The organism is Acidimicrobiales bacterium (assembly GCA_040219085.1).
GTDB lineage: Bacteria > Actinomycetota > Acidimicrobiia > Acidimicrobiales > JAVJTC01 > JAVJTC01.
On record JAVJTC010000022.1, the window covers coordinates 1 to 44,530 of the forward strand.

A 44,530-nucleotide genomic window follows, 5' to 3' on the forward strand; every position below is an offset into this window, starting at 1 on the left:
TGGCGGATGAGGCCGTTGGTGTTCTCGTTGGTGCCGCGCTGCCATGGGGCGTGGGGGTCACAGAAGTAGACGGCCATGCCGGTGTCGATGCTGAACTCGACGTGCTGGCCCATCTCTTTGCCGCGATCCCAGGTCAACGACTTGGCGAGCTGTTCAGGGAGGTCGAGAACGTGAGCGGTCAGTGCCTCGCGAGCGAGCGGGGCGGTGCGCCCATCGAAGAGGTCGACGAGCATCAAGAAACGCGACTGGCGCTCGACAAGCGTGGCAACAGCTGACTCGCCACGTCGCCCGATGATGAGATCGCCTTCCCAATGCCCCGGAACGGCCCGATCCTCGACATCGGCGGGGCGGTCCGCCAGCAGCACCATGTCCAACAGGTGCCCGCCTGGGTTCGTTCGCCCATGGGGTTTGCGCCGCGGCCGGCCGGTCCGCAGATGCGTCGTAAGTTCCTTGCGCAGCGCTCCTCGAGCCTGCACGAACAGCGATTGGTAGATCGTCTCGTGCGACACCCGCATCTCCGCATCATCGGGGAAGTCAACCCTCAGCCTCCCCGAGATCTGCTGCGGTGACCACCGCTTCTCCAACCCGGCCTCGACCTCGGCCCGCAGCCGACGACAGGTGGCCAGTTTCGCGGCCTTGGGCCGCCGAGCCTTGTCATGGGAGCGCTCCTGAGCGTGCCACGCCCGATAGTTCTCGCGGCCACCATTCGCGTTGATCTCACGGCTGATCGTTGACGGCGCCCGAACGAGACGAGCAGCGATCGATCTCGCCGACTCGTTGACGAGCAGACCCCGCGAGATCTCCTCGCGCTCAGCCAACGACAGCCTCCGAGCCGACCGCTCGACGGTGCGGGGCTTGACCCCGCCAGTCGCGTTGAGCAGCCGCTGCACCGACTTGCTCGAGCACCCCAACGCTTCGGCGGCGTCCGCGAACCGCTCGCCACCTCGTACCCGATGCTGAAGTTCGAGCCGCTCAGCGAACGACAACCTCCGCGTCGGACCCCACCCCTGCCTTCGTCCCATCAGACCTCCTCGATCGAGCTACGAAACCTGCTCGCTCGCTCGAGATGGTGCAACGATCACTTGAGGCCAAGGTAGGTACGGCCCATGATCGAGGCGAAGCCGTGGTCTTGTACCGCAACACCATTCTGAAGGTCACGTGCAAGTGCTGCCGTAGAAGGCAGAGCATCTGCTAGGGCGGCGTCGATCCCCTTGTTGCGGTAGAGCCGATACCAACGCCTCCAGTGCCAGCCGGTACTCTCAGGAAATCGCTTGTTTCTTTCGTACGCCTGGCCGCCTTGAACGATCTTCTTCTCGAACTGGTTCCGAGACCGAGCCGGAAAGTGAAAGATGTCAATAGGTGCCTCGACGGCGGACGCAGGCGTGTCGAACAAAGCGGCATGGTTCCCCTGAGCGACCTTGACGAGGCCCTCGGTTCGCACCAGCGCCTTGGGTGGCAGGTCAAGGTAGAAATACGGGCAGGGCAGGGGGGAATCGTAGATATTGCGGAGCGCCGGCTTTTCGACAGGAGCCGCAACTCGGTAAACGAGCCGTTCGTACCATGGCTGATCGTCAGGCGAGTCGTATCCCCAGATCATGTTCCGGCGCGGGCAGAGCAATAGATTGTCAGCTGTGGCGGAGGCAATCACATCTTTGAGCGAGCCACCCTTGCTGACCCAAAACTCGTCGGCGTCATTGTTGAGGACCCAGTCAGCCCCCATCCTGTCGCGGGCATAGAGTGCTGCGCGCGTAACCCAAGTTGACTGGTCGTAGTCGCGACCGGGCTCATCGATAATCGTAATCGGGGCAGACCTGCTCATCTCCCCCAGCAGTTCGCGGGTGCCGTCGGTCGACGCGTTGTCGATGGCAACGACGCGATCAACCCCGCGCTCGAGGTGAAAAAGTATGTTTCTCCCAACCAATTCAAGTTCGTCCCGAACGAGTAGCGTCATTACCAGTGTCATCGGGAATCCTTAGGCGCATCCGCATTGCTTGACTTGCCAGAAACGGCGAAGAGGTCGAGATCACTCTCCTTCGTCATGATATCGACTTGCCTTGCGGGAGATGATCGGCCACCTCGAGCTCGGCAGCCACGCCGATGGCCTTGGACGTGACCTTCCCCATGACCTGGTCCTGGGGTGGTGGCGCGTGCTCCACGGTGCCTCTCTTCGATATCGGGTTCGATCGCTGTGACTACGGGGATTCTGCGGTTGCAGGTGCCCAGCCCCAGGTGGATGCGAGGCGGTAGAAACCCTCCCAGATCGCCAATGCTGCGGCGAGCGTCGTGAGGCCCTCCGGCCCTACGCGGCGGGTCACCTCCGCCGCCATCTCGTCGGTGACGGCGTGGACGTCGACGACGAACATCTCGGTCACTGCGACACACGCGGCGACCACGTCGGGGTCGGCCGCCCCGGTCACAGGCGTCGGGGCGTCGAGCGCCCACCGCACGCCGTGCAGTTCGGCGACGCGGCGCCGGCAGGCGTCGAGCACGACTGGTGGGATCCAGGTCTGCTCGTCGAGCGCGGCGACCATGCGCTCCCACAGGGCGGCGAGGCGGGGGTGCCCGTCGATCATCGCGACGTGGGGATCCTCGCCGACCGGCGTCGTCGGAAGCGATGCCACGTCGACCCCGGCGGGGATCTCCGGTGTCGTGACCACGAGGGTGTCCATCCCCGTGGGCTCGAGCCCGAGAACGATGAGCATCTTCGAGAATCCGCAGAAGAAGGACAGGCCGAGGCCGAGTTCGATCCGGCCCGTCGGCGAGAAGTGCGCCTCGAGGTCCGCCGCCTCCGCCGGCGAGGGACGCCCCGCGCCCGTCAGGTAGCGATCCGCGAAGCGCAGCGCGGCTGCGACATCAGGCCGCGAGGCGTCGGTTCCACCGTCGATCGCGTCGATCGTGTCGTCGTCGAGCCCCGCCTCACGGGCGAGGTGAAACCGGACGTTGCGTCACCAGCCGCAGTCCACCATGCGGGCGTTGCGCATCCGGACGATCTCCTTGACTTCCTGGTCGAGGACGCCTTCGCGCCAGAAGGTCGCATAGAGGGTGCGGAAGCGTCGACCCAGCTCACGGTTCTGTTCGAACATCGCCGCGCGGGGGTGGTCGGCGACGGGTATACGCGGGACGGTCGACATCAGCCGTACGCCCCCGGCTCGAGGTAGCCCTGCAGCGCCCGCAGCTCCTCGGTGAGTTCGGTCATCCGTAGCTTGACGATGTCGCCGATGGAGACGATGCCGGCCAGTTCGGTCCCGTCGACCACGGGAACGTGGCGGATCCGCCGGGCGGTCATCATCGCCATGAGTTCACTCGCGGTGGCCCCGGGACGGGCGGTGATCACCTCGGTTGTCATCATGTCGGCGACGGACTCGTCCAGACAGCCGGGACCACGAGCCGCGAGCGCCCGCACGATGTCACGCTCGGAGATGATCCCGTCGATGTGCGCTCCGTCGACGGAGACGACGAGAGCACCGTAGTTGTGCTCGGCGAGGGTGGCGAGGCAGGTCGTGATGGACGCGTCGGGGCGGATCGTGGCGACGCTGTCGCCCTTGTCCCGCAGAATCCGGCGGATGTGCATCGCCACGGTTGTACCACGGCGGCCCCGGCCCGTGCCGGGGTCTCAGGCGGCACCGGTGACCATCCAGGCGTCGCCTCGGAACCGCGCGACCACGGTCACCATCCGCACGACCATGAACACACACAGCGCCCCCCACAGCCAGCCGACACCGAGGTCGGCGACCGCGACGCCGATGGCCAGTGGAACGAAGGCGAGCGCCGAGGCGAGCATCGCCCAGGCGAGATAGCGGAGGTCGCCCGCACCGATCAGCACACCGTCGAGGGCGAACGCGAGTCCGTTGACGGGTTGGAGACCGGCGAGGAACCAGAAGAGGAAGGCGGTGAGGGCGACGACGCCGGCATCGTCGGTGAAGACGCCGGGCAGGACGGGCCGACTCGCGAGCACGGCGAGACCGGCCAGTGTCCCCGTCCAGACCCCCCACCACGCGATGCGCACCCCGACGGCGCGGGCGCGTGCGGTGTCGCCCGCGCCGAGCAGCGAGCCCATCAGCGCCTGGCCGGCGATCGCCACGGCGTCGAGCGCGAGTGCGATGAAGCTGAAGATCTCGAAGGTGATCTGGTGGGCGGCCAGGTCGTCGGTACCGATCCGGGCGACCACGGCGGTCGCGACGACGAAGCTGCCCCGCAGCGACGCCGTTCGGATGAACAGGTCCACTCCCGCGCGGGCGAGACCCGCGATCACCGACGTGTCGGGAAGTAGCGCCACCCCGTGGCGCTTCACAGCGGCCGCGGTCCACCGCACGTACATCGCGGCCCCGATCCACTGGACGATCACCGTCGACAGGGCGGAGGCGCCGATGCCCTGGTCGAACCCGAAGACGAGCACCAACTCGATGACGAGGTTCAGCGCGGCGGTCACGAGGGCGACGATGAGCGGGCGGACGGTGTCCTGGGTTCCGCGCAGGTACCCGACGCCGGCCAGCATCAGCAGCATCGCGGGGAGACCGGCGAGGGAGATCTCCAGGTACGTCTCGGCGTTCGCGAGCGTCTCGCCCCGGCCGCCGAGGAGTCGCAGCAGCGGTTCCATCGTCAGCCACACCGTCAGCGCCAGTGCGACGCCGATGCCCACCGCGAGCCACAGTCCCTGTACGGCCTGGTGGGCCGCCCGGCGGTCCTGACCGGCTCCGAGAAGCCTGCTCACCGAGGCGGTGGTCCCGTACGCGAGGAACGTGAACACCGCGTGGATGATCAACAGCACCTGCGACGCCAGGGCGAGTCCGGCGAGCTGGGGTGTGCCGATGTGTCCGACGACCGCGGTGTCGGCGAGGACGTAGAGCGGCTCGGCGATGAGCGCGCCGAGTGCCGGCACGGCGAGCCGCAGAATCGCCCGGTCGGTCTCGGTTGTCCCGGGCCCCCGGCGGGGCCAGGTCATCTCACTCGGCGGCGGGCACCATCACGAGCGCCACCGACGAGGCCTTGTGGAGCGCCCGGATCGCGTTGCCTCCGACCCGCAGGCCGAGGAATCCGCCCCGGCCTCGCATGCCGACGACGAGGAGGTCGGCGTCGTGCTCCCCGGCGGTCTCGAGCAGACCTTCGGCGGGGGCGGGGCCCTGGACGGCGACGGCGCGGGTGGTGATGCCGGCCTCCACGAGGGGACGGGCCCAGTCCTCGAGGATCTCGGTTTCGATCTGGGCCTTCCATCCGTCAGCCTGCGCGGTGTCGAGAACGGGCTCGTGGACGGTTGCGGCGACCACGTCGCAGCCCGCGGCGCCGGCGAGTGCCTGCACCCAGTCCACGGCCGCGACGGCGCCCGGAGAGCCGTCCACGCCCACGACCACGACCCCGAACGCCGGGCTCGCGTCGGTCGGCACGACCGCGAGGGGGACCGAGACGTGGTGTGCCAGGTACTCGCCGACACTGCCGACGGCGAGGAAGCCGGGCTCGCCGCGCGGGCCGTCGCGTCCGACGACGAGGAGGTCCACGCCGTCGTTCTCCGCGAGGTCGGCCAGCACCTCGCGGGGGTCCTCGGCCCAGACCGTCGTGTCGACCTTCGCGCTCGTCCCGACGGCCTTCACCCAGCCTTCGAGTTCGGCGCGACGCTGGGCGACCTTCGTCTCGAGTTCCTCGGGTAGGACCTTCGGGCTCGACGCGAAGGTGGAGATCGCACGAACGGACGCACCTGTCGCCTCCGCGAGTGCGCATGTCCACCGCAGCGCGGCCTGTGAACCCTCGGACCCCTCGACACCCACCATCAAGCGCTTCATCACGCGATCCCCTTTTCTAGGACGGCCTCCAATATCGCCGTCGCGGCGGATTCGCGCCAGTGAGGAAGGTCCCCGCAACCCGCGGGACCAGCCGGTCGCCACGCAATAGGCTGACCCCCATGAGCGACCCGATGAAGCCCCGCAGCCACGACGTCACCGACGGAAACAAGCGCGCCCCGGCCCGCGCGATGCTGCGCGCGGTCGGGATGCGCGACGAGGACTTCTCCAAGCCCCAGGTGGGCGTGGCCTCGTCGTGGAACGAGGTGACGCCGTGCAACCTCCCGCTCGACCGGCTCGCGAAGCGCTGCAAGGAGGGTGTCCGCGAAGCGGGCGGCTTCCCCCTGGAGTTCAACACCATCGCCGTCTCCGACGGGATCTCGATGGGTCACGAGGGGATGCGGGCGAGTCTCGTGAGCCGCGAGATCATCGCGGACTCCGTCGAGGCCGTGATGCACGCGGAGCGACTCGACGCCTTCGTCTCGTTCGCCGGTTGCGACAAGTCCCTCCCCGGGATGCTGATGGCTGCCGCCCGGCTGAACCTGCCGAGCGTCTTCGTGTACGGCGGGTCGATCCTGCCGGGCAACCACAACGGTCAGGTCCTCGACATCGTCAGCGTGTTCGAGGCGGTCGGCGCGAACGCGGTGGGCGAACTGTCGGACTCCGAACTCGACGCGATCGAGCGCAAGGCATGTCCCACCGAGGGATCCTGCGCCGGCATGTTCACCGCGAACACGATGGCGTCGGTGGGGGAGGGTCTCGGCATGTCCCTGCCGGGGTCGGCCTCGGCCGCTGCTGTCGACCGTCGCCGCGACGACTACGCATTCGCGTCGGGTACGGCCGTCATCGGGTTGCTGCGTGAGAACATCAGACCCCGCACGATCATGACCAAGGCGGCTTTCGAGAACGCGATCGCCGTGGTGATGGCGCTCGGCGGCTCCACCAACGCCGTTCTGCACCTGCTGGCAATCGCGTACGAGGCCGAGGTGGACCTGCACCTCGACGACTTCAACAAGGTCGCGGCGAAGGTCCCGCACCTGGCGGACACCAAGCCCCACGGGAAGTACCACATGGTCGACATCGACCGCGTGGGCGGAGTGCCGGTCGTCATGAAGATGCTGTTGGACGAAGGTCTTCTGCACGGTGACGAGATCACGGTGACGGGCAAGACGGTCGCCGAGAACCTCGCGATGGTGGACCCTCCGGCCGCCGACGGTGACGTGATCCACGCGTTCGACGATCCCATCCACGAGATCGGCGGCCTGGCCATCCTGACGGGCTCGTTGGCGCCCAAGGGGTCGGTCGTGAAGGTTGCCGGGATCGACTTCGACCACTTCGAAGGCCCGGCGCGCGTGTTCGACGGCGAGGACGCGGCGATGGACGCCGTGCTCGCCGGGAAGATCAACGCGGGTGACGTCGTCGTGATCCGCTACGAGGGCCCCAAGGGCGGGCCGGGGATGCGGGAGATGCTCGCCATCACCGGAGCGATGAAGGGTGCCGGACGCGGCGGCGACGCTGCGTTGATCACCGATGGCCGCTTCTCGGGTGGAACGCACGGTTTCTGCATCGGCCACGTCGCCCCCGAAGCCGTCGACGGTGGCCCGATCGGCCTCATCGCCGAGGGCGACCGCATTCGCATCGACGTGCGGGACCACACGATCGACCTCCTCGTCGACGACGCGGTTCTCGAGGAACGTCGGGCGAATCTCAAGATGCCCGAACCGCGTTACACGAAGGGCTTCCTGGCCAAGTACGCGTCCCTGGCGGCAGGAGCGGACCTGGGCGCCATCACCCGTCCCTGAGCCAGGCCTCGTACCTCGGCGGGTCGGACCAGGCGCCCGTGCGCGCGTCGAACGCGGCCGCCTGCGACGCCATCCACCCGTGGGCTGCGCCCTCGCGTACCGCCGACGACGAGATCTCCGCCACCCAGTCGGGGACGGGGAGGCGACGATCCGGTGGCACCGGGTCGGGCGGTCGGGGTGCCACGGTCACCTCGGGGAGGCGGGCGAGGGCGGCGTCGCGATGGGCCTCGTCGTCGTAATAGGTGACGTCGTGCAGTTGCGCCCACTTGTCGGCCCCCATCACGACGAGGTCGTAGCCGTGCGCGATATCGGCGATGAGCCGGGCGTCGGTGACGACGACGCCGAGACCGGGGATCGCTCCGGCCACCGCCTCGAGTACCTCGAGTCGGTGGGAGAGCAGCGGACGCTCGACGTGCTCCTTGTCGAAGGGGAGCCGCGAAACGGCCAGATCGAGACGGTCGAGCCGGTGGTGGGCCAGTGCCGTCCGGGCGATCTCGATGTGGGCGACCGTCGGCGGGTTGAAGGTTCCGGGGTAGACGCCATGGCGGCCCCCGCCGGGTCCGGCGGTCACGCCGCTACTCCGGACGGTGCCGGCGGGTCGGGCTCGGGCACGAGTGCGAGGGCGGCCACGGTGGCCACCAGCGCCGACACGGCGAGGATCGACACGCCGGTCATCCCGGTGTCGGTGAACAGCCAGGCGGCGGGCAGCGACGTGGCGGCCCGGGCGACGGTGAAGACCGCGATGCCCACGCCGACGAGGCGGCCACGGGCAGCCGGGTCGAGTTCACCCAGCAGCGGCAGGGCGGAGATGAGGGTGAACTCGAAGGCGAGGACCGTCGCGGACAGCAGGAGGATCGCTACGGCGAGGGTTCCCGCCAACGGCAACAGCGCCATCGGTACGGCCATCGCGAGCGCGCCGCCACGCACGGCGCGTCGCTTTCCGAGACGATCTGTCAGCCACACGGTCGCGCCGGTTCCTGCGAGCTCGGCGAAGCCGAGCACGAGGGCTGTCAGCCCCAGCCCCGCGACGTCGAGGCCGAAGTCGTCCTCGAGCCACGTCGCGAACGTGACGAGAACCGCCTGCATCGCGATCCACACGCCGGCGAGTGCGCCCAGGAATGCGACGACGGCGCGGGTGGGGCGCCACGGCGAGCGTGGTGCTCTGCGCCGATGGGAGGGGTCGCGGAAGCGTGCGAGCACGAGCGGCACCATCGCGATGTTCGCGAGGCCCATGACGACGAAGGGCCAGCGCCAGTCGCCGACCCCGATGAGCAGTGCGAGTAGGGGCACGCCGATGAGGAAGGACAGGGCCCAGCTCAGTTCGGTGAGCCCTGTCACCCGACCCCGGACGGCGAAGGGCACGGCGGTCGAGATCCATGTGTTCATCGCCGTGTCGAAAGCGACCTTGCCCAGCGCCAGCACGGTCAGGCCGGCGCCGAAGAGAAGGATCTCGGAGCTGACGCCGGCCACGATCGACCCGACCCCGGTCGCGGCGAGCCCGAGAGCGAGGACGGAGCGCATGTGGCCCCGGTCGGCGCGGCGTCCCACCGCGGGCGCAGCGAGTCCCGCCGCGTCGCGAGCCGTCAGCGCGGCCCCCATCGTCGCCAGCGACACCCCGAGGCCGCCCGCGACCGTGGGGATGAAGGCGAAGACCCAACGGAAGCCGAGATTTCCGGTGAAGCGTGCCCCGGTGAGGACGGCGAGGGTGGTACCCGACGCCTCCGAGGCGGCGTTGTCGACGTTGCCGGCGCCAGAGGCCCCGACACGATCATGGGCATCTGCCTTGTCGCCCGACGTCACGCCGGGCATACTGTCACCGATGCGAGCCGAAGATACGCGACTCGAGGTAATCACCTAGCGCACGGTCCTCGACGATCGTGCGCGCCCGACCTCCCCCAGTGGGAGGTCGCTTTCGTTTCCGGGCCCGCATCGCTTCGCCGACGGGTCCACGACCCGGGAGAGTTCCCAATGAAGTTGAACGGTGGCCAGGCTCTGATGAAGTCCCTCGAGCTCGAGGGCGTCGACGTGCTCTTCGGCCTTCCCGGCGGTGCGACCCTGCCGCTGTACGACCCGCTGATCGACTCGTCGATCCGCCACATCCTGGTGCGCCACGAACAGGGTGCCGGGCACATGGCCGAGGGGTACGCGCACGTGACCGGGCGCGCCGGTGTGGCGCTCGTCACGTCGGGCCCCGGGGCGACGAACATCGTCACGCCGCTGTGCGACGCGTACATGGACTCGATCCCGCTCGTCGTGATCACCGGTCAGGTCCCGTACGCGGCGATCGGCACCGACGCGTTCCAGGAGGCCGATACGACCGGCATCACGATGTCGGTCACGAAGCACAACTTCCTCGTGACCGAGGCGCAGGACATCCCCCAGGTGATCCACGACGCCTTCCACATCGCGACGACCGGGCGCCCCGGGCCGGTGCTCGTGGACATCCCCAAGGACATCGTCGACCCGAACAATCCACGGTCCGGGCTGGACTGGCACGAGCCCGACGGCCACGACCTGCCGGGCTACAACCCGGCGACCGAGGTCGACCCCGAGCTGATCCGGCGGGCGGCCGATCTGATCGTCGCCGCGGAACGGCCCGTCATCTACTCCGGTGGAGGGATCCTGAAGGCCCGGGCCGCGGAGGCGCTGCGGGACCTCGCCGAGCTGACGGAGATCCACGTGGTCACCACGTTGATGAACCGGGGCGGGTTCCCCGACGACCATCCCTTGTGCCTCGGGATGCCGGGGATGCACGGCAACTACACGGCGGTGACGGCCCTGCAGGAGTCGGACCTGTTGATCACCCTGGGAGCCCGATTCGACGACCGGGTCACCGGCAAGGTCGACGCGTTCGCCCCCCACGCGAAGATCATCCACGTGGACATCGACGCCGCGGAGATCGACAAGGTCCGCCGGGCCGACGTCGGCATGCGTGGCGACTGCCGGGCCGTGATCGAGGCCCTCGTCGCCGAGTTGCGAGGTCGCAGCGGCCTGCACACCGTGGATCGTTCGTCGTGGAACCAGACCATCAGCGGTTGGCAGGAGCGCTACCCGCTGACCTATGAGCAGTCGGCCCCCGGCGAGGCACTCAAGCCCCAGTTCGTCCTCGAGCAGCTGCGTGACGGGACCCCTGACGACACGATCGTCGTGTCGGGCGTCGGACAGCACCAGATGTGGACGAGCCAGTGGTGGAAGTTCAACCACCCCTACACCTGGGTCAACTCCGGCGGCCTCGGCACGATGGGGTTCGCTGTCCCGGCGGCGATCGGCGCCAAGGTCGGACGCCCCGACCGGATGGTCTGGGCCGTCGACGGCGACGGCTGCTGGCAGATGACATCGCAGGAACTCGTCACCGCTGCCGCGGAGCGCATCCCGGTGAAGATCGCGATCCTCAACAACGCCTACCTCGGCATGGTCCGCCAGTGGCAGGAGATGTTCTACGACGAGCGGTACTCCGAGGTGTACCTCTCGCCGGATCTGCCGGACTACGTCGGCTGGTCACGAGCGATGGGGTGTGAGGCGTTCCGCGTCGAGGACGTGGACGAGGTGGAGTCGGTCATCGCCAAGGCGAACGAGATCGACGACCGCCCCGTCGTCGTGGAGTTCCGGGTCGAATCCGCCGAGAAGGTCTTCCCGATGGTTCCATCGGGACGATCGAACTCCGACATCGTCGTCGACCCGAGTCAGCAGGGCTGAACCGTGGCGAAGACACTCCACACCCTCGTCGTCCTGGTCGAGAACAAGGCCGGTGTGCTCGCACGGGTCGCCGGCCTGTTCGCCCGGCGCGGCTTCAACATCGAGTCCCTGGCCGTGGCGCCGACACCCGACGAGCGCTTCAGCCGGATCACCTTCGTCGTCGACGTGGCCAGCGCCCCGCTCGACCAGGTGGTCAAGCAGCTGGACAAGCTCATCAACGTCGTCGAAATCCGCCAACTGCCGCCGGCCGAGTCGGTCGAGCGGGAACTGATGGTGGCGACGGTCAACGCGTCGGCCGCGCAGCGCGGCGAGATCATGGACCTCGTGCGGATCTTCGAGGCCCGCGTGCTCAACGTCGGCCCCGACCATCTCATGGTGTCTCTGTCTGGTTCACCGGGCAGAGTGGACGACTTCGAGGACCTGCTGCGACCCTATGGGATCGTCGAACTCCAACGGACCGGCCGCATCGCGCTACCGCGCCTGAGCCGGACCACCACCCCCGCCTGAGGAGGCACAGTGGCTGACATCTACTACGAAGCCGACGCCGATCGCTCCGTCATCGCGGACCGCAAGGTCGCGATCATCGGGTACGGCTCTCAGGGTCACGCGCACGCGCTCAACCTCAAGGAGTCCGGTATCGACGTGCGGGTCGGTCTGCGTGAGGGGTCGTCGTCAGGGGCCAAGGCCGAGTCGCAGGGCCTGCGGGTCCTGTCGATCGCCGACGCGTCGGCCGAGGCGGATCTGATCATGGTTCTCGCGCCCGACACCGAGCAGGCGTCCATCTACACCGACCACATCGAGCCGCACCTCGCCGACGGTGACGCCCTGTTCTTCGCCCACGGCTTCAACATCCGCTTCGACCTCATCGTGCCGCCCTCGAACGTGGACGTCGCGATGGTGGCGCCGAAGGGTCCCGGACACCTCGTGCGTCGCACCTTCGTCGAGGGCGGCGGGGTTCCGTGTCTGATCGCGGTCGAGCAGAACGCGTCTGGCCGCGCGACCGAGCTCGCGCTCGCCTACGCGGACGCCATCGGCGGGGCCCGCGCCGGGGTCATCGAGACGACCTTCACCGAGGAGTGCGAGACGGACCTGTTCGGCGAGCAGGTCGTTCTCTGTGGCGGGCTCACCGCGCTCGTCACGGCCGGGTTCGAGACGCTGACCGCCGCCGGCTACCAGCCCGAGGTCGCGTACTTCGAGTGTCTGCACGAGCTGAAGCTCATCGTGGACCTCATGTACGAGCAGGGCATCGGCGGGATGCGCTACTCGATCTCCGACACCGCCGAGTACGGCGACCTGACCCGGGGACCCCGTGTCGTGGACGACCACGTCCGAGAGACGATGCAGACCATCCTCGACGAGATCCGCTCCGGCAAGTTCGCCGAGGAGTGGGTGGCCGAGTCCCGCAGCGGCCGTGAGAACTTCCACCGCCTCGAGTCGGCCGGACAGCAGCACCAGATCGAGAAGGTCGGCGCCGGCCTGCGCGAGATGATGCCCTGGATCAGCGCTGGCCGCGAGGCCGTCCAGGACGCGTCGGGCGGCCAGGGCTAGTTCCCGGAGGAGCTCCCGCCGGAACGCGTCGCGCTGTTCGGTGCCGCCCGGGCCACTGCGGTCGGGCGGTCCGATGGAGCGGTGTGGCTCCGATAGAGCGGTGTCATAGCGAATTCGGTCAGGAACGGGCGCGCTGCATCGACATGGCAGTTGCCCGTCGACTGACAACCCGGCCGCTCCCGAGCACCGAGGGCTTTCGCTGTGACGTTGCTCGGGGCTGCTCGGGGCTGCTCGGGGGCCGAGGGCTTTCGCTGTGACGTTGCTCGGGGCTGCTCGGGGCTGCTCGAGCGCCGAGGGCTTTCGCTGTGACGTTGCTCTCACCGGCCCCAGGCAAGCCCGGCGCGAAGGCGTGCCCGGGCTCACGCCGGGCGACGCCCTAGCCTGAGTGCGTGCGTGTTCGTCTGACAGCTCTCGTCGCCGTGGTCGGCGCGCTCGGCCTTGTCGCCTCGGCGTGCGGATCACCGGACCTGACACCGACCGGAGCGGCCGCGACCTCGACGAGTTTCACCACCACCACGCTGCCGGGCGGCCCCGACGACACGGGCACCTCCACGACGTCGACGCCCCCGACCTCCACCACCTCGACCTCGCTCGACGTCGGACCGCCGGGCACGGCCGATCCCGGGTTGACAGCTGACACCATCCGGATCGCCGTCATCGCCGACGTGACGAGCGGGGAGATCGGCGACCAGATCTTCCTGCCGGCATGGCAGGGGATCGATGCGTGGGCGACGGCGGTCAACCAGTTCGGCGGGCTGGCCGGGCGGCGTGTCGAGGTCGAGTTCATCGACTCGGCGGTGGTCGACCACGCCGAGGCGATCCAGACCGTGTGCACCGGGGACTTCTTCGCGCTCGTCGGCTCCCAGGCGCTCTTCGACGGCGAGGGCATCGAGGTACTCGATTCGTCGTCCTGCGGGATTCCCGACTTTCCCTCGGCGGCCTACAGCGCAGCGCGCCGCAATTCCGGTGGGACCTTTCTCCCGAACCCGCTCCTCAACGACATCGTCCAGGTCGGGCCGGCGGGCGCCCTGGCCGACCTGGATCCCCTCGCCGCTGCGACGACGGCCACGTTCTTCACCGGCCTTCCGGTGTTCGACCTCGAGGTCGAACGGGCCCTGGAGGGGGCATTGTCGGTGGGGTACGAATTCGTCTACGACCCGACGGTCGAGTTCGACGAGGACTTCGGGCCCATCGTGGACGCGATGGCCGATCTCGAGGTCTCGGCCGTGCAGTGGGTCGGCACCGGACAACGTCTCGCCGACCTGCTGACGGCCATCGAAGCGACGGCAGGTGCCGGTGGGGCGCCCACGGTGGATCTCTCGTTCGTCAACTGCAGCACCCTGTGCTACTCGCCCGCAATCGAAGCCCTCGGCGACGCGGCCGCCGGTGTCACCGTATGGCTGCCCCACCTCCCGCTCGACGAGGTCGAGTTGAACGCCGAACTCAACGCATACCAGTTCTGGCTGAATGTGAGCGCGGGTGATGACGAGGTACGTGAGCCTCATCCGGTCGGAGTGGCCGCCTGGGCCGCCGGGCGCCTGTTCGAGGATGCAGTGAACCGGGCGATCGGTAGGGGCACGGCGTCGGAGAACAACGGCCGCCTGACACGCGATGCCGTCATCGCCGCGGCCCGCACCCTCTCGTCCTTCGAGGCCAACGGCCTGTACGCGGAGCCGTCCAATCCGGCCGCGGGGGTTCCCACCCCCTGCTTCGTGCTGGTGCGGTGGAGCGGATCAAGCTGGGAGCGTCTGTACCCGGCGCTCGAGGGCACCGCCGACTGCAGCCCTTCGAATCTGTTCCTGCTCGAGGACACGACCGACCTCGGGGTCGATCCGCCGAGGGACGGCGGCTGAGGCGGACCCGATCGGCCGCTCTCCCGTTCAGTCGGTCGGCACCCAGACCAGGATCGGGTCGTCGACATCGATGTCGTTCTTCTCCAGACCGACGACCACCGACTCGATCGCGCCGGCCCGTTCCTCCCAGTCGTCGAGGATCTCGTTGAGGGACTCGGCCAGTTCCGCCTCGAGGTCCGCGAGGTCGTCGACGGTCTCACCCAGTCGACGTCGGGCCGTCTCGAGCCGCTCCTCGGCGTTGTCCCGGGTGCGGCGGCGCCCCGAGGCTCGTCGGAGGTCTCCCAGTACGCCTCTCGTGCCGCGACGGCCGCCCAGCAGGCCCCCGAGCAGGTCACCGACACCGGAAAGCACCTCGTCACGGGAGCGGTTCGCAACGTCGGTCTCGAGTTCCCGGACACGGTCCTGCGCCTTGGCGATGGCGTCGCGCACCCGGTCGGACTTCGACCGCAGGGTGTCGCGCAGCGAGTCGGCGTCGGCGTCGGCGCCTTCATCGGCGGCCACGTCGCACCGGCGGGCGAAGTCCTCGCGCGTCTCGCCGGGACGCGACCACAGTTTCAGTTCCGGGTTGTGGAACAACTCGACGGTCGCCGACCGGTGCAGGTGATCCCGTATCCGAGCGCGGGCTGAACGCCAGAACGAGGCCTGATCGAGGCGTGCATCGACCAGCACGTGAACGGCGCCGTCCGGGGGGTCGTCCACGAGATCCCGGTCACCTGTCTCCACCATCACGGCCGTGTCCGGGTCGAGGTGGTCGCTCAGCGGCGAGAGGACGAGGTTCCACGACATCTCGTGGCGCAGGTCGGCCCTGCGCTCGTCGAAGAGGGCGGTGGCCTGCACGAGCAGTGCCGGCACGAGTCGCCGGCCACCCGGCGTCGCGCCCACCGCGTCGCCCCAGGGCGCCGAGGGGTGCAGGTAGGCGACCCGCACGCCTTCGGCCACCGGCGGCACGGCGATCGTCTCGTCGTCCGCCAGTGCCGGGGATCGGTCACCGTCGCCGGCGACGCCGGCGTCGCCGGTGTCGGCGGGTCCGGCTCCAGGCGCGGCCGCTGTCGGCCCCGCCGCGGGACCGGCGTGACCGTCGGCGCCGTCGTGAGCCGTGAGTCGTGAGATCTGATCCCGGGTGAGGGGTCCCGCGAGGTAGGAGATGGCCCACCGTGTCGAGAAGACCTGCGGGCCGGCCGTGTGGGTGGAATGGAGTAGGAACTCTCTCTTCGCGAGGCCGCTGATGGTCGCATCGATCGTCGAGAGGTCGGTGTCGCCCGCGGCCGAGCGCATCCCGTCGAGCAGGCGGGCCTTGTCGCGCTCGGTCTGGAGCCTGCCGATCATCCACGTCCCGGCGTTCGACATCGCCTTGTAGTCGAGGTCCACGGGGTTCTGTGTGGACAGGACCAGGCCCACGCCGTAGGCGCGGGCCTGCTTCAACAGGGTGAGGATCGGCTTCTTGGCCGGCGGCTGCGCGGTCGGCGGGACGAAGCCCATCACCTCGTCCATGTAGACGAGCAGTCCGAGGTCGGGGCGGCCCGGACGGCTGCGCATCCACGTGACGAGCTTCGACAACACGAGGCTCACGACGAACTGGCGTTCTTCGTCCGAGAGGTGGGCGATCGAGATGACGGCCGCCTTCGTGGCTCCGGTCCCGGTGGGGGTGGCCACCAGCGCGTCGATGTCGAGGTCGGCGCCCATCGCCCACGTGGCGAAGGCGGGGGAGGCGGCGAGACCGTTGAGGCGCAGGGCGAGCTCAAGCCGGTCGTCGGCGCTGAAGAACGTCTCCAGATCGATCACGCCGAGCTTGCGCATCGGCGGGTCCTGGATCGCCGCGATCAGGGTCGCGAGGTCGAGGTCGCGCCCTTCACCCCATGCGTGGTGGATCAGGTTCGCAACGAGGATGTGCTCCCGGTCGGCCAGAGGGTCGGCATCGATGCCGACCAGGCGCAGCAGTCCCGTCGTGAAGCTCTCGATCTCGTCGGTGAGTGCCTCGGGGTCGGCGTCGACCGGTGCCCGCAGCGAGCCGACCACGTTCAGCGGGACACCTGCGGCCGAGCCCGGTGTGTAGATGGTCACAGCCGTCTCGCGGTGTTGCGCCTCGAGTCGCTCCGCGTCGATGCCGGAGCGTTCGAGACCGCTCTGCCAGGTCTCGGCAGTCGCCGCGGCCGCATCGGTCCGCGTGGTCGGCGGGTCGGGTTCGGGCACCCACGGCTCGAAGTCCTCGGCGCGCATCGCCGGGAACGTGAGGGCGAGGTTGCCCATGTCGCCCTTGGGGTCGATCACGAGTGTCGGGATACCCGCAGCCAGCGCCTCCTCGATCAGGATCACCCCGAGACCCGTCTTGCCGGAGCCGGTCATCCCGACGATCACGCCGTGGGTGGTCAGGTCCGACGCTTCGATAGCGGCCTCGGAGCCCGTATGCTCGTGGCTCACCGGATCGACGGTGTGGCCGACGAAAAGATTGTCGGAATCGGACATGGTGGTCCTCACTGCTACGGACTCGGTCCGGGCGGAGAATAGGCCGCTTTCCCCGTCGTCGCCGATCCACGTCATGAAGGGACACGCACATGGGATTCCTCGACAAGCTCAACCTGAAGAAGCTGCGCGGCCAGGCCACCGACATCGCTGACAAGCACGGCGACAAGATCGCCGACGGCGTCGACAAGGCGACCGACATGGTCGACGACAAGACCGGTGGCAAGTACAGCGACAAGCTCGACCAGGTGGACGAGAAGGCGGCCGATGCGATCGACAAGCTCGCGGACGAGGGCGCCGAGGAGTCCTGAGACCGGTGGCGCCGTCATCGACGGCGTGACCGGGGCGGGTCAGGCGACCTCGTTGAGCTCCCGCAGCTCGGCGAAGTCGTCACGGCGACGGGCGAGCAGTGCGGCGAGGAACTCGTCGTCGGAGGCGTCGTCGATCGTCGGCTCGTCGGCCCATCTGATCCGGTCGCGCTCGTCCATGTCGGTTCCTTTCCGCTGGGTCCATCAGACCAGCGGGAACCGACGACGCGGTTGAGGACCGTTGACGATCCTGTTGCGATTCCCGCACGGATCGGTGTCGATGGGGCTCCTGTGGCCGATGTTGCTGCTGGGGGAACGCGGCTCAGAGCCGTCGTAGCCGGCGGTCAGTCACTCGCACGGGCGAGCGTGAGACCCGGGATCACCTTCGGGAGGGCGAGAATCATCGCTCCGCCCACCACCACCGCTGTCGCCGCCGGCCCCCACAACCACAGATCCGGGTTGTCGAGCTCGAAGTAGTCCCGGGTGAAGTCCCAGGCCATCACGAGCGCGTACGAGGCGACCATCGCGAGAACCAGCCCCAGCTTCCACGCCACGAGCGGGCGGCTCGCCGTGATGAGGATCATGAGCCCGAAGCCGAGAAGGGTCATCGTGGCGATGGTGCGGGCCTCGTCCAAGGTGACGTCGGTGTCGCGGCGCGCGAACTCGTAGACGATCAGCGTCCCGGTGGCAGCGATGATCCCGGCCGGGATCGAGAACTTGAGTACACGTCGGATGAAGCCGGTTTCTACGAGGTTCACGTTCGGGGCCAGGGCCAGGAAGAGACCCGGTAGCCCGATCGAGAACGTACCGATCAACGTTAGGTGCCGGGGTAGGAACGGGAACGACACACCGATGATGCCGATCACGGCGGTCAGGACGAGCGCGTAGGTCGCCTTCGCGACGAAGAGGTTGGCGACCCGCTCGATGTTGTTGATGACCTTGCGACCCTCGGCGAGCACGCGGGGGAGGGTGGCGAACGAGTTGTCCAACAGGACCAGTTGGGCGACCGCTCTCGTCGAGGACGAGCCCGAGCCCATCGCGATCCCCATGTCGGAGTCCTTCAGGGCGAGCACGTCATTCACGCCGTCACCGGTCATCGCGACGATGTGTCCCCTCGACTGGAGAGCGGAGACCATCGCCCGCTTCTGGTGGGGTGTCACCCGGCCGAAGACGGCCGTCTCCTCGAGGACATCCGCGAGCTCGTCGATGTCGTCGGGCAGTCCCCTCGCGTCGATCGCCGTGTCGGCATCGGGCACACCGGCCCGTCGGGCCACCGATGCCACCGTGGCCACGTTGTCGCCGGAGATGACCTTCAGCGTGACGCCCTGGCGGCGGAAGTAGTCGAGGATCTCGGGGGCGTCGGGGCGCACGGTGTCGTCGAGCAGGACGAGGGCCACCGGCTCACGCCGGGCGGGCAGCGCGTCCCCCTCGAAGCTCCCGTCGGCGCGGGCCAGTAACAGCACCCGGTGTCCTTCGGCCGCCGCGGCCGAGGCGCGCTCACGTTCGGTCACGTCATCGTCGTCGAAGAGGATGTCGGGAGCGCCGAAGTAGTAGACGCCCCGGTCTTCGAACTCGGTGGCAGACCACTTGCGTGCCGACGAGAACGGTTCGGTGTGGACCATCGTCCAGCCCGTGGGTTCGTCCACGGCGGTGGCCACGGCCGCGAGGGTCGCATTCGGCGACGGGTCCGACGCCACGATCGCGCCGAGGGCTTGGCGGGCCTCCTCGAGCGAGTGGCCGCCCACGGGACGCAGCTCGCCGAAGGAGATCTCGCCGGTGGTGATGGTCCCGGTCTTGTCCAGACAAAGGGTGTCCACGCGGGCGAGAAGTTCGACGGTGGCCAGCTCCTTGGTCAGCGCGCGTTGGCGTGCGAGTGCGATGACCCCGGCCATGAACGCGAGCGAGGTCAACAGGACGAGGCCGTCGGGCACCATGGCGACCGCGGCGGCGACAGTCCCGGTGAGTGCCTCCTGCCAGGTGTCCTCGGCGTCGAGGAGCGAGATCAGCAACAGGACCGATGCGGGGGGGATGAGGATGATGAGGGCGCGCAGTACGAGGTTGATCCCGGAACGGAGCTCCGAGTTGACGAGGCTGAACTGTCTCGCCTCTTCGGCGAGCGAGACGGCGTACGCCTCGGTGCCTATCCGCGTCGCCACGTAGCGTCCGGACCCCGCTGACACGAACGATCCCGACATCACCTCGTCGCCCGTGGACTTGTCGACGGGGTCCGCTTCGCCGGTGAGGAGGGATTCGTCGATCTCCAACCCGAGGCAGCTCACCACTTCGCCGTCGACGACGACCTGATCGCCGGGGCTCAACTCGATGACATCGTCCGCCACGACCTCGCTCACGCCGACCTCGCTGACCTCGCCGTCCCTGAGCACACGCGCCTTGGGCGCCGACAGGACCGCGAGCCGCTCGAGTTCGCGCCGGGCGCGGACCTCCTGGGCGATGCCGATGACGCTGTTGGACAGGACCACGCCCACGAACAGAGCATCACGGGGGGCGCCGGCCACCAGGATGAGCACGAACAGCGTCAGCATGATCGCGTTGACCGGCGTCAGCACGTTCGCCCGCACGATCTGGCCGAAGGTGCGTACAGGGGCATCGGGAACGTCGTTGGTTCGTCCTGCGCGGACGCGGTCGGCGACCTCGGCGGAGGTGAGCCCGACCCGGGCCCGTTCTGTGGGGTCCATCAACGCCATGAACCGTGCACGCTACAGGCCTGCGGGGTGCGGTCGGGGCCGTCCGTCAGGAGATCTCGAGGTGCCAGGCGGCATCGCGCATCCACAGGCGGTGACGGGGACCGGGTGTGTCGGTGTCGCCGGTCTCCCAACCGGCGTCGCCCTCCCACATCGCCACTGCACCATCGGTGATCATGACGAGGTTCGTGCGGTACGTCGGCGGTTCCCGCGTCCGCGCCTCGGCGAGGACCGATGCGACGTCGTCGTGGCGGGCGAGGTCGAGCAGCGACAGATAGGTGGGCGGGAGGAGGCGGATCTCGCCCGCGTCGCGCCGGGAGAACGCCTCCGTCGGCGTCGTCCAGACGTGGTCGGTGATCTCGGCTCCGTCGGGCTCGGCCATGCCGGCCGGAGCGGTGGCGACGAAGAACCAGGTCGAATAGCGCTTGGGTGCCGCCGGGGGTGGGATCCACAGCGACCAGGGCTCCAGCGCCTGCGGGTCGACGACGAGGTCGACCTCCTCGGCGGTCTCGCGTGCCGCGGCGTTTCGGCCCACCGACGGGCTGAACCGGTTGGCCTCCCCGTGGATGTCGACGTCCTCCACCTGTCCGCCGGGGAACGCCCAGACGCCGCTCACGAAGCGGTCGGAACGGGCGTGTCGGACGAGGAGGACCTCAGGCCCCGACGGTCCGTCGCGTAGCAGCAGGGCCGTTGCGGCCGCCAACAAGGCCGGGTCACGGTCGGGGAGGTTCTCCCAGTTCTCGTACCAGTCCCGGTCACGACTCATCGTCGGCGACGGTACCGCGTGGGCCGCTCGTGATCCGGCTGCGCGGTACCGTCGTCGGCGTGGGCCTCTACCGCGAGCAGATCCTGCCCCGTGTCATCGACCGGGTCGCGGACACACCTGCTCTGCGGGACCTGCGCACGGAGGTCTGCTCGGCCCTGTCGGGCGAGGTGCTCGAGGTGGGCTTCGGGTCCGGACTCAACGTCGCCCACTACCCCGACTCGGTCGATTCGGTGACCGCTGTCGATCCCGCCACCGTCGGCCGACGCCTGGCGGCCGGCAGGCTCGCTGCCAGCCGGGTGCCGGTGGCCTTCGCGGATCTCGACGGTGACCGCCTACCTCTCGGTGACCACACCGTCGACGAGATCCTCGTCACGTTGACCTTGTGCACGATCCCGGACGTGGACGCGTCGCTGGCTGAGATGCGGCGCGTGCTGCGGCCCGGTGGGACCCTGCGGTTCTTCGAACACGGCCGGGCCCCCGACGCCGGGGCGCGTCGCTGGCAGAAGCGTCTCAATCCGCTCTGGAAGCCGCTCGCGGGTGGGTGCAACCTCGACCGCGCGATCGACGAGATCATCCGTCGGGCCGGCTTCGCTGTGGACGTCGAGCGGCGGCGCCTGCCCGGCGGCGCCGTCTTCGCCTCGATGTACGTCGGCACGGCCCGGCCCATCTGAGGCCGGTGGCGTCAGCGGGACGCGGCCACGATCGCCGGAGTCAGCGCCTCGAGCACCTCGCGCCAGTCGCCGACGATGCCGACGTCGGCGTAACCGAACACGGGCGCCTCGCTGTCGGGATTGACCGCGACGATCGTGCCCGCGGCATTGACCCCCGCGGTGTGGTTGTACTTCCCCGACAGGCCGACGGCGATGTAGAGACGGGGAGCGATGGAGTGCCCCGTGATGCCGACCTGGCGGGCCCGGGGCATCCAACCGTTGTCCGTCACCTTGCGGGTGGCGCACAGAGCGGCCCCCAACTCGGCTGCGTGGGCGTTGATCGCCGGGTAGTCGGCGGGGTCGATGCCCTGGCCGACACCGATGACGACCTGCGCGGTCGCCAGCTCCTCGGCGTCGTCCTCGCGCCGACGGTCCACGACCCGGACGCGGCTGCGCGCGTCGACGGCGCGGCGCTGCATCGTCGCCGCGACGCCATCACGCGGCGTCGACACGGGCAGGACACCGGCGCGTACTGTCGCCATCTGTATCGCCGACGATGCGTGGATCTCGGCGACGAGGCTCCCGCCGAATGCGGGCTTGTCGGCGACGAGTCGCCCGGCCCTCACCGCGAGCCCCACCGCGTCGCCGGTGAGGCCGGCGTCCACGCGGGCGGCGACGCGTGACGCGACCTCGCGTCCCCAGGCGGTTCCGGGGGCCAGAATCGCCCACGGGATGGTCTCACCGGCCCAGTCGGCGACACCGTGGGCGATGTCTTCCTCGACCGTCGCTCCGTCGAGTTCGACGACCACGTCCGCACCCTGAGGTCCGAGGTCGCCGACAGGTGCGGGGCCGATCGCCACGACGGATCCGCCGAGTTCGGCGGCCAGTGTGGCGGCGGCGCCGAGCAGCTCGGCCGTCATGGTGTCGCGTGCGGGTTCCACGCACACGGCGACGACGGGGCCGTCTCCACCGGTCTGCGGAACGGTCGGGGTCGCCGGGCCGTCATGGTGGGCGTCGACCAGTGCGCCCCGCCGAACGAGCGCCTCCATCGTCGACACCACGGCCGCATTCACGGCACCGCCCGTCGATCCGTCGAGAACCAGGTTCTCGCGATCGATCGCCACCTGTCGGACCTCGCCGACCGAGGTCGGACTCGCCGGAGCACCCCATGGCCCCGGTCCGAGCTCGGCCGCTGAGAGCAGGGTGATCATCGTGGCGTCCACCTTGGCCCACACCGCCGGATCCTTGATCTTGCAAGGGTCACAGAGGCGTTCGGCGCACGACACGATGGCGGGGAGCGCCACGGTGGCCTCGACCCACTCGTCGTCGTGTTCGAGGCCGACCGCGAGCGTGTCGCCCTCGAGGGAGAGTTCACGTACGCCGGCGACGAAGGGCATCCCCAGGAACTCGGCGAGTTCCGGGGGGACCTGGCCGGTGTCGGCGTCGACAGCGTTGCGTCCGCACAGGATCAGGTCGAAGGGTCCGGTCGCCTCGATCGCCGCCGCGAGGGTCTTCGCCGTCGCCCAGGTGTCGGAACCGGCGCAGGCCGGATCGCACACGTGGATGCCCGCATGGGCACCGCAGGCGATGGCCTCACGCAGCACCGTGTCCGCCGAGGGCGGTCCCATCGTGATGACGGTCAACGTGCCACCTGAGGCCTCGGCGATCTCGATGCCCTTGCGGACCGCTCGCCGGCAGTAGTCGTTCATGTGCAGTTCGAGGCCGTCACGGATGAGGCGACCGTCGTCGTCGAGGTGGAGATCCTCGACGACGGGGATCTGCTTGGCGAGGGCGGCGACCCGCAGGGGTCGGTCGGGTTGAATCATCTGTCGGTTCTCCGTGGCGGGGGACCGACAACGCTACCGGGCTGCGAGGGGGAGATCGGAAACCATCGGGGGGCGTGCGATCATGGCCCGATGTCGCTCGAGGCCGTCGGTATCCAGTTCCGAAGAGGGGACCCGGCCGAGCTCGTCGAAGCGATGGAGGGCCTCGTCGCCACGGCCGACGGCCGCGGTTGGGTGAACATCCAACCGTGGGTGGACGAGGACGACCTCCCAGCGGAAGCGCCGTTCTCGCGGGCCTTCTCCAATCGCGGCCCCGCGGTGCCGACGGGAACGTGGATTCCGGCCCACATGCGGCGTCGTCGACGCGTTCCCGCCAACCTTGGGCTACAGCACCCCGCCGGTCGGTTCGTGGTGCGACAGCTCGCCGAGAGTGGGGTCATGGTGCCGCCCGGCGCCGAGGTCCGCCAGGACCACAACCGGCGCGGCCTCGTGTTGGATCTCGCCGACGGGACCGCGCCGACGGTGGTCGTCGATTTCGTCATCGCGGCGATCGAGACGCTGGCGGCGGTACCCGTCGACGACCGCTGGGTCGCCGAGGTGCTGCGCAGGGTCTGATGTGTGCGGGTCGCCGTGGTGCCGCGGAGCATCTGATCTGTGCGGGTCGCCGAGGTGCCGGGCCCGGCCCGGGGCGTAGTGTTGGGCCATGTCCCACTCCGGCCCGCGCGCCCTCTCTGCGGTCCGGCGCCTGGGCGATGCGGCTGATCGGCTGCCGGATCGGCTCCGCAGGGCCGTGCAGCGCCTGCGCGTCCGTCGCGGCCACTACTACTCGCCCCACCCGGACATCGCCCGTCTACGGGCGCGGTCGGCCACGCTGTTCGCCGATCGCGAGGAGTTCGCAGGCGTCGATCTACGGGTCGCCGAGCAACTGGAGCTGATCGACGAGCTCGCCCCGTTCGCCCGTGCCCTGCCCTTCGCGGCCGATCCGGGCGAGGCCGGTGATCTTCTGTACCACTACGACAACCGCCCCTATCCGTGGGGCGACGGAGTGGTCTACGCGGCAATGCTGCAGTGGGCCCGCCCCCGACGGATTCTGGAGGTGGGTGCCGGCTACTCGACGGTGCTCGCCCTCGATGTCCGTGACCGACTCGGCGGGGCGCCGTTCGCCCTCGTGAGCGTGGATCCCCATCCCGAGCGGCTCCGGGGACTCCTCGGCGACACGGTGCCGGCGGACTTCACGCTGGTTGCGGAGCCGATCCAGGACGTGGGTCCCGCGCTGGCCGCGGAGCTGGGGGACGGCGACGTCCTGTTCGTCGACTCGACCCATGTCGTCAAGGCGGCATCGGACGTGAACCACATCGTCCTCGAGCTCCTGCCGCGCCTGGCGCCCGGTGTGCTGGTGCACTTCCACGACGTGTTCGGCAATTTCCAGTACCCGAGGGAGTGGTTGCTGGGAGGTCGGGCCTGGAACGAGGCGTACCTCGTCAGAGCGTTTCTCGCGTTCAACACGGACTTCGAGGTCGTCGTGTTCGCGCCGTGGCTGGCGCGCCACCGACCCGACGCGATCGCGTCACTGGGGGCGGCGGCAGTGGTCAACCCGGGCGGGAGCCTCTGGATCCGTCGACGACGCCCCGACGACCGGGAGTAGACGGGACGGGACCGGCCGGTACCGCTAGAAGGCGACTTCTTCGACCTCGGAGAGTTCCCAGAACTCGTGGTTCTCGATCCATTCGCCCGAGGGATCCCGCAGGACGTGGCCGTTGTCGTTCAGGTCGGCGACGTCACTGAAGCGGCTGAAGAGGTCCCTGAACGCGCCAGAGAGGGCGAGCATGAGCACGCCGATGACGTTTACCGCGGCATAGGCCCCGATGATCACTCCGACCATGACGAGCCAGACGGTACCCGATGTCCACCGCGGCGACAATGCAGACGGAGGCTCAAGCCGTCTTCGACGTCTCCAGGTCGTGAAGGCGCTTGACGGCACCGACGAGGATCTTGCGGGCCACCCGCGGGTTCTCGTCGAGCATGGTCATCAGCTCGCGCCGGTTCAGGACCTCGAGACTCATCTCGCTGGTGGCCACGACGGTGGCCGTGCGTGGTGCGCCCGACAGCACGGCGAGTTCCCCGAGGAAGTCACCGGGACCGAGATCGGCGACCTTGCGGCCGTTGCGTCTCACCACCGCGGTGCCCTCGAGGATGACCATGAACTCGCGCCCGGGTTCGTCCTGTCGGGTCAGCTCGCGTCCCTCTGAGACCTGAACCGGCGTCATGAGCCGGCGGAGCGCCTTGAGCTCTCGTTTGGACATCTCGGCGAAGATGCTGACGGAAGCGAGCTGATCTTCCTGGCTCCTACGATCTGCCACTGTGACCCCCTGGAGATGGTGAACGCAGGCTACTTCGCGTCGCCCGGGCGCGTCGGGGACTCACGTGGGCAGGTGCGTGGCGAGGAAGCCCGCCGTCACGTCCCACGCTGCGGCTGCCGCCGAGGGGTTCGAGAATGCGGGGTTGGTGTGGTTGTCGAAGGCATGGCCGGCGTCGTGGAAGACGACGTCGACGTTGGAGCGGTCCCGGGCCCAGGCGGCCACAGCCGCCATTCCACCCTCGGGCATGAAGGGGTCGAGGCGACCGAAGTGCACGAGGGTCGGGCAGGTGATGTCGTTTCCCGCGTCGAGAGCCTCGGGCACGCCGCTGCCGTAGTAGGACACGCAGACAGCGGGGTCGCCTTCGGCCGCTGCGCGGAAGGCGACCGTCCCACCGAAACACATTCCGGCGATACCGGGATGCCCGATGGTTTCGTCGAGAGCACCGAGGTGCGCGAGGGAGGTGAAGGCGTCGGCGATCCCGGTGGTCCAGTCGAAGCGGTTCGCGTAGCCGATCGCCTCCGTGAGTCCCTCGTCGGTCGGGGGGAGCTCGAGGCCCGGCTCGAGGCGCCAGAACATGTCCGGAGCCAGGACCACGTAGCCGAGGCCCGCGAAACGCTCGCACACGTCACGGACGTAGTCGTTGACCCCGAACACCTCCTGGATGACGACGAGGCCCGGTCCCGAGCCGCTGTCGGGGCAGACGAGGTGGCCGGAGAACTCGCCACCGTCGGTAGCGGTGAGCGTCTCCGTTCGTGAGGTGGTCATCTGGCCTCCTGGCCGGTCTGGGCGGACGTGCGACCCCGGGGCTGTCGCGACGTAGCGAACGGTAGCGACGTGTCGTCCGTCTCCGCATGCGCGCCCGGTGGACCTCAGAGGTCCAATTCGAACACGACGACGATCCATGCGAGGACGAGGACGGGGACGACGACGAGCGTCGGTAGGCCCAGCCCGACGAGCAGAGCCCCCACCGCGATGAGCGGCACGAGCCACGCCAGGGCGCGCCACGCCACGGTGCGGACCGCGGCGCGCCGTGACATCTCGTCGGGGTCGGGGTCGGGGTCGCGGTCGGGTCGGTCCGGCACCCCCCGAGTATCGCCGCGGTCGCCGCCGGCCGGGCGCGGTCGAAGGGCCGGTGCTCGACGTGCAACACTCACGCCATGTCCACCAGGACGGCAGAGCCACTCTGGAAACCGACCCCTCAGCGCGCCGCCAACTCACGGCTGGCCGACCTGACTGCGATCCTCGCCAGACGGACCGGCCGCCCGGTCGTCGACTACGCGACGGCTCATCGCATCTCGGTCACCGAGCCGGAGGTCTTCTGGGGAGCGGTGTGGGACGACTGCGGGGTCATCGCCGGTAGCCGGGGTGAACATGTGCTGACGCCGGACGCAGACATCTCGTCGATCCGCTGGTTCCCCGATGCCCGGCTCAACTACGCCGAGAATCTCCTGCGGCGACGCGACGAGGGCCCTGCGATGATCGACCATGTGCGGACCGTCGGACCCCGCCGTCTCAGCTGGTCCGAACTCCACGACCTCGTGTCCCGCATGCAACAGGCGTTGCGGCGCCACGGCGTGGGTGCGGGCGACCGGGTCGGGGTGTGGGCGCCGGGCATCTGCGAGGCGCAGGCGGCAATGCTGGCGGCGGCGAGCATCGGTGCCGTCTTCTGCGCCGTTCCCGTCGACGCGGGTCCCGACCGGGTGGCGGCCCACCTCGGCGCGGTCGCGGCCAAGGTGCTGGTCACCGTCGACGGCCATCGGGGTGGCGCAGGGACCCGCGACCATCTCGGGCTGCTCGGGGATCTGCAGGGACGGCTCCCGGCGGTGACGACGTGCATCGTGATCCCGCACCTGGATCCGGACGTCACCGTCACCACTCCCGGCGCGGTCACCCTCCAGGCCTTCACCGCCGAGGTCGAGGCGACCAGGGTGGCCTTCGAACGCCTGCCCTTCGACCACCCGCTGTGTGTCGTGTTCGACACGTTGGATGACGGTGCGTCACGACCGGTGGTGCACCGCGCCGGCGGGGTGCTCCTCAAACACCTCGTGGAGCATCAGTACCACTGCGACGTGCGCTCCGGTGACCGCGTCCTCGAATGGGGCGCGCCGGACGCGATGGCCCGGGTCTGGTCCGCCTCGTCGATGGCTTCGGGAGCGACCACGGTGCTGGTCGATCCGGAACCCGGGAATACGGGACTGCAGGGCCTCTTCGGGGTCCTCGACGATCTCGACGTGACACTTCTAGGGGTCCACGTGGACCATCTCGCGGCCATGCGACGCGCGGACCTCCGCCCCGATGTGCGCCACGGTCTGTCCGCGCTGAGGACCATCACCACGTACGGTCCGGTCCCGTCGCCCGACCTCGCGGGGTGGGTGTACGGCAACGTGAAGGCCGATGTCCACCTGGCGGCGACGGTCGGAGGGGTCGACGCGGGCGGGGCGCTCGCCGGTGGCGACCCGACAGCGGCCGTGTGGCCCGGTGAGGCCCAGCGGCCGGCCCTCGGGGTGGCGGTCGACGTCGTCGACGACGACGGCGTCCCGCTGTCACCGGGCCGACCGGGAGCGATCGTGTCGCGTTGTTCGTTCCCGTCGTTACCCCTCGGGTTCTGGGACGACGACGACGGATCGCGCTTCCGGGCCGACCACTTCGCGAGGATCGACGGCCTCTGGGTCGGCGCCGGTCGCGCGAGCTGGGGCACGAACGGCGGCATCGTCGGCCACTGAGGTCCGGGTCGACGCTTTCGAAGTGTGCAGGTGGGTCGGTTACGATCGCTTCGTCTGCGAGCGCGGAGGGGCGATGACAGGATCCGACAAGACCGGCGAGGCGGCCGGCAAGGTCTTCACCGATCCCGATGAGGCCGTTGCCGACGTCTTCGACGGGGCGACGGTAATGGCGGGAGGCTTCGGACTCTGCGGGATCCCCGAGAACCTCATCGACGCGCTGGCCCGCACCGGGGCGACCGGCCTGACGGCGGTGTCGAACAACGCGGGGGTCGACGGCCTCGGCCTCGGCAAGCTCCTCGAGTCCCGGCAGATCGCCAAGATGATCTCGAGCTACGTCGGCGAGAACAAGCTCTTCGAGACCCAGTTCCTCACCGGCATGCTCGAGGTCGAGCTCGTTCCCCAGGGCACGTTCGCCGAGAGGATCCGAGCCGGGGGCGCCGGCATCCCGGCCTTCTATACGCCCACCGGCTTCGGCACCCAGATCGCCGACGGTGGTCTCCCGATGATGCACGACGAGAACGGGGCGGTCGTCAAGACCTCGGACCCCCGCGAGACGCGCATGTTCGGGGATCGCCACTTCGTCCTCGAGGAGGCCATCACCGCCGACTTCGCTCTCGTCAAGGCCTGGAAGGGCGACGCCGAGGGAAACCTCGTCTTCCGCAAGACGGCTCGAAACTTCAACCCCGTCATGGCCACCGCCGCCCGGGTGACGATCGCCGAGGTGGAGGAACTCGTCGAGGTCGGCGAACTGGACCCCGACGTCGTGCACACCCCGGGTGTCTTCGTCCAGCGCATCCTGGCGGGCGCTGACTACGAGAAACGCATCGAGCAGCGGACCGTACGGAAGCGGGAGGGCTGACATGTTGACTCGTGAGCAGATCGTGCAGCGCGCCGCGCGGGAACTCTCCGACGGCCAGTACGTGAACCTCGGCATCGGGATGCCGACCCTCATCGCCAACTACATCCCCGACGGGATGAACATCGTCCTGCAGTCCGAGAACGGGATGCTGGGGATCGGCCCGTTTCCCTGGGAGGGGGACGAGGACGCCGACCTCATCAACGCCGGGAAGCAGACGGTCTCCGAGACGCCGGGTTGCAGCTTCTTCTCGAGCTCGGACTCGTTCGCGATGATCCGCGGCGGCCACATCGACCAGTGCTTCCTGGGCGCCATGCAGGTCAGCGCGAACGGCGACCTCGCCAACTGGATGATTCCCGGGAAGATGGTCAAGGGGATGGGCGGTGCGATGGACCTCGTCGCAGGTGCCCGCCATGTGGTGGTGACGATGGAGCACTGCAACCGCTCGGGCGAGCCGAAGATCCTCGCCGAGTGCACCCTCCCCCTGACCGGGGTCGGGGTGGTCTCACGCATCATCACCGACCTCTGCGTTCTGGATGTGCGAGACGGTGGGGGTCTCGAACTCGTCGAGCTCGCGCCGGGCGAGACCGTCGAGACCGTCAGGGAGCGCACCGCCTGCGACGTCCACGTCGCGCCGGGCGGAGTCGGCGAGATGCAGTTCTGAGCGCGGCCATGACCAGCCGTGCCGCGCCGGTTCGTCACGGCGGTGGGCGTCGATGACGGCGCCACCCCGGCGCCTGCGCAGCCTCCTGTTCGCTCCCGCGAGCCGACCCGACGTCCTCATGAAGCTGCCGCGGTCCGGGCCCGACGGCGTCGTGATGGACCTCGAGGACGCCGTCGCCCCCGCAGCCAAGCCCGACGCGCGGCACCACGCACGGGAGGCCACCCAGGCCCTGCGACTGGACCATCCGGATCTCGCCATCTTCGTGCGGGTGAATCCCGTGGGCTCAGAGTGGTTCGACGAGGACCTCGACGGCGCGCTGAGTCCCGGCACCACCGGGGTCGTCGTCCCCAAGATCGAGTCACCGGCCGACGTGGCCCGCGTGGCGGAACGCCTGGTCGAACTCGACCTGGAGGACCTCACGATCTGTGCCGGTATCGAGACTGTTGCCGGGGTGATGGCCGCCCGCGAGGTGCTCACGTCGCCGGTGACAGTCGCCTACTTCGGCGCTGAGGACTACTGCGCCGACATCGGCGGCGTGCGCACGGCCGAAGGGACCGAGGTCCTGTGGGCACGGTCGCTCGTCGCGGCGGCGGCCCGCCTCGGCGGCGTCCATCTGCTCGATCAGGTCGTGACCGAACTCGACGACGAGGAGTTGTTCACCGCCGACGCCCGCATGGGGCGGGCCATCGGCTACGGCGGCAAGCTCTGTATCCATCCGCGCCAGGTCGAGTGGGCGAACACGGTGTTCACGCCTTCGCCCGACGAGGTCGACCAGGCCACCCGCCTGGTCGCCGCGTACGAGGCCGCCATCGCCGAAGGGCAGGCGGCGGCGTCGTTCGAGGGGGCGATGATCGACGAGCCGCTCGCTCGCAGGGCCCGGGCTCTGCTCGACCTGGCCGAGTAGTCAGCGCGGGGCGCGCCCGCGGATCAGGTGGTCGGGCGACGGTGCATGAGCGCCTGGCGCGTGGCCGAGCACACGAGGTCGCCGTCCTGGTTGAACGCCCTGTGCTGGAAGGTGACGATGCCCTGGGTCGGGCGACTCCTGGACTCCCGTGCGTCGAGGACCTCGGTCTCCACCCGCACCGTGTCGCCGGGGAACAGCGGTGCCGGGAACGTGACCTCGCTGAAGCCCAGGTTCGCAACGGTCGTGCCGTGGGTCACCTCGTGGACCGAGATGCCGACGACGAGGGCGAGGGTGAACAGCGAGTTGACGAGCGGCTTTCCGAACTCGGTCTCGGTGGCCATGTAGTGGGCGTCGAGATGCAGCGGCGCCGGGTTCATCGTCATCGTGGTGAACAAGACGTTGTCGGTCTCGGTGATGGTCCGGGTGATGGCGTGGGGGACCACCGTCCCCACCGTCAGCTCCTCGAACCACATGCCCTTGGGTGTCACCGGCATCGCAGGCTCAGCTCTGGACCGGGAGGCCGAGGTTGCGGCTGATCACCAGGCGCTGGATCTCGCTGGTTCCCTCACCGATCTCGAGGATCTTGGCATCCCGGTAGAACCGCGACACGGGGGTCTCGTCGATGAAGCCGTAGCCGCCGAAGATCTGGGTGGCCTCGCGTGTCGCCGTCACCGCCGCTTCCGTGGCGTAGAGCTTGGCGACCGCGGCGGCCTGCCCGAACGGACGGCCCTGATCCTTCAGCCATGCGGCCTTGTAGGTCAGTTGACGGGCCGCCTCGACCATCACCTCGAGGTCGGCGCAGCGGAAGGCCACGGCCTGTTTGGCGCCGATGGGTGTGCCGAACGCGACGCGCTCCTTCGCGTAGGCCACGCTGTGCTCCAGGCATGCCTGGGCGAGGCCGACCGCCAGCGCCGCGATCGCGACCCGGCCGTCGTCGAGTATGGCGAGGAACTGCGAGAAGCCCCGGCCCCTCTCGCCGAGCAGGTTCGCGGCGGGGACCCGGCAGCCGTCGAACAACAGCCCGTGGGTGTCCGAGGCGTGCCAACCCATCTTGCGGTACGGCGCCTCGACGGTGAAGCCGGGCGTGCCCGCCGGGACGATGATGGCGGAGATCTCGTTCTCGCCGGTGCGGGCCGTAACCGTGACCAGGGACGTGATCGGGGTTCCGGAGTTCGTGATGAACGCCTTCGCCCCGTCGATCACCCACTCGTCACCGTCGAGCACGGCCCTGGTGCGGGTGGCACCGGCGTCGGAACCCGCATCGGGTTCGGTGAGGCCGAACCCCCCGAGCTTGGTGCCCGCCACGAGCTCGGGGAGCCACTTCTGCTTCTGCTCGTCGCTGCCGAAGCTGTGGATGGGGTTGGCGCCAAGCCCCACGCCCGCGGACAGCGTGATACCGATGGACTGGTCGACGCGACCGAGCTCCTCGATGGCGATGCACAGTGTCGTGAAGTCCGATTCCGAGCCGCCGAACTCGGCGGGGAACGGGAGCCCGAACAGGCCGAGCTCACCCATGGCGAGAACGGCGTCGACGGGGAACGTGTGGTCACGGTCCCAGTCCTCGACATGGGGTTCGATCTCGGACTCGGCGAAGTCCCGGACGACCTTGCGGAACTGGTCGTGTTCCGGGGAGAACCAGATGTCGCTGCTCATCGGCGGATGCTTCCTGTCGTGTTCGGGCTGGTCAGACCGGCGGGACGCCGTGTCGCTTCTGGGGGCGGCCGCGGTCCTTGCCGGCCGCCATGGCGAGTCGGGCGATGATCTCGCGGCGCAGGTCCGCGGGCTCCACGATCGCGTCGATGACCAGGTCGGCGGCCAGTCGCAGCAGGTCGACGTCGGCTTCGTATTCGACGATGCGTTCGGCGACGTAGGCCTCGCGCTCGGCGGGGTCGTCGATCGCGGCGATCTTGTTCGCGAACACGGCGTTCACCGCCGCGTCGGGGCCCATCACGGCGATCGACGCCGAGGGCAGGGCGATGCAGGCATCGGGTTCGAAGGCGGGACCGCACATGGCGTAGAGGCCGGCACCGTAGGCCTTGCGTGTGACCACCGAGATCTGGGGCACCGTCGCCTCCGAGACGGCGGTGACCATCTTCGCCCCGTGGCGGATGATGCCCTGCCGCTCGACGGCCGTGCCGATCATGAAGCCCGGCACGTCGGCGAGGTACAGCAGCGGGATCCCGAAGGCGTCGCAGAGCCAGATGAACCGGGCGGCCTTGTCGGCGGTGTCGACGAAGAGCACGCCGCCCTTCACCGCCGGGTTGTTCGCGAGGATGCCGATCGGGTTGCCCTCGAGGTGACCCAGGCCCACCACGAGTTCGGGCGCCCACAGCGGCTTCAGCTCGAAGAAGGAGTTGGCGTCCACCAGCGAGTCGATGACGATGTGGACGTCGTACCCCTCCGTCGTCGTCGCGGGGATGTCCGATGCCGACAGCTCACGGGTCGGCGGCTCGGCGTGGTAGACCGGCGGCGCTTCGTGCCAGGTGGTCGGGAAGTAGCTGAACCAGTGCTTGGCCGCCTCGATGGCGGCGGCGTCGTCGCCGAACACGTTGTCGCCACAGCCCGAGACCGAGGCGTGCATCCGGGCGCCGCCCATCTCCTCGAGCGTGACGTGTTCGCCGATGACCATCTCGGCCATTCGAGGCGAGCCGAGATACATCGACGCGTTCCCCTCGACCATGAAGACCACGTCGCAGAAGGAAGGGATGTAGGCGCCGCCGGCTGCTGACGGGCCGAACAGGCAACAGATCTGGGGGACGAGGCCCGACAGTTTGATCTGGTTGTGGAAGATGCGCCCCGCGCCGCGGCGGCCGGGGAACAGTTCCACCTGATCGGTGATGCGCGCTCCGGCAGAGTCGACGAGCCAGAAGATCGGCAGTTCGTGGGCGAGCGCCGCCTCGGTGGTGCGGACGATCTTCTCGACCGTGCGCGCACCCCACGATCCGGCCTTCACCGTCGGGTCGTTGGCGACGACGAGGGCAGGTCGACCCTCGACGAGCCCGCGGCCGGTCACGACACCGTCGGCCGGGAGATCGTCCTCGAGCGCGTTGGCCAACTGCGCGTCTTCGACGAACGTGTCCGGGTCGAACAGCAGCGCGATGCGCTCCCGCACGTAGAGCTTGTCCGCGGCGGCGAGTCGGGCGGCGCCCTTTTCGCTCGGCGCGGTGGTCGCGGCCGTCGCAGCTGCGATCCGTGTCGCGGCGTCGTCCGGGCCCGTCGGGGTCATGCGGTCACCGGGATGGTCTCGGGATTCTCGATCAGCGTGGCAATGTCCGAGAGGAAGCGGCCGGCCTGGGCGCCGTCGGCGATGCGGTGGTCGAACACGAGGGTGAGACGGGCGACCCGGCGCACGGCGAGGGCGCCGTCGACGACCCATGGCCGTTCGACGATGGCGCCGACCCCGAGGATCGCCGCCTCGGGGGGATTGATCACCGGGTAGCCGTCCTCGAGCCCGAAAGCGCCGAAGTTGGAGATCGTGAACGTGGATCCCGTCAGCTCCGCCGGGGTCAGGGAGCGATCCCGTGCGCCGAGTGCCAGTCGGCGCATCTCGGACGCGAGGTCCGGTGTCGAGCGGGTCTGCGCCGCGCTGACGACCGGGACGAGCAGGCCGTTGGGCGTGTCGACCGCGAGGCCGAGGTGGACGTCGTCGAGAAGATCGATCCGGCCGGCGTCGACGTCGATGCGGGCGTTCATCGTCGGATGGTCGCCGAGCGCAGCCACCGTGAATCTGGCGATCAGGGCGAAAGGTGTGAGAGCGGGTTGGTCCTCACGGAGCTTGTCGCGCAGCGCCATGAGTCTCGTGCAGTCCACCGTGAGGCCGCAGGCGGCGTCGGGGATGGTCGCCCGGCTCAGCGTCATCGCGTCGGCGATCGACCTGCGGATGCCCTTGAGGGGGATGCTGGAGGCTCTGTCTTCGCCGAGGCTTCCCCCCCGGGCGGTGTTGTCGCCGAAGCTTCCGCCTCGGACCGTCCCGCCCCGTCGGGAGTTCCGGGCGGTGTTGTCGCCGCCTTCGGCGGACCCGTCCACGGTCCGCAGAGCTTCTCCGACCGTGCCTGAGGCGATCAGGGCTGTTTCGACGTCTTCGCGGGTGACGATGCCGTCGGGGCCCGTGCCGGGGCTGAGCGCCGTGAGGTCGATGCCGTTGTCCTTCGCGAGCTTGCGCACGGTGGGCTTGGCGAGTGCCCTGCCGGTCGTGGCTGTCGCGGCCGCCGAATCACCGGCGCGTCGGCGGCGCCGCTTCGCACCGTCGCCGGCGACGCCGTAGCCGACCAGTACCGCCTTGCGCTCTGTCTTCGCTGTGCTCTCGGCGAGGCTTCCGCCTCGGGCCGTCCCACCGGGGACTGTGTCAGCGTCGGGAGTCCCGCCCGGGGGTGCTGTGTCGATGCGGACGAAGACCTCGCCCACCTGCAGCGTCTCACCGACGTCGCCGACGAGATCCACGACCGTTCCCGCGAACGGCGACGGAACGTCGACGGTGGCTTTGGCGGTCTCGACCTGGCACAACGGGTCGTTCAGCCCGATCGTGTCGCCGACGCCGACGTACCACTCGAGCAGGTCGGCCTCCTCGAGGCCTTCGCCCAGGTCGGGCAGTTTGAAGTCCCTGGTGTCGGACATGGTCCCGTCAGTATCCGAGAGAACGGTGCACGAGGTCCAGAACACGCTCCGCATCGGGGAGCCAGACGTCCTCGAGGGTGGCCGGGGGATAGGGGGTGTCGAAGCCGGTGGCCCGCAGAACCGGGGCTTCGAGATGGTAGAAGGCCTTCTCCTGGACGGTCGCTGCTATCTCGGCGCCCATGCCGAGCGTGCGCTGGGCCTCGTGAACGACGACGCAGCGCCCGGTCCTGCGGACCGACTCGACGATCGTGTCGGTGTCGAGCGGCGACAGGCTCCGCAGATCGACGACCTCGAGGTCGAGGCCGTCAGCTGCGGCCATCTCGGCGGCCTCCAGCGCGGTTGCGGTGGTCGGCCCGTAGGCGACGAGGGTCGCGGTGGTCCCTGGCCGGCGGATTACCGCCTGCCCGAGCGGCTCGGTGCGTACCGGGAACTCCAGATCGGCCCGTGACCAGTAGCGACGCTTCGGTTCCAGGAAGAAGACGGGGTCGTCGTCGTCGATGGCCTCACGTAGCAGCGAATAGGCGTCGGCCGGGGTGGCCGGGGTGACGACCTTCAGCCCCGCCGTGTGGACCAGATACGTCTCGGGCGATTCGGAGTGGTGCTCGACGGCGCCGATGCCGCCGAACGCGGCGATACGCACCGTGATGGGCATCGAGACCTGGCCGCGGGACCGGTTGCGGAACTTGGCGAGGTGACTGACGATCTGCTCGAACGCCGGGTACATGAAGCCGTCGAACTGGATCTCGGGTACCGGGCGGAAGCCCTTCAGCGCGAGCCCGATCGCCGTGCCGATGATGCCCGATTCCGCCAGCGGGGTGTCGAAGCAGCGTTTGTCGCCGAAGCGCTCGTTGAGGCCCTCGGTCACCCGGAACACGCCGCCGAGGCGTGAGACGTCCTCGCCGAATGTGAGGACCCGGTCGTTCTCCTCCATCGAGTCGTGTAGCGCACGGTTGAGCGCCTCCACCATCGTCGAGGCCATCAGCGCTCTCCCTCGCCGGTGCGTGCGTCGATCTCCGCGGCGAGTTGGGCGCGCTGTTCGGCGTAGTTCGGTGGTTCGGTGGCGTAGACGTCGTCGAAAAGTGCGGAGGCGTCGACCGGGTCGATGTCCCAGATCCCCTCACGCAGGTGAGCGGTCGCGGCGGCGGCCTTGTCGGCGACGGCCTTCTCGACGTCGTCGTCGAAGGCGTCCACCGAACGCAGATGCTTCACGAGTCGATCGATCGGATCCAGTTCCGCCCAGTGCTCGAGTTCGCCCTCGGGCCGGTACCGGGTGGCATCGTCGGAGGTGGTGTGGGGCTCCATGCGGTAGGTCACCGCCTCGATCAGCGTCGGCCCGCCACCGGCGCGGGCGCGCTCGACGGCCTCGCGGGTGACCGCGTAGCTGGCGACCACGTCGTTTCCGTCGACACGTACGCCGGGCATTCCGTAGGCGACGGCCTTGTGGGCGATCGACAGCGAGCGGGTCTGCTCGGCGACGGGTACCGAGATGGCCCACTGGTTGTTCTGGACGAAGAAGATCACAGGGGCCTCGAAGACGGCGGCGAAGTTCATCGCCTCGTGGGCGTCGCCCTCGCTCGTCGCGCCGTCACCGAAGTAGCAGATGACGACGTCGTCCTCGTCGTCGAGTTTCATGCCGAGCCCGATACCCGTCGCATGGAGACACTGCGTGGCGATCGGTACCGAGAAGTGCGTGATCCGCTGCTTCAGGAGTTCGTTGGTGCCGTGCCACGTGGAGCGCCAGAACCTGCCGATGCCGACGGGGTCCACGCCACGCACGACGGCCGCACCCAGCTCGCGGTACTGCGGTGTCATCCAGTCGGTGTCGCGACACGCCCAGGCGGAACCCACCTGGGCGGCCTCCTGGCCCCGACATGACGCCACGAGTGCCAGCTGGCCCTGGCGCTGCAGGTTGACCAGCTCGCGGTCGAGTGCACGGGTCAGCACCATGTGCTCGTACATCGCGACGAGGTCGGCCGCGTCGAGGTCTGTCGGCCATTGATCGCTGTCGTGCAGCTCACCCGACGGCTCGAGGAGCTGTACGGGTTCGATGTCGGGAATCAGTGATCCTGGGTGGGTGCGGGTCCCCATTCGCACCTCCTGGGGGTTCGGCGGACTACGTCGTTAGAACACTAACGCCCAGCGGTCCGGCCGATCAACGGCGGTTCGGCGCGCCTTGTCGGTAGCTCGGCGGTACCGCTGGCAGACGAGCACAGGATCCGACCACACCCTGGCCGCGGCCAATGGTCGTTGGTACGCTCACGCCGTGCAGACGGATCGATTGTCCGAGGTCGTCTCCCAGCTGCAGGCCGTGGGGATGTCGGCCTACGAGGCGAAGGCCTATGTCGCCCTCGTCGCCGCGGGGGAGCCCATAAACGGCTACGAGGTCGCGAAACGCTCCGGCGTGCCGCGCTCCACCGTCTACGAGACCCTCGCGAAGCTCGTCGCACGGGGGGCGGCCTTCGAGGTGGCCGACGGTGACGGCCGCCAGTACCTCTCGCTGCCGCCGGAGTCGCTGCTGCGCCGGATCCGTGACGATGTCGAGTCCACCATCGACGCCCTGTCCGAGGCACTGCCGTCGATGACGAAGGCGTCGCCGGTCCACCTCGTGCACAACCTCCAGGGCCGCGACGCCGTTGTGGCGCGCGCGCTGGACCTCATCCACGAGGCCGACGACGACGTGTACCTGTCGGTGTGGTCCGACGAACTCGGCGACCTCGAACCGGCTCTCGTCGAAGCCGACGCACGACGCGTCGACGTGTCCGCCCTCGTGTTCGGCGACGGGGACCTTCTTCCGGTCGGCCATGTCCACCGCCACACGTTCTCGGAGCCCGACATCGTCCTGGACCGCGTCGGTTGCCGGCTCCTCATCCTCGCCGTCGACCACACCCGGGTTCTCGTCGGCGGCGCCGTCGGAGACACGATGTGGGGGCTGTTCTCAGAGGACCCCGCAGTGGTCCTGGTGGCAATCGAGTTCATCCGCCACGACATCGCTTTCCAGGCCCTGGTCACCGAGATCGGCCCGGACAGGGCCCGGGAGTTGTTCAGCACCGACCCGACCCTGCGTCACCTGATGACCGGGCGCAGCGCGCCGAGACTCGCCCTGTCCTGAGGTCCCCCTGCACTCAGGCACTCGCTGGTGCCTCCTCACACGCCCGGTCCCGGACGCCGTTTTCAGCGCCGTGGGTGGGCTCCTCTAGGCTCGCGGGACATCTACACGACCGGTGTCGACGACGACACCAAGGGGGAACCGATGACGAAGTCGCTCGAGGGAAAGGTCGCACTCGTGACCGGGGCATCGCACGGACAGGGTGCGAACCACGCGAAATTCCTCGCCCGCGAAGGGGCGAACATCGTCGCCCTCGACATCTGCGAGGACATTCCGCCGATCTATCCGCTCGGCACCGAAGAGGAGCTCCACCAGACGGTCGCGGACTGCGAGGCGGAGGGTGTCAACGCCATCGCCATCAAGGCCGACGTGCGCAGCGAATCCCAGATCAAGGCGGCCGTCGAAGAGGCGCTCGAACGCCTCGGCCGCATCGACTTCCTCTTGAACAACGCGGGCGTCTGCAAGGTGGACGCCATCAACGAGATGCCGTCGGAGTCGATCGACGCCATCATCGACACCAACGTCAAGGGCATCTTCTACACGACCAAGTACGTCGTTCCCGGAATGATCGAGCGCGGTGAGGGCCGCATCATCTCGACGTCGTCGGCCGGTGGCGTCAAGGCGCTCCCGTACGTCTCGCACTACGCCGCGTCCAAGGGGGCCGTGGTCATGGCGACGAAGAGCTGGGCGGCGGAGCTCGCTCCCTACGGCATCAACGTCAACTGCGTGTGCCCCGGCACGATCTTCAGCGGCATGATCACCGGCCTCGCTGGTCAGATGGAGATAGATCCGGTGTCCGAGGAGAACGTCGGCCTCGGCAACGTGGACGCGAAGAAGGCCTTCGCGGCCTTCAATGCCAACAACCTCTTCGAAGGGGAACGCGGCCACGTCACCGTCGACGACATCTCGAACATGATGGTCTTCCTCTGCAAGCCCGAGTCGCGGATGGTGACCGGCCAGGCGATTCCCGTCGACGCCGGATGGACCGCCTCCTAGGTTCCGAGGTCCGGACGCGAGAGAGGCGGCGACCCACCGGGCCGCCGCCTCTCTTCACCAGCTCCTGATCGGACCTGTGCCCGAAGCCCGCGGTCAGCTCACTCGTACATGAGGACGCCGCGGATGTTCTTGCCGGCGTGCATGTCGGCGAAGGCGTCGTTGATGTTGTCGAGGTCGTAGCGGGTGGTGATCATCTCTTCGAGCTTGAGCTGACCGGTCTCGTACATCCCGATGAGGTGGGGGATGGCGTGGCGGGGGTTCTGGGAGCCGTACAGCGAGCCCTTGATCGTCTTGTTCGACATGATGAACTCGAGGACCGGGGCCTGGATGCTCGTGTCCTCCCACGAGGTGACGCCGGTCAGAACCAGGGTGCCGTCCTTGCAGATGGTCTGGTAGGCCTCGCCGATCATGGCGGTGGTGTTCACGCCCGGGGTCATGATGCAGACCTCGGCGCCCTGGCCGTTGGTGACGGCGTGGATGGGCTCGAGGACCTCTTCGATGGTCTTGCCGGCGTTGTTGATGACGTCGGTCGCGCCGAAGGCCTGGGCGTACTCGAGTTTCAGGTCCACGGGGTCGATGGCGAAGATCCGCTTTGCGCCGGCGTGGGCCGCGCCTTGTACCGCCGATGCGCCCACACCACCGATTCCCCAGATGACGACGGTGTCGCCGGGCTTGATCTCGGCACGGCCCGCCGCCGATCCCCAGCCGGTGGTCACACCGCACGAGAGCAGACATGCGACGTCGAAACCGATGTGGTCGGGGATCTTCACCACCGACAGGTCCGGCACGACGGTCTTGGTTGCGAACTCGCCGAGCATGCACAGCTGCCCGACGCCCTCGCCGGCCGCGTTGTGGAACCGGTGCGTGCCGTCCATCTGGGTGCCCATGAGGATCTGGGCGCCGTTGTCGCACAGGTACATGCGGCCGGTGGCGCACCACCGGCAGTAGCCACACGAGGGGATGAAGGAGGTGGCGACGTGGTCGCCGGGCTTGACGACGGTCACGCTCGATCCGACGGCCTCGACGATGCCGGCGCCCTCGTGTCCGTTGAGCCACGGGAATCCGCCGCCACCGAACTCCTCGGTGATCGGGACGTCATTGGTCCGGGCGTGGTCGTCGGAGTGGCAGACCCCGCACGCCTTGAGGTCGATGAGGACCTCGTTCGCCTTGGGTTCGGACAGCTCGAGATCCTGGACGATGAAGTCGCCCCCGAGCTCCTCGAGCACCGCGCCTCGTACCTGCATCCGTTGTTCCCCCTGGGTGGTTTCGGTTGGTGTGTTCTAGTCGATGGTCCGGCGCGTGGTCGCGCTCAGGGCGTGATGGTGCCCAGCGGTGCGTCCTCGAGGTCCGCCCAGTGCAGGCTGACCTCGCCCCCGAGGCTGATGAGGATGAACTCGACGCCGTCGGGGCCGGGTTCCTCCGGTCCGTAGGAGTGGCCGCCCTTGACCCAGCGGATGTCGCCCTTGACGTAGTTCGGCTCCTGGGGGCCGAACTGCATGGAACCCTCGGTCACGAAGTACACGGTGTCGAAGTCGTGCCAGTGGGCGCCGGCGGAGTACGTCGGAACGAACCGGGTGCGCAGGATGTAGGGGTCCTCCATCGCCAGCACCTGGACGGGCTGGGTCTCGCGCCCGGCGGGATCGGGGAAGTCCATCCATTCGACTTCGTCCATGTTGACCCGGCCCCAGGGCTTCTCGATCGTCTCGAGGCGCTGCTTCAGTTCCTCGGGAACGTCGTAGAGGTCCGCCCAGTTGAGGCCCACCTCGCCACCCTGGGCGAGGAGATAGAACTGGACACCTTCCGGCCCGGCCTCTTCGGGGCCGTACACGTGGCCTGCCTTGACCCAGCGGATGTCGCCGGGCTTGTAGGAACCCTCACCGCCGACCTTCATCTCACCCTGCGTGAAGATGTAGATCGTGTCGTAGGGGTGCCAGTGGTCACCCGCGTGGAAGTTCGGTGGGAACTTGGCCTCGATGATGTTGGGCCCGCCCTCCACCGTGAGGTTGCGCACCGGCGTGGTCGGGCGGCCGTGCGGGTCGTGGAACTGCTCCCATTCGACCTCCGACGGAGTGATCTTCCCGTAGCGCGGTGTCGTCATGGCCATGCGTCTCGTTCCCCCTGGATCGTCGTGAACGTCCCTGAGACTATGCGAGGGCGAATCGGCCAGGGGAATCGGGGGCGGGTATCGGGGTGCGGACGCGGCGGTGGCCCGCCCCGGGTCGGGACGGGCCACCGATCGATTCTTCCGGTCCGGGACCGCGGAGGGTCCGGACCGCGAAGAGAGTGTCAGCCGATCAGCCGACGCCCCACAGTGCGCGGAACTCGTCCTGGAAGCCCGGGACGCCAACGTAGGGCGAGTTGTAGCCCGCCTCCTCGTTGAACGCGATGGCGTCCGCGAGTCCCTGGGACCCCTGCACGAGGATCTCGGTCGGCAGGAGGGTGTCGGGGTTGCACCCGACGTCCTGGAGGATCCGCGCGTAGCAGTCGACCATGACGTAGCCGACATGGACCACGGGGTTTCCGCCCCACGCGAGCTCCCGGCCGTCCCGGACGTTGAGCAGGTTCCCGATGCCGGGATCGTGGCCCATGATCTTGACGGACTCGAGCAGTCCGGCTTCGTCGACCGCGTCGGCGAACCCGAACGACTGGTCACCGAAGGAGAAGAACACGTAGAGGTTCTCGGCGTCGGACTGGTTCTGGATCTCGCTGATCAGCCGACCCGGGATCGCGCCCTCGAGGAGGTTCTGGATGGAGTGCTCCACCGTCACGAGCTCGCAGTTCGGGCAGTTCTCGTCGATCACGTCGGCCATCACGGTGTCGCGGAAGGCGATGATCGGGAAGTCCGGAATGGTCGAGTAGATGATCGTCGCGTTCCCGCCGCTGTCGGCGATGAGGTAGTTGACCATCATCTCCATGGCGAGCTGGGACTGGGCCTCGCAGCCGAAGCAGGCGTAGATCCCGTTCTCCTCACCGAGCGCGTCGTTGGTCGTGTAGCCGTCGAGGAACACCACGCCGGCATCCATGCCGGCGTCGATTGCCGTCTCCCACTCCGAGGCGGGGCGACCCGAGGTGCCGACCACGTCCGCGCCGGACTGGACGCCCTGGAGGTGGACCGAACCGACCTCTTCGGGGTTGCCCGGGTTGTACGGCACCCGCTGAAAGGTCCAGCCGAGGTCGGCGGAGGCGGCCTCGATGCCGTCGCCGATCGTGTTGCAGACCGGGAAGTTGCATTCGGCCCAGTAGAAGGTCACGTCCGAGGACGGGACCTCGGGCAGCGGCTCGGAGACGTTGATCGACGTCGGGGTCCCGAGGTAGTCGGCGATGAACGCCTCGGCCCGGGCCAGGCCCGCAGCTGCCGGGTCGTCGCCGCCGTCGTCGGATGTGCCGTCGTCGGTCGAGCCGTCGTCCGATGTGCCGTCGTCGGTCGAGCCGTCGTCGGTCGAGCCGTCGTCGCTGCTGCCGTCGTCGCTGCTGCCGTCGTCGGATGCTGCGCCGTCGTCACCTCCCGAGGACGTGTCGTCGTCGTCGCCACAGGCTGCGGCGATGAGCGAAAAGGTGAGTAGGACCGCGAGAAGTGCGGCCCAGCGTGAACGCTTCATGTGGAAGTCCCCTCCATGGATGGATCGCAGACGTTGCCTGCGACGGGAAAGTGTGGCGACGATCCGGCGTCGTGGCAAGTCACCCGGAGCCGGGACGCGGACCGGCGGCCCGCCGAAGCGGGCCGCCGGTCACAGGGCTTCAGGAGCCGAAAGAGGCTCAGTTCAGCTGCCAGAGCTCCGTGAACTTCGCGATGAAGTCCGGATCACCGACGTACGGGGCGTTGACACCGGTCTCGGCCTGGAATGCCAGCGCGAGCGCGAGCCCCTCGGAGCCGGGCGTCAGGACCTGAGTCGGCAGCACCGTGTCCGGGTTGCACTCGACGCCCTGGGCGATGCGGGCGTAGCAGTCAACGAAGTTGAAGCCCACCTGGAAGACCGGGTTGCCGGTCCATGCGGCCTCGATGCCGGCATCGAGGTTGTTCAGCGACTCGATGATCGGATCGTGGCCGGTGATCTTCACCGCGTCGAGCAGGCCGACCTCTTCGAGTGCCGGCACGAAACCGAACGCCTGGTCGCCGAATGCGAACAGGATGTAGAGGTTCTCGGCGTCGGAGTTCTCCTGGATCTGGGCGATCAGGTTGCCTGGGATCGCACCCTCGAGCAGGTTCTGAACCGAGTGCTGCACCGTCACGAGGTTGCAGCCGGGGCAGTTCTCGGCGACCGTCGCCTCGACCACCGTGTCGCGGAAGGCGACGATCGGGAAGTCGGGAATGGTCGAGTAGAGAATCGTCGCGTTGCCACCGGAGTCGGCGATGACCCAGTTGGTGATGAGCTGCATCACGAGCTCCGAGTCCGCCTCGCAGCCGAAGCAGGACCAGATGCCGTTCTCGGCCTGCAGGACCGGGTTGCGGGTGTAGCTGTCGATGATGGGCACGCCGTTCTCGACGGCGAGGTCGGCCGCGGCCTCCCACTCCGAACGGGGACGGCCCGATGTCATCAGGACGTCGGCGCCGGTCTGGATGCCCTGGAGGTGGACCGAACCGACCTCTTCGGGGTTGCCCGGGTTGTAGGGAACCCGGTCGAGGTTCCAGCCGAGCAGTTCGGTGGCGGCCTCGATGCCGTCACCGATGGTGTTGCACACCGGGAAGCTGCACTCGGCCCAGTAGACGTCCACGCCTTCTTCGGGTCGGGCCGGAAGCGGCTCGGTGATGTTTGTCGACGTGGGCGTACCGCTGTACTGGGCGACGAAGTCGATCGCCCGCTGGAGCCCGGCGGCCGCCGGGTCGTCGCCACCGTCGTCGGCTGCTGCGCCGTCGTCGCCACCGTCGTCGGCTGCTGCGCCGTCGTCGCCCCCGTCGTCGGCTGCTGTGCCGTCGTCGCCACCGTCGTCGGCTGCTGTGCCGTCGTCGCCACCGTCGTCGGCTGCTG

Annotated in this window: 43 protein-coding genes; 15 read left to right on the top strand and 28 right to left on the bottom strand. The window is 68.8% G+C overall.

Annotated features, from left to right (window positions below; translation table 11 throughout):
- The 7 genes from RIE08_09255 to RIE08_09285 form a co-directional block, all read right to left on the bottom strand.
- Positions 1-1,022 (bottom strand): IS30 family transposase (locus tag RIE08_09255; protein MEQ8717785.1); only part of this gene is annotated, 1,022 nt, incomplete at its 3' end.
- Positions 1,023-1,078: 56 nt separating this feature from the next.
- Positions 1,079-1,963, bottom strand: coding sequence for a glycosyltransferase family 2 protein (locus RIE08_09260; protein MEQ8717786.1), 885 nt, complete (start codon positions 1,961-1,963; stop codon positions 1,079-1,081).
- A gap of 229 nt (positions 1,964-2,192) precedes the next feature.
- Positions 2,193-2,702, bottom strand: a complete 510-nt coding sequence (locus tag RIE08_09265) for a hypothetical protein (GenBank protein ID MEQ8717787.1) — start codon at positions 2,700-2,702, stop codon at positions 2,193-2,195.
- Positions 2,703-2,945: 243 nt separating this feature from the next.
- The gene (locus tag RIE08_09270; GenBank protein ID MEQ8717788.1) at positions 2,946-3,131 is read right to left on the bottom strand and encodes a hypothetical protein; all 186 of its coding nucleotides are present in this window, start codon (positions 3,129-3,131) and stop codon (positions 2,946-2,948) included.
- Positions 3,131-3,571 carry a CBS domain-containing protein gene (locus tag RIE08_09275; GenBank protein MEQ8717789.1) on the bottom strand — a complete coding sequence of 147 codons (441 nt, stop codon included), beginning with the start codon at positions 3,569-3,571 and terminating at the stop codon, positions 3,131-3,133. Before RIE08_09275 ends, RIE08_09270 begins: the two co-directional genes overlap by 1 nt.
- A 42-nt stretch (positions 3,572-3,613) precedes the next feature.
- A complete protein-coding gene (locus tag RIE08_09280) occupies positions 3,614-4,942 on the bottom strand; it encodes an MATE family efflux transporter (protein MEQ8717790.1) in 1,329 nt (442 codons plus the stop codon).
- Between the two features lies 1 nt (position 4,943).
- Positions 4,944-5,774, bottom strand: a complete 831-nt coding sequence (locus RIE08_09285) for a universal stress protein (protein MEQ8717791.1) — start codon at positions 5,772-5,774, stop codon at positions 4,944-4,946.
- Positions 5,775-5,893: 119 nt separating this feature from the next.
- Between RIE08_09285 and ilvD the strand changes: the two genes are divergently transcribed.
- Positions 5,894-7,573 (top strand): dihydroxy-acid dehydratase, encoded by a 1,680-nt coding sequence (ilvD, locus tag RIE08_09290; GenBank protein MEQ8717792.1) that lies wholly within the window; start codon positions 5,894-5,896, stop codon positions 7,571-7,573.
- On the opposite strand, the gene RIE08_09295 is transcribed toward ilvD, so the two are convergent.
- Together RIE08_09295 and RIE08_09300 are read right to left on the bottom strand one after the other, a co-directional pair.
- The gene (locus tag RIE08_09295) at positions 7,560-8,144 is read right to left on the bottom strand and encodes a hypothetical protein (GenBank protein MEQ8717793.1); all 585 of its coding nucleotides are present in this window, start codon (positions 8,142-8,144) and stop codon (positions 7,560-7,562) included. The two genes, ilvD and RIE08_09295, sit on opposite strands and share 14 nt — an antisense overlap.
- Positions 8,141-9,373, bottom strand: a complete 1,233-nt coding sequence (locus RIE08_09300) for an MFS transporter (GenBank protein MEQ8717794.1) — start codon at positions 9,371-9,373, stop codon at positions 8,141-8,143. Before RIE08_09300 ends, RIE08_09295 begins: the two co-directional genes overlap by 4 nt.
- A gap of 168 nt (positions 9,374-9,541) precedes the next feature.
- On the opposite strand from RIE08_09300, the gene ilvB reads away from it, so the two are divergent.
- The 4 genes from ilvB to RIE08_09320 all read left to right on the top strand — a co-directional run bounded on the left by ilvB (position 9,542) and on the right by RIE08_09320 (position 14,670).
- A complete protein-coding gene (gene ilvB, locus RIE08_09305) occupies positions 9,542-11,269 on the top strand; it encodes a biosynthetic-type acetolactate synthase large subunit (GenBank protein MEQ8717795.1) in 1,728 nt (575 codons plus the stop codon).
- A 3-nt stretch (positions 11,270-11,272) separates the two neighbouring features.
- On the top strand, positions 11,273-11,776 hold the full coding sequence (gene ilvN, locus RIE08_09310) for an acetolactate synthase small subunit (GenBank protein ID MEQ8717796.1): 504 nt from the start codon (positions 11,273-11,275) through the stop codon (positions 11,774-11,776).
- 9 nt (positions 11,777-11,785) lie between these two features.
- Positions 11,786-12,817: a ketol-acid reductoisomerase gene (gene ilvC, locus RIE08_09315; protein MEQ8717797.1), complete on the top strand. Its 1,032-nt coding sequence runs from the start codon at positions 11,786-11,788 to the stop codon at positions 12,815-12,817.
- Positions 12,818-13,206: 389 nt separating this feature from the next.
- The gene (locus RIE08_09320; protein ID MEQ8717798.1) at positions 13,207-14,670 is read left to right on the top strand and encodes an ABC transporter substrate-binding protein; all 1,464 of its coding nucleotides are present in this window, start codon (positions 13,207-13,209) and stop codon (positions 14,668-14,670) included.
- A gap of 27 nt (positions 14,671-14,697) precedes the next feature.
- Here RIE08_09320 and RIE08_09325 read toward each other — a convergent pair whose 3' ends face one another.
- Entirely contained in the window at positions 14,698-17,133 is a 2,436-nt protein-coding gene (locus RIE08_09325) for a DUF87 domain-containing protein (GenBank protein MEQ8717799.1), read from the bottom strand.
- A gap of 89 nt (positions 17,134-17,222) precedes the next feature.
- On the opposite strand from RIE08_09325, the gene RIE08_09330 reads away from it, so the two are divergent.
- Positions 17,223-17,441 (top strand): antitoxin, encoded by a 219-nt coding sequence (locus RIE08_09330; GenBank protein ID MEQ8717800.1) that lies wholly within the window; start codon positions 17,223-17,225, stop codon positions 17,439-17,441.
- 39 nt (positions 17,442-17,480) lie between these two features.
- On the opposite strand, the gene RIE08_09335 is transcribed toward RIE08_09330, so the two are convergent.
- From RIE08_09335 to RIE08_09345, 3 genes are all read right to left on the bottom strand, one after another.
- Positions 17,481-17,618: a hypothetical protein gene (locus RIE08_09335; protein ID MEQ8717801.1), complete on the bottom strand. Its 138-nt coding sequence runs from the start codon at positions 17,616-17,618 to the stop codon at positions 17,481-17,483.
- Positions 17,619-17,782: 164 nt separating this feature from the next.
- On the bottom strand, positions 17,783-20,143 hold the full coding sequence (locus tag RIE08_09340; GenBank protein MEQ8717802.1) for an HAD-IC family P-type ATPase: 2,361 nt from the start codon (positions 20,141-20,143) through the stop codon (positions 17,783-17,785).
- Positions 20,144-20,189: 46 nt separating this feature from the next.
- Positions 20,190-20,906, bottom strand: a complete 717-nt coding sequence (locus RIE08_09345) for an NUDIX hydrolase (GenBank protein ID MEQ8717803.1) — start codon at positions 20,904-20,906, stop codon at positions 20,190-20,192.
- A 59-nt stretch (positions 20,907-20,965) separates the two neighbouring features.
- On the opposite strand from RIE08_09345, the gene RIE08_09350 reads away from it, so the two are divergent.
- Positions 20,966-21,577, top strand: a complete 612-nt coding sequence (locus tag RIE08_09350; protein MEQ8717804.1) for a class I SAM-dependent methyltransferase — start codon at positions 20,966-20,968, stop codon at positions 21,575-21,577.
- 11 nt (positions 21,578-21,588) lie between these two features.
- Here RIE08_09350 and RIE08_09355 read toward each other — a convergent pair whose 3' ends face one another.
- Complete coding sequence (locus RIE08_09355) at positions 21,589-23,382, bottom strand: FAD-binding protein (protein MEQ8717805.1); 1,794 nt, start codon at positions 23,380-23,382, stop codon at positions 21,589-21,591.
- Positions 23,383-23,472: 90 nt separating this feature from the next.
- Here RIE08_09355 and RIE08_09360 point away from each other — a divergent pair, with 90 nt between their 5' ends.
- Both RIE08_09360 and RIE08_09365 read left to right on the top strand, forming a co-directional pair.
- Positions 23,473-23,955, top strand: a complete 483-nt coding sequence (locus RIE08_09360) for a hypothetical protein (GenBank protein MEQ8717806.1) — start codon at positions 23,473-23,475, stop codon at positions 23,953-23,955.
- 88 nt (positions 23,956-24,043) lie between these two features.
- Complete coding sequence (locus tag RIE08_09365) at positions 24,044-24,985, top strand: class I SAM-dependent methyltransferase (protein ID MEQ8717807.1); 942 nt, start codon at positions 24,044-24,046, stop codon at positions 24,983-24,985.
- Positions 24,986-25,009: 24 nt separating this feature from the next.
- Here the strand turns inward: RIE08_09365 and RIE08_09370 are convergent, their stop codons facing one another.
- The 4 genes from RIE08_09370 to RIE08_09385 all read right to left on the bottom strand — a co-directional run bounded on the left by RIE08_09370 (position 25,010) and on the right by RIE08_09385 (position 26,782).
- The gene (locus RIE08_09370; protein MEQ8717808.1) at positions 25,010-25,222 is read right to left on the bottom strand and encodes a hypothetical protein; all 213 of its coding nucleotides are present in this window, start codon (positions 25,220-25,222) and stop codon (positions 25,010-25,012) included.
- 52 nt (positions 25,223-25,274) lie between these two features.
- Complete coding sequence (locus tag RIE08_09375; GenBank protein MEQ8717809.1) at positions 25,275-25,643, bottom strand: cyclic nucleotide-binding domain-containing protein; 369 nt, start codon at positions 25,641-25,643, stop codon at positions 25,275-25,277.
- A 117-nt stretch (positions 25,644-25,760) separates the two neighbouring features.
- Positions 25,761-26,465 (bottom strand): dienelactone hydrolase family protein, encoded by a 705-nt coding sequence (locus tag RIE08_09380; protein MEQ8717810.1) that lies wholly within the window; start codon positions 26,463-26,465, stop codon positions 25,761-25,763.
- A gap of 104 nt (positions 26,466-26,569) precedes the next feature.
- On the bottom strand, positions 26,570-26,782 hold the full coding sequence (locus RIE08_09385; protein ID MEQ8717811.1) for a hypothetical protein: 213 nt from the start codon (positions 26,780-26,782) through the stop codon (positions 26,570-26,572).
- 75 nt (positions 26,783-26,857) lie between these two features.
- Here RIE08_09385 and RIE08_09390 point away from each other — a divergent pair, with 75 nt between their 5' ends.
- From RIE08_09390 to RIE08_09405, 4 genes are all read left to right on the top strand, one after another.
- Entirely contained in the window at positions 26,858-28,423 is a 1,566-nt protein-coding gene (locus RIE08_09390; GenBank protein MEQ8717812.1) for an AMP-binding protein, read from the top strand.
- Between the two features lie 73 nt (positions 28,424-28,496).
- Positions 28,497-29,282: a CoA transferase subunit A gene (locus RIE08_09395; GenBank protein ID MEQ8717813.1), complete on the top strand. Its 786-nt coding sequence runs from the start codon at positions 28,497-28,499 to the stop codon at positions 29,280-29,282.
- Between the two features lies 1 nt (position 29,283).
- Positions 29,284-29,943: a 3-oxoacid CoA-transferase subunit B gene (locus RIE08_09400; protein ID MEQ8717814.1), complete on the top strand. Its 660-nt coding sequence runs from the start codon at positions 29,284-29,286 to the stop codon at positions 29,941-29,943.
- 52 nt (positions 29,944-29,995) lie between these two features.
- Positions 29,996-30,847 (top strand): CoA ester lyase, encoded by an 852-nt coding sequence (locus RIE08_09405; GenBank protein MEQ8717815.1) that lies wholly within the window; start codon positions 29,996-29,998, stop codon positions 30,845-30,847.
- Positions 30,848-30,870: 23 nt separating this feature from the next.
- Here RIE08_09405 and RIE08_09410 read toward each other — a convergent pair whose 3' ends face one another.
- Genes RIE08_09410 through pdhA form a run of 6 tightly spaced genes read right to left on the bottom strand, consistent with a single transcriptional unit; the run spans position 30,871 to position 37,549 of the window.
- Positions 30,871-31,341 (bottom strand): MaoC family dehydratase, encoded by a 471-nt coding sequence (locus RIE08_09410; GenBank protein MEQ8717816.1) that lies wholly within the window; start codon positions 31,339-31,341, stop codon positions 30,871-30,873.
- Positions 31,342-31,348: 7 nt separating this feature from the next.
- A complete protein-coding gene (locus RIE08_09415; GenBank protein ID MEQ8717817.1) occupies positions 31,349-32,500 on the bottom strand; it encodes an acyl-CoA dehydrogenase family protein in 1,152 nt (383 codons plus the stop codon).
- A gap of 31 nt (positions 32,501-32,531) precedes the next feature.
- Positions 32,532-34,073 (bottom strand): acyl-CoA carboxylase subunit beta, encoded by a 1,542-nt coding sequence (locus RIE08_09420; GenBank protein ID MEQ8717818.1) that lies wholly within the window; start codon positions 34,071-34,073, stop codon positions 32,532-32,534.
- Positions 34,070-35,461: a dihydrolipoamide acetyltransferase family protein gene (locus RIE08_09425; protein ID MEQ8717819.1), complete on the bottom strand. Its 1,392-nt coding sequence runs from the start codon at positions 35,459-35,461 to the stop codon at positions 34,070-34,072. Before RIE08_09425 ends, RIE08_09420 begins: the two co-directional genes overlap by 4 nt.
- A 7-nt stretch (positions 35,462-35,468) precedes the next feature.
- Complete coding sequence (locus tag RIE08_09430) at positions 35,469-36,440, bottom strand: alpha-ketoacid dehydrogenase subunit beta (protein MEQ8717820.1); 972 nt, start codon at positions 36,438-36,440, stop codon at positions 35,469-35,471.
- Complete coding sequence (gene pdhA / locus RIE08_09435) at positions 36,440-37,549, bottom strand: pyruvate dehydrogenase (acetyl-transferring) E1 component subunit alpha (protein MEQ8717821.1); 1,110 nt, start codon at positions 37,547-37,549, stop codon at positions 36,440-36,442. The genes RIE08_09430 and pdhA overlap by 1 nt, the downstream gene beginning before the upstream one ends.
- Positions 37,550-37,724: 175 nt before the next feature.
- On the opposite strand from pdhA, the gene RIE08_09440 reads away from it, so the two are divergent.
- Together RIE08_09440 and RIE08_09445 are read left to right on the top strand one after the other, a co-directional pair.
- On the top strand, positions 37,725-38,570 hold the full coding sequence (locus RIE08_09440; GenBank protein MEQ8717822.1) for a helix-turn-helix domain-containing protein: 846 nt from the start codon (positions 37,725-37,727) through the stop codon (positions 38,568-38,570).
- 141 nt (positions 38,571-38,711) lie between these two features.
- Positions 38,712-39,563, top strand: coding sequence for an SDR family NAD(P)-dependent oxidoreductase (locus tag RIE08_09445; GenBank protein ID MEQ8717823.1), 852 nt, complete (start codon positions 38,712-38,714; stop codon positions 39,561-39,563).
- A 98-nt stretch (positions 39,564-39,661) separates the two neighbouring features.
- Here RIE08_09445 and RIE08_09450 read toward each other — a convergent pair whose 3' ends face one another.
- The 4 genes from RIE08_09450 to RIE08_09465 all read right to left on the bottom strand — a co-directional run.
- Positions 39,662-40,807, bottom strand: coding sequence for an NDMA-dependent alcohol dehydrogenase (locus RIE08_09450; GenBank protein ID MEQ8717824.1), 1,146 nt, complete (start codon positions 40,805-40,807; stop codon positions 39,662-39,664).
- 65 nt (positions 40,808-40,872) lie between these two features.
- Positions 40,873-41,667 (bottom strand): hypothetical protein, encoded by a 795-nt coding sequence (locus RIE08_09455; protein ID MEQ8717825.1) that lies wholly within the window; start codon positions 41,665-41,667, stop codon positions 40,873-40,875.
- A 190-nt stretch (positions 41,668-41,857) separates the two neighbouring features.
- Positions 41,858-43,162 (bottom strand): substrate-binding domain-containing protein, encoded by a 1,305-nt coding sequence (locus RIE08_09460; protein MEQ8717826.1) that lies wholly within the window; start codon positions 43,160-43,162, stop codon positions 41,858-41,860.
- 157 nt (positions 43,163-43,319) lie between these two features.
- On the bottom strand, positions 43,320-44,530 hold a 1,211-nt coding region (locus RIE08_09465; protein MEQ8717827.1), incomplete at its 5' end, for a hypothetical protein.

Excerpts from the sequence above, each read along its gene's own strand:
- RIE08_09335 (MEQ8717801.1), bottom strand. The coding sequence starts at position 17,618 with ATGGACGAGCGCGACCGGATCAGATGGGCCGACGAGCCGACGATCGAC.
- RIE08_09430 (MEQ8717820.1), bottom strand. The coding sequence starts at position 36,440 with ATGGCCTCGACGATGGTGGAGGCGCTCAACCGTGCGCTACACGACTCG.
- RIE08_09325 (MEQ8717799.1), bottom strand. The coding sequence starts at position 17,133 with ATGTCCGATTCCGACAATCTTTTCGTCGGCCACACCGTCGATCCGGTG.
- RIE08_09340 (MEQ8717802.1), bottom strand. The coding sequence starts at position 20,143 with ATGGCGTTGATGGACCCCACAGAACGGGCCCGGGTCGGGCTCACCTCC.
- RIE08_09370 (MEQ8717808.1), bottom strand. The coding sequence starts at position 25,222 with ATGGTCGGAGTGATCATCGGGGCCTATGCCGCGGTAAACGTCATCGGC.
- RIE08_09405 (MEQ8717815.1), top strand. The coding sequence starts at position 29,996 with ATGACGGCGCCACCCCGGCGCCTGCGCAGCCTCCTGTTCGCTCCCGCG.
- pdhA (MEQ8717821.1), bottom strand. The coding sequence starts at position 37,549 with ATGGGGACCCGCACCCACCCAGGATCACTGATTCCCGACATCGAACCC.
- RIE08_09330 (MEQ8717800.1), top strand. The coding sequence starts at position 17,223 with ATGGGATTCCTCGACAAGCTCAACCTGAAGAAGCTGCGCGGCCAGGCC.
- RIE08_09390 (MEQ8717812.1), top strand. The coding sequence starts at position 26,858 with ATGTCCACCAGGACGGCAGAGCCACTCTGGAAACCGACCCCTCAGCGC.
- RIE08_09260 (MEQ8717786.1), bottom strand. The coding sequence starts at position 1,963 with ATGACACTGGTAATGACGCTACTCGTTCGGGACGAACTTGAATTGGTT.
- RIE08_09265 (MEQ8717787.1), bottom strand. The coding sequence starts at position 2,702 with ATGCTCATCGTTCTCGGGCTCGAGCCCACGGGGATGGACACCCTCGTG.
- ilvB (MEQ8717795.1), top strand. The coding sequence starts at position 9,542 with ATGAAGTTGAACGGTGGCCAGGCTCTGATGAAGTCCCTCGAGCTCGAG.
- RIE08_09270 (MEQ8717788.1), bottom strand. The coding sequence starts at position 3,131 with ATGTCGACCGTCCCGCGTATACCCGTCGCCGACCACCCCCGCGCGGCG.
- RIE08_09420 (MEQ8717818.1), bottom strand. The coding sequence starts at position 34,073 with ATGACCCCGACGGGCCCGGACGACGCCGCGACACGGATCGCAGCTGCG.
- RIE08_09345 (MEQ8717803.1), bottom strand. The coding sequence starts at position 20,906 with ATGAGTCGTGACCGGGACTGGTACGAGAACTGGGAGAACCTCCCCGAC.
- RIE08_09460 (MEQ8717826.1), bottom strand. The coding sequence starts at position 43,162 with ATGAAGCGTTCACGCTGGGCCGCACTTCTCGCGGTCCTACTCACCTTT.
- RIE08_09425 (MEQ8717819.1), bottom strand. The coding sequence starts at position 35,461 with ATGTCCGACACCAGGGACTTCAAACTGCCCGACCTGGGCGAAGGCCTC.
- RIE08_09285 (MEQ8717791.1), bottom strand. The coding sequence starts at position 5,774 with ATGAAGCGCTTGATGGTGGGTGTCGAGGGGTCCGAGGGTTCACAGGCC.
- RIE08_09445 (MEQ8717823.1), top strand. The coding sequence starts at position 38,712 with ATGACGAAGTCGCTCGAGGGAAAGGTCGCACTCGTGACCGGGGCATCG.
- RIE08_09450 (MEQ8717824.1), bottom strand. The coding sequence starts at position 40,807 with ATGCAGGTACGAGGCGCGGTGCTCGAGGAGCTCGGGGGCGACTTCATC.
- RIE08_09415 (MEQ8717817.1), bottom strand. The coding sequence starts at position 32,500 with ATGAGCAGCGACATCTGGTTCTCCCCGGAACACGACCAGTTCCGCAAG.
- ilvD (MEQ8717792.1), top strand. The coding sequence starts at position 5,894 with ATGAGCGACCCGATGAAGCCCCGCAGCCACGACGTCACCGACGGAAAC.
- RIE08_09275 (MEQ8717789.1), bottom strand. The coding sequence starts at position 3,571 with ATGCACATCCGCCGGATTCTGCGGGACAAGGGCGACAGCGTCGCCACG.
- RIE08_09355 (MEQ8717805.1), bottom strand. The coding sequence starts at position 23,382 with ATGATTCAACCCGACCGACCCCTGCGGGTCGCCGCCCTCGCCAAGCAG.
- RIE08_09380 (MEQ8717810.1), bottom strand. The coding sequence starts at position 26,465 with ATGACCACCTCACGAACGGAGACGCTCACCGCTACCGACGGTGGCGAG.
- RIE08_09280 (MEQ8717790.1), bottom strand. The coding sequence starts at position 4,942 with ATGACCTGGCCCCGCCGGGGGCCCGGGACAACCGAGACCGACCGGGCG.
- RIE08_09375 (MEQ8717809.1), bottom strand. The coding sequence starts at position 25,643 with ATGTCCAAACGAGAGCTCAAGGCGCTCCGCCGGCTCATGACGCCGGTT.
- RIE08_09365 (MEQ8717807.1), top strand. The coding sequence starts at position 24,044 with ATGTCCCACTCCGGCCCGCGCGCCCTCTCTGCGGTCCGGCGCCTGGGC.
- RIE08_09400 (MEQ8717814.1), top strand. The coding sequence starts at position 29,284 with ATGTTGACTCGTGAGCAGATCGTGCAGCGCGCCGCGCGGGAACTCTCC.
- RIE08_09360 (MEQ8717806.1), top strand. The coding sequence starts at position 23,473 with ATGTCGCTCGAGGCCGTCGGTATCCAGTTCCGAAGAGGGGACCCGGCC.
- RIE08_09410 (MEQ8717816.1), bottom strand. The coding sequence starts at position 31,341 with ATGCCGGTGACACCCAAGGGCATGTGGTTCGAGGAGCTGACGGTGGGG.
- RIE08_09455 (MEQ8717825.1), bottom strand. The coding sequence starts at position 41,667 with ATGGCCATGACGACACCGCGCTACGGGAAGATCACTCCGTCGGAGGTC.
- RIE08_09395 (MEQ8717813.1), top strand. The coding sequence starts at position 28,497 with ATGACAGGATCCGACAAGACCGGCGAGGCGGCCGGCAAGGTCTTCACC.